A 55,767-nucleotide genomic window follows, 5' to 3' on the forward strand; every position below is an offset into this window, starting at 1 on the left:
CCCTGGCCGAACAGGCCGCGAGGGCCCCCAGTGCGCCCGCCGACGCCGTCGCGGTCAGCAGTCGCCTGCGTGAGACACCGCTCATGATTCGTCCCCCCGATGCTCCTGGCACCGGCCCGGGTCGTGGGGCCGGTGCCTCGTCCGTGCGACGCGCCGTTCACGGGGTGCGTCAAACGGTGGGATGCGCGAAATTCCGGAAAAGGTCGCGGCAATCGGGACGTGTTGCCGTTCTGTGACGAACCGCGCGATCCGGGAGGCGGGCGGTGCCCGGAGGGGCGCCGCCCGGCGCGGCGACGGCGGGGCGCCCGGGTGCGCCGCGCACCGCCGCGGCAGTCGTCGCCGCCGAGGTCGCCGACGCTCCCGCGGCCGGCACGCGCGTACGGTCAGGGGGCGGTCCCGGGGCTGAGGACCGTCAGACGGACCGACGACGCGTTGCCGGACACGGGTACCTCGCCCTGCGTCCACGTCACCGTGAGGGAGTCCAGCTCGTCGGGCGGCGTGACGACCAGTGAGGCGGGGGTCGCCGTGGCCGCGCCGCTGATCTCCGGATTGGAGAAGGTGAGGCCCGACCACGCGCTGTGGCCGGGCGCGAGCACGACCGTCGTCGGCGTGCCCGGGGACCGCCGGGGATCGGGCCCGAGCTGCTTGCCGGACGCGTCGACGAAGGCCGCGCCGGGGTAGCCGCGCACGGTGCAGGTGCGCCCGGACCTGTTGGTCAGGACGACGGGGAAGTTCTCCTGCCCCGCTCCGGGATCGTTGCGGCCGACGGAGGCGCGCAGCTCCGAGGTGTGGCAGCGCCCGCTGCCGCCGCCGCTCCCGGAGGTGGCCGTGGCCGGGGCGGATCCGCTCCCCGTCCCGGTTCCCGTCTTCTTCGACGGGGTGCTCGCGGCCGGGCTGGCGGCCGGGGTCGAGCCCGCCTTCGTGCCCGTGTCGCCGGAAGCCGGCCCGGCCGTGCCGGGAACGGTCTTCGGAGAGCCCTGCGGGGTGCCGTCGTTGCAGGCGGTCAGCAGGCTCAGCAGGGCGACGCCCACGAGCAGCGCGGCCCGCCGGGCGGTGGGTGAAGCGCGGTGCGCGGACACCGCGCCGGTCCGGTCCGTGTCCGCCACCGTGCGCGAGAAGGTCGACATGTCACCACTCCTTGCGAATCTCCGTACGAGCCCATCGCACGAGCGCGGGGCGTGCCGCCCCTCGTCACTACTCTTGGATGCGCCCGGGGACCGAAAAGTTCTCGGGATCCCCGCCGGATTCCGCCGGGTCCCGTCCGCTCAGGATCAGGCCTCGACGCGCAGGGAGCCGATGACACCGTCGGCCGTGCGGTCGTCGCCGCCCTCCTGGCGGATCTGGACGTACACCTGGGCCCGCCCGCCGCTCCCCGCCGCGGTCAGCGCGGCCTCGGTGAGACGGCCGTCCGTGCCCGCACAGCCGTCCCAGGTCCGTATCAGCCCGTGCCAGCGCGCGCCGGAATAGGCGCGGCTCCCGGCGTAGTGGCATCCCGGGTGCGTGATGGCGCGGACCTCGCCGGTCACGTCGCCGTGCTCGCTGAGTCCGACGAAGGCCCCGTCGACGTCGGCCCGGAGGTCCGGCCAGCTCGCCAGGCGGTCCGCGACGACGAGACCGGGTTCGGTGCCGTCCCGGAGCCCCAGCGACCGCGGGTTCCACCCCGAGTCGCGCAGCTGCCCGCCCCAGGCCACGGGCACCTCGACGCTGATCCGGCCCGTGCGGTCCGCGACCGGCAGGGTCCTCGCGCCGGGCCCGTCCGCCGACAGGACGGCGGTGACGCCGACGGCGCAGGCCGCGGCGACACCGGCGGACACGAGGAGCGGGGTGCGCCGGAGCCGCCGGTTCCGCCGGGGCGCGGGGACACCTTCGTCCCCGGCCTCCCCGGCCAGCCGTTCGAGTTCTGCGGCGAAGGCGTCCGCGCTCGGCCAGCGTCGCTCCCGGTCGGGTTCCATGGCGCGCAGCAGCGCCCGTCCGACGTCCGGGCCGACGCCCGTACGGAGCCGGTCGGGGCGTTCGACCTTCCCGGGCGGCCCCGGAACCGAACCGGTGACGAGGTGGTGGCCGAGGGCGCCCAGGCTGTACACGTCGGCCCGCTCGTCGATGCCGTGGCCGGGCCGGATCTGCTCGGGCGGGGTGTAACCGGCCGAGCCCGCCGCGATGGTGAGCCCGGAGGCCTGGGCCAGGATCTTGGCGAGCCCGAGGTCGGCCAGCAGCACCCGGTCGGATCCGCCCGGTGTGCTGCGCAGCAGCACGTTGGACGGCTTGATGTCGCGGTGCACGATCCCGGCCGCGTGCAGCGCGGCGGCGCCCCGTGCCGCCAGCGCCGTCAGGCGCAGCGCCTCCGCGACGGGCAGCGGTCCGGCCCCGACCCGGTCGGCGAGGGTGCCCCCGTCCGCGTACTCCATGACGAAGTAGGGTCTGCCGTCCGGGAGTTCGCCGATGTCGTAGACCTGGACGACCCGGCTGGAGTCGGCCTTGCGCAGCAGCCGGGCCTCGGAGAGGAAGCGTTCTCGGATGTCCAGGCGGTCGATCCAGTTCTCGGTGAGCACCTTGACCGCGACGGCCGCGTCGAGAACGTCGTCGTGGGCGAGCCAGACCACACCGAAACCACCGGCGCCCAGGCGCCGTTCGAGGCGGTAACGGCCGATCCGCTCCAGGGAGTGCATACGACTATCATGCCTGGCCTCTGGTCGGCATCGAGGGGAGCGCCAGGTGGGGGACGCGGCGGAGACCGAGGAACTCGCGCGGAAGGCGGCGGCCGGTGACCCGGAGGCGCTCGACGTCCTGCTCCGCCGGATCCGGCCCGAGGTCGTGCGGCGGTGCGGGCGATTCCTGCCCTGCCGTGAGGACGCCGAGGAGGCGGCCCAGGACGTACTGCTCCAAGTCGCCCGCGGAATAACGGCGTTCGAGGGCCGAAGCCGGTTCGGCACCTGGCTGTACACGGTGGTCGCCAACTGCGCCCGGCAGAAGTACCGCGAGCTGAAGCGCCGTGCCGCCGAGCGGCCGGAGGCCATCGACGCCGCGCGGTACGTCGATCCGCGCACCACGAGCGTCATCGCGGGTTCCAGGATCGACCTCCTGGAGGCGCTGGAGCGCCTGGAGCGGGAACACCCGCAGCTGGTCGAGCCGTTGGTCTACCGCGACATCTGCCAGCTGGAGTACGCGGAGGCCGCGGAGCGCGTCGGCGTTCCGCTCGGAACGCTCAAGTCCCGTCTGCACGAGGCGCGCAGAAGGGTCAGGCCCTGGCTGTCCGACACTTTCTGACCGGCTGACCGGCTGACCGGCTGACCGGCTGACCGGCTGACCGGCTGACCGGCTGGGTGGCGACGGGTGGACGGGTGGACGGGTTCGGCTCGTTCCCGCCGGGTCCGGGAACCCGGCGGGAACGAACGCGCGGTCCGTCGCCCGTCAGCGCCGGGTGTAGATGAAGCCGATCTTGTCGACCTCGTCCCCCGAGCGGCCGTGGAAGCCGGCGATCTGCCGGCCGCTCGGCGCGGCGCGGGTCACGCAGTCCGAGGTCGTCGTGCCCCCGGCCAGGGCGCGGCCGAGATTCGTGGTGAACTTCGCGTAGAAGATGCGGGTGTGACCGTCCTTCGCGCCCTCGCAGAGCTGTGCCGAGGTCACGTACTCACCGCTGCCGAGTGTCAGTGAGGCGGCCGTGCCGCCGGTACCTCCGTGGGCGAGCGTGGTGCCGTCACTCAGGGTCAGCCCCAGCCGGTCGACCCGGGAGCCGCTGCCGATGGACACGGCGGAGGCGCGGGCACCGGCCGGCACGCGCGCGATGTCGTTGAAGTAGTCGCCGTGCGGCCCGCCGAACTGGTCGCTGAGCTGGAAGGCGGTGTCGCGCGACCACGTGAACGACGCGGTGACCGGGTCGTGGTCGGAGAGCATCAGGCCGTCGGAGGTCAGGAAGCGGGTGTGCTCGTTGTGGTAGCCCGTGGCGTTCAGCGAGACGAGCTTGCTGCCGCGGTAGAGGATCTTGTCGACGACCTCGCAGGTGTCGGGCACCGTGGTGCCGCTCTGGTCGCAGACGAGGGCGTCGCTCCCCTTGGCCGGCGCGGTGCCGCCGCGGACGAGCTGGACCCACGCGTCCGTCAGCCCGTTGGCGGCGGCGAACTCCGCGATGGTGTCGCCGGAGCGGGTGTAACGGGTGTTCGTGTCGCCCATGACGACGACGGCGTTGCCCGCGGAGTGGGTGGCGATGAACGCGGTGAGCTGGTTCAGGTTGTCGGCGCGGGAGGCGAGGGCGCCGGCACTGGTGCCCGCGTTGGTGTGCACGTTGTAGAAGTCGACGTAGACGCCCTCGGCCAGGCGTTCGCGCATGAAGGTGAAGCCCTTGGGGGTCAGGCAGTCGCCGGAGTCGATCTGGCAGGAGTTCCAGCCGACCCGCTCGAAGTCGTCGGTGTCGTACGAGATCTTCGAGAGGGTGTTGAGGCCGCTGCCGATGCCCGCGCCGCCGCTGGTGGGAGTGCGGTGGGCGTGCGCGGTGTCGGCCGCGTACAGCGCCGCGTGGTAGTTGAAGTCCTCCTCGACGTGGACGACGTCGTAGGGGGCGATGAGTCCGCCGATCGCCGTGGTCGCGGACTGGCGGGGTGTCGGCGCGCTGGAGATGCCGTCGGGCAGTCCCGCGACGTTGTAGCTGAGCACGCTGAAGGTGCCGGAGTCGGCGGCCGTGGCGGGGGAGGCGGCCGCGGTGAGTCCGCCGAGTGCGGCGGCTGCCGCCGCGGCACCGGCGAGAAGTCTGCGGAGTGGGGACATCGGGGGTGTCTCCTGGGGGCGGGGGAGGGACGTCAGGAACAGACCGAGAAGGTGGCGTCGGCCTTGTCGGTGGAGGTGGAGATCGGATCGATGCGCAGCACGTGGTCCGCGTGCCTGAGGTGACGGTCCGGGTGGTTGTGGGAACGGAACGACGACCAGGACGGGTCGGCCAGGCCCGCGGTCCGGTGGAAGGTGGCGTCCTGCGCGAACGTCGTCGTCCCGTCGTTCACGGCGAGCGCCATCCGGTAGTCGCTGTGCCTCAGGTAGCGCGTCGGGTAGTTGACCGAGCGGAACGAGACGCCCGAGGCGTCGGCGAGTCCGGGTACCAGCGTCCACTGCGCGTCCGCGTACGGGTCGAAGGGGTACTCGTCGATCCGGCCGACGAAGTCGGCGTGCCGGACGTAACGGGCCGGATGGTTGTAGGACTTGAGCCGGTTCCAGGCGGGGGCGCCCCAGGTGGCGAGGAGACCGGTGTACTCCGTGGCGGTGATGGGCTGGATGCTCGCGTGCTTGGAGTTCAGCGGCTGGGTGTAGAGCCGCTGGTCGACCGCCGTCCAGGTGCCGCTCGCGAGACCGGCCGACTGCCAGGCGTAGAAGACCCCGTTCGGCGTGTAGGTGTCACCCCAGAGGAACCAGGTTCCCGTCGCCTGTGACCTGATGAGGATCGGGGCCTCGGTTCCGCCGTGCGCGACCGGAGTGCTGAACACGGTGAAGCTGCCCGGGGCCAGGGACGTCGACCGCGCGCCCACCAGGGTCTGGTCCTTCTTGAAATAGAGGTAGTTGACGCCGTCGACGCCCACCGCCAGATCGCCGTCGATCACGTCGTAGCCCGGGTCGAAGAAGACCTGCGCGGCCGACGCCGTCACGAAGTCGGACGTGTAATTGACCATGATGACGTTGTGACCGCTGGAGTTCACGGCGGAGTAGATGATCCCGTACTGTCCCCGCCCCGCGTCCCAGTACGCCTCCGGCGCCCAGCTGTGGGTGGCCAGGTCGTGCAGTTTCAGCCGGCGGTAGCCGCTGAAGGAGCGCAGGTCCGCCGAGTCCCAGACGTGGACGTACTGGCTCTGCAGGCTCCAGTCGGTGCCCTTGAGGTCGGTGGCGAGCACCACGAACGTACCGTCCTGCCGGCGCAGGACGAACGGGTCGCGCAGCCCGCCGGTCCCGCCGGACGGGGTCACGACGGGCTGGTTCTGGTTCAGCGGGGTCCACTGGAGCGAGTCGGTGCTGACGGCCAGATGGAGGCCGTAGTCCGCTCCGTCGCCGTTCGGGGACTCGGTGAAGTAGGCCATCACATAGGCGCTCCCGGCCGCGGCGCGGGCGGGCGGGGTGCCGAGGGCGAATGCGGCGGTGAGGCCGGCCATCGTCCCCAGCGCGGCACGGCGTGAGGGCTGAAGGGGCCTGTCGTTCATGCCGGTCTCCTCGCGTCTCGAGCGTCGGCGCCGGGACACGTCGGTCCGGCTCGCTGGTTCGGTATACCGAATGCTGTGCGACATGCTGTGCGAGGCATCACGGTAAGGGCTTACCGGTGATGTGAACAGGGCCTGTAGAGACGGAAGTTGAGCGTGTTCACGCCTTTTCTCGCGCGCGGGGCGGGGTGTTGTGGGCCGTCCGTCGTCACAGCCGCTGTCTAGGCTGGTCCGCGTGAAGGAACAGAGCAGCAGACCACTCGCCGTGTTCGACCTGGACGGCACGCTCGCGGACACCGCGCACCGGCAGCGGTTCCTGGAGCGCGCGCCGCGGGACTGGAGCGGATTCTTCGCGGCGGCCTCCGAGGACCCGCCGCTCGCGGAGGGCGTGGCGCTCGCGCTGAGCAGCGCGGAGGAGTGCGAGGTGGTCTATCTGACCGGCCGCCCCGAGCGGATCCGGCGGACGACCGTGGACTGGCTGGCCGAGCACGGCCTGCCCGAGGGGCGCGTCTGGATGCGGCGCAACGACGACCGCAGGCCCGCCCGCCGCACCAAGCTGGAGATCCTTCGCCGGCTGGCCCGCGACCGGGAGATCCGCGTCCTCGTCGACGACGACGAATTCGTGTGCGAGGAGGCGGAGCGGGCCGGCTTCACGGTCGTACGGGCACGGTGGGCGGCCGCGTCGGCGGCGCTGAAGGACGCGCAGGAGCGGGAGGGGCGGACCTGAGGGGGTTCTCGGCGGGCGTGGTGGACCCGCGGGGCGCGGGTCGGGTCAGTCGGCGTCCTCCAGCCGGAAACCGAGCTTCAGACCGACCTGGTAGTGCTCGATCCGTCCGTTCTCGATCTGACCCCTGACCTGCGTGACCTCGAACCAGTCGAGGTTGCGCAGGGTCTGCGAGGCCCGGGTGACCCCATTGCGAATGGCCTGGTCGACGCCTTCGTGGGAGGTCCCGACGATCTCGGTGACCCGGTAGGTGTGCTCGGACATGCGGCTGCTCCTCTCCGCCGTGGCGGGAGTGCCAGGCGTGATTCCACGGTGCCCCACCGGGTGGCGCTCCGCGAGACGGCGGGGTGACCAGGGTGATGCGGGACCGGCCCCGGAGGCGGGCCGGGGCCGGTCCGACGGTTCCCGTCCGCCCCGTGACGCCGTGCACGCCCTCGGGCGAGCCGGGCCGTGGGCCTCGGTGTGCTTGAGTTGCCCCCGCGACCTTCCTCGGCCCGGCCCTGGCGTCGCTGTCCACGCCTCACTCCGCGGAAGGGAACCGGACGTCGTGCACGTACTGATCCTGGGTGGTACGACCGAGGCCCGCCGTCTCGCCGAGAACCTGGCCGCGGGGACGCGTCCGGACCTCAGGGTGACGAACTCGCTGGCCGGGCGGGTGGGCGCGCCCCGGCTGCCGCCCGGCGAGGTGCGCGTGGGCGGCTTCGGCGGTGCCGAGGGGCTGGCGCGGTGGCTGCGCGAGCACCGGGTGGACGTGTTCGTCGACGCCACGCACCCCTTCGCCGGAACGGTCAGCTTCAACGCGGCGCGGGCGGCCGCCGTCACCGGTGTCCCCCTGCTCGCCCTGCGGCGCCCCGGCTGGGCCCCGGTCGAGGGCGACGTCTGGCACGAGACCGGCTCCCTGGAAGAGGCGGCCGGCCTCCTGCCCTCACTGGGCCGCAGGGTGTTCCTCACCACGGGCCGGCTGGGACTGGCGGCCTTCGCGGCCCTGGAGGACCTGTGGTTCCTCGTACGGTCCGTGGACCCGCCGGGGGCGCCGGCTCCGGCCCGCATGGAGGTACTGCTCGACCGCGGCCCCTTCACGCTCCAGGGAGAACGGGAACTGCTCCTGCGCCACGCCATCGACGTCGTGGTGACGAAGGACAGCGGCGGACGGGCCACCGCACCGAAACTGACCGCGGCCCGTGAGGCCGGGCTGCCGGTGGTCGTCGTGCGCAGACCCCCGGTCCCCGCCGGTGTCCCGGTCGTGACGGACCCCGGGGCGGCCGTCGACTGGATCACGGAGCGGCTCCGCCCGGGCACTTCCCCGGCACGGACCGAACCCTGAGGCGCGCTTCGACGCGGCCGGCGTCCGCTCGGTCCCGGGCCTCGGCGGGTGAGGACCCGCGCCGACGGACGAGGACGAAGACGGTCAGGCCGGTCAGTACCAGTGCTCCTCCGCCGACGGCGGCGACGGTCCAGGCCGTCGGACCGGAGCCGCCCGGCGCGCCGATGGCTTCGACCGTGACGGGAGCCGTGCTGTTTCCCGGGTCCCTTTCGGACCTTTCCCCGACCCGGGTGAGCGCCAAGGCGGGATCCAGGCGCGTCGCCCGGTCCTACGGAGACACGTTCGGTGCTCTCGGGGTTGTACGCCGAAGCCGGTCCGCCGGACGGGCGGGGTCAGGAAACCGGTTCGTGGACAGGCGCGGGAACCGCAGGCTGGTCCGGCCAGGTGAACGCGTACCGGGGTTCGCCGTCGCGGCTCAGCCGTACGAAGCGCAGGAGTTCACGGACGATGCCCGCGTTGCCCATCGCCCAGCCGGTGCGCGGTTCGAGGTCGCTCGGGGTGGCCCTGTGCTCGGAGTTGGACCAGCGGGCGCCGTCCCCGTCCCGGATCGCGCGGGCGGCGAGGTCCGCGACGAGGACGTGGGCGAAGTCGTACGGGTCCCGCTGCTCGGCGATGCGGTCGCAGGCCAGGGCGAGGACGCCCGCGGTGCCGCAGCAGCGGCCGTTGTTGTCCCAGAAACCGGGGCGCAGCCGCCGGGGCAGGCCGGAGCGGGTGACCGTGTGCCAGCAGCGGTCGGCGAGGGCGGCCCAGACGGGGTCGGCCGTGACGTCCCGCAGCAGCCGGAAGACCTGGGCGTCTCCGGCCGGGCCGTGGCACCAGCCGTAACTGACGGGGTCGACCACATCGGGGCGGTACTGGGGGGTGGAGTGCCGCACCAGGAAGCCCTCCGGCCCCGCCTCGTCACGCGCCACGACGTCCGCGGCACCGGCCAGCGCGAGTTCGACCAGGTCCGTGCGGCCGGTGGCCCCGCCGATCCGGGCGAGCCCCAGGACGATGCCGAGCGTGCCGTGCGAGACGTGGTGCAGACGGGAGCCGACACCCGTGCGATGGGCCCAGTGGACGCCCGCCGGGGTCCGCTCCGCCGTCCGCAGGTACGGCTCCACGGCGAGGACGGCCAGTTCGGCGTCGCCGGCCAGGAGCGCCCCGAGGCCGATCCCCGCGTTGCCGCCCATCAGCTCGTACAGCTCGCCCCAGCGGGTGCCGTCGAAGCGTGACCGTACGCGTTCCAGCGCACGGTCGGCGGCGATGCCGGCGGCCGTGTCGCCGAGTTCTCGCTGAAGGGCCCGCAGGACGAGCGCGATTCCGGTGCGGCCGAAGTAGAGGGAGTCGTCGTCGACGCCGTCGGCGGCGTCCGCGAGGCCGCGGGCGGCGCGCAGGGCGGCGTCGGCGTAGGAGTCGTCGCCGAAGTGCCGCCAGGCTTCGAGGAGTACGGGGACGTTCCCGGCCGTACCGCTGTAGAGGGTCGGGTCGAGGCCGTCGTCCGAGGGCCCGGCCGTCCAGGCGAGGCCCCCTCCGGAGGTCTCCCGCGCCGCCTCGATCAGCCACCGCAGCCCGTCGACCGCGAGCCCCTCGACTTCGTCGACCGTCATGCCCGGGGCTTGCGATGCCGTCATGGGCCCACTCTCGCATGATCTTCCGGGCCCGCCCAGAGGGCGGCCCGGCTCGCGCCGCGAGCACGAGCCCCGCCGGCCGACGAGGCCCGCGCGGGTCCCTCAGCTCTCCTTCTCGCTCGCGATCGCGTTGACCGCCGCCGCGGCGATGGCGCTGCCGCCGCGGCGGCCCCGTACGACCAAGTGGTCCAGGCGGGAGGGGTGTTCGGCCAGGGCCTCCTTCGACTCGGCGGCGCCGACGAAGCCCACGGGGACGCCGATGACCGCGGCGGGGCGCGGTGCGCCCTCCTCGATCATCTCCAGGAGCCGGAACAGCGCGGTGGGAGCGTTGCCGACGGCCACCACGGCGCCGTCCAGGTGGTCGCGCCACAGTTCCAGGGCCGCCGCGCTGCGCGTGGTGCCCAGTTCCGCCGCGAGTCCCGGGACCGAGGGGTCGGAGAGCGTGCAGATCACGTCGTTGTCCGCGGGCAGCCGCCCGCGCGTGATCCCGCTCGCGACCATGGAGACGTCGCAGAGGACCGGTGCGCCCGAGCGCAGGGCTTCACGGGCGCGGGCCACGACGAGGGGTGTGTAGGCGAGGTCGTCGACGAGGTCCACCATGCCGCAGGCGTGGATCATCCGGACCGCGACCTGGCTGACATCGGCGGGCAGGGCCGCGAGATCGGCTTCCGCGCGGATGGTGGCAAAGGACTCGCGGTAGATGGCCGCGCCGTCCTTCTCGTAGTCGAACACTGTCTTCTCGCTCATCCGTCGGCGTTCAGGGCGCGTGCGGCCGCCGGAGACCGACCGGAGGGCGCGGGTACGGGCGCGAGCATACCGATCGTCATGGGAGCGCCGTTCTGCCCGGGTTGCCAGGGGCGGAGCGGGCGTCCGGCTCATGGCCCCCGCGCCGGTGGCCGGCACGGAGGCGGCCGATGCGTACCGCAGCGGCCGCGACCGGGTACCGGAGAGCCGCCCGCCGGCGTCGGCACCGCTCGGAGGCTGTCGCCGTCCGCGACGGACGCCGCGGACGGCGACAGCCTGCCGGCCCGCTGGAACCTCCGGTGCCGTGCCGGGGACGCCGAGTGAGGCGAGGTGGTGCCCCCGGACCCGCGGGCCGGGGGATCCGGGATCACCGCGGTGCCGACGCGGGCGCTCCGGAGTCCTCTGTCCAGGAGGGGGGCGACCTCAGGAGAAGGGGCGGTCTCAGGGCGAGTTCTCCACCGCCTCGCTCAGCGACAGCGCGAACCGGCCCTCCGAGTCCGTCCACCAGTGGGTCAGGGCGAACCCCGCCGCGGCCAGTTCGCCGCGGACACCGTCCGCGCGGAACTTCGCCGAGATCTCGGTCCGCAGTTCCTCGCCCTCCGCGAAGTGGACCGCCAGGTCCAGTGCCGGGATCTTCACGGTCTGCGTGACGCGCGACCGCAGCCGCATCTCGATCCACTCGTTCTCGGGGTCCCAGAGCGCCACGTGCTCGAAGGCGTCGAGGTCGAAGTCGGCGCCGAGTTCACGGTCGACGACGCTCAGCACGTTCTTGTTGAAGGCGGCCGTGACCCCGGCCGCGTCGTCGTAGGCGGTGACGAGCACCGACGCGTCCTTGACCAGGTCGGTGCCGAGCAGCAGGGTGTCGCCGGGCGACAGCAGTGACCGTACGGACGCCAGGAACGCCGCGCGCTCGGCGGGGAGCAGATTGCCGATGGTGCCGCCGAGGAAGGCCACGAGCCGCGGCCCGGGGGTGTCCGGGAGCGTGAGGCCGGCGGTGAAGTCGGCGATCAGCGCGTGGACGTTCAGACCGGGCCGCTCGGCGATCAGCGCGTGACCGGCCTGAGTGAGCGCGCTCTCGCTGACGTCCACGGGGACGTAGGTGTGCAGCTCCGGCATCGCGTCCAGCAGATGGCGGGTCTTCTCCGACGATCCGGAACCGAGCTCGACGAGCGTGCGCGCTCCGCTCGCCGCGGCGATCCCGCCGGCTCGCGCGAGCAGGATCTCGCGCTCCGCCCGCGTCGGGTAGTACTCGGGGAGTTCGGTGATCTTCTCGAAGAGCGCGCTGCCGTGGGCGTCGTAGAACCACTTCGGCGGCAGGGTCTTGGGCAGGTGTCCGAGGCCGTGCAGGACGTCGGCGCGCAGCGCCGCGTCCGTGGCGTCCTCGGGGAGGGTGCGGGTCAACAGGAACGGACTCACGTACGGGGCTCCTTGTGCTGTGCGGACGCCTTGTCGTCGCTCATGTCCTTGAGCGGGGTGAGCAGTACGTCGGTGCGGTTCGCGGTGAGGAGGGTGCGGTCGGGGACCTCGCGCCAGAGCGGATCGTCGTCGTGCGGCTCGGAGGCCACGAGGACGCGGCGGCCGGGTTCGATCAGGTACCAGAGGGTGTCGCCCCAGGCGGTCGCGGTGATCGTCCGGCCGTCGGTGAGCAGCAGGTTGAGCCGGGACCCGGGGGCCGCCTCGGCGACCTCCACGACGGTGTCGGCCAGCGCCTGGCCCTCCGTGTCGCCGGCGTGCAACCGGTGCAGGACCAGCGCCCACACGAACGCCGAGTCGCACCGGGCCTCCAGCGACAGCAACTCGGCCGGAGGCAGGCCCGACACGAGCGGGGCGAGCGCCCCGGGCCAGCCGGTGACCGCGCCGTTGTGGCTGAACAGCCAGGGGCCCGCGGCGAACGGTGCCGCGGCGGCCTCCCCGTCCGCGCCCGCCACGGTCGCGTCCCGCACCGCGGCGAGCAGCGCCCGCGTCCCGACCACCCGGGCCAGGTCCGCGAACGACTGGTCGCCCCAGACGGGACCGGTGCGGCGGTAGCGGGCGGGGACCGGGTCCCCGTCGGCGTACCAGCCAACGCCGAAACCATCGGCGTTGACCGTGCCGTGGCGCTGGCGACGGGGTGCCCACGACTGCCGGTAGAGACTGTGCTCCGGCTGGACGAGGAGCGTCCCGAGTCTCTCCTCGTCCCCCAGGTACGCCAGATGACGGCACATCAGGCGTCCCCGTCGCGTGCCGTGCGGAACCCGGAGAAGATCTGCCGCCGGACCGGAAGGTCCCAGTTGCGGAACGTGCCCCGGCAGGCCACCTGGTCCACCGCGAACGAACCGCCGCGCAGGACCTTGTACTCCGGGCCGAAGAACACCTCCGAGTACTCCCGGTAGGGGAACGCCACGAACCCGGGGTAGGGCTCGAAGTCGCTCGACGTCCACTCCCACACGTCACCGATCAACTGCCGTACGCCGAGCGGCGAGGCGCCCGCCGGATAGCTGCCCGCCGGAGCCGGGCGCAGATGGCGCTGGCCCAGGTTGGCGTGGACGGGCGAGGGGTCCTCGTCACCCCACGGGTAGCGGGTGGAGCGGCCGGACACCGGGTCGTGGCGGGCCGCCTTCTCCCACTCGGCCTCGGTGGGCAGCCGTCGCCCCGCCCAGCGCGCGTACGCGTCGGCCTCGTACCAGCACACGTGCAGCACCGGCTCCTCGGACGGAACGACCTCCGTCACCCCGAACCGGCGGCGCAGCCACTGTCCGCCCTCGCGCCGCCAGAACAGCGGTGCCTCGATGCCGTGCGCGCGGACGTGCTCCCAGCCCGCGGGGGTCCACCAGCGCTCCTCGCCGTAGCCGCCGTCCTCGATGAAGGCCTGGTAGGCGGCGTTCGTGACCGGAGTGGTGTCGATGAAGAACGACGGAACCGTGCGCCGGTGCGCGGGGCGCTCGTTGTCGAGCGCCCACGGTTCGGCGGAGGTGCCCATCACGAACGGGCCCCCGGGCACCAGGACTTCGACGGGCCCGGTGAACGGCGCGGCGGGAGCCGGGTCGGGTGCCGTGAGGGCGGTGGGTCCGCGCCGGAGCTGATGGGTGATCAGCATGGTCTCGTCGTGCTGCTGTTCGTGCTGCGCGATCATGCCGAAGGCGAATCCCGACTCGGTCAGCCGGGCGCCCTCGAACGCGGCGCTCTCCAGGACGTCCAGCGCCCGGCCGCGCACCTCGGCCGCGTACGCACGGGCCTCGGCGGGCGGCAGCAGCGGCAGCGAGGGCCGTTCGGAGCGTGCGTGCTCGAACGCGTCGTAGAGCCCGTCTATCTCGGGCCGCATCGCCTCGCGCCCCGCGACCGCCCGCAGCAGCCACAATTCCTCCTGGTTGCCGATGTGCGCGAGGTCCCACACGAGCGGGGACATCAACGGCGAGTGCTGCGCGGTCAGTTCGGGGTCCTCCACGCAGGAGGTGAGCAGGGCGGTGCGGTCGCGGGCGGTGGTGAGCGCGTCCAGCGCGCGCTGCCGGAGCGTTTCCGGGTCCGTGAGACGGCCGGATGCGGTCGTGCCGGTCATGTGCTGATGTCCTTCCCGTGGGGCCGGCCGTGCGGGCGGGCGGTCGGGCGGTGCCCGGGCCGGCCGTCGTGGTGGGACGCGGCCGCGTCGAGCAGGTCGTCCGCGGGGCAGCGGCCCCGGGCCACGTAGCGGTCGGTGAACCCGGCCACCGCGTCGAGCACCTCGGCCGTGGCACCGAGCCGGGGCAGGGCCTCGTACGCCGCCGCGAAGCAGACGGCCGCGGCCTCGCGCAGCTCCGGATCGGCGAGGCCGTACCGCGCGGCGTCCCGCCACAGCGGGTTGCGCGGCGCCGGAGCCGGGCCCGCCCGCTCCGCGAGGGGCTTGACGGTCCGGTACGCGACCTCGGCCGCTTCCGGGTCGTCGAACAGCGCCGCCGTCACCGCGAGCGGCACGATCCAGCCGTCCTCACCCGGCTGCGCGTCGATCATGCGGAGCTCCAGATGACCGCGCGGCCGGACCGGCGGGAACAGCGTGGTCATGTGGTACGCGAGGTCCTCCCGGTCCGGTGGCGCGGCGGACCGCGTCCAGGCCCGGAAGCTGAGGTCCTCCGGTACCTCCCAGGGCGCCCCGGCCGCCCGGACGCACATCACCGGCGCGTCCAGCACGCGCCGGGCCCAGGCGGCACGGGGATCACCGCCCAGGGGCGGTGCGGCGGTGCGTCCGGGGTCCATCGACGCCCACAGCGACTGCCGGGTGGAACGCCAGCCGGTGTGCCGTCCGCGGGCCATCGGCGAGTGGGCGAACGCGGCCACCAGGACCGCGCCGAGCTGATGGGCCAGCCACCAGCGGCGCCCGTGCCCGAGTGGGCCCGGCTCCTCGTACCCGGCGTCCAGGCACACCTGGACCGAGGCCGACGTGCACATCATGGCGCGGCCCTCGGGCCCCGCGCGGTCGAGACACCGCTCCATGGCGTCGTACCTGGGCTCGTGGAGATAGCGGCTGGGAGGGTTCCAGGGGTCCTGGCCGAAACCGCTGAGGCCGAGATCCGCCTCGCGCAGTACGGCGCGTACGGCGTCGAGATCGGCCGAGACGGACCCCACGCACTCCATCAGGGAGGTGGCGGGCGCGGAGCTGAGCTCCAGCTGTCCACCGGGTTCGACGGTGAGCGCCGAACGCAGGGGCAGGGTCCGCAGTGCGGCATAGGCCGCTTCGAGACGTTCGGGTGCTACGGGGAGCCGCGGGCCACGCAGCTCGTGGACGAGCCATTCCACCTCGACACCGAGGAAACGGGGCGGACCGGTCTTGAAGCAGATGCCGCGGACCAGTGCTTCCACCTCGGCCTCGGTGACGTAGGAGCGATGTCGCTCCGTACAGTCACTCACCGAATCGGACATGTCGGGATCCTCCTGAGATTCCACCATGCCGCCGGCCCGGGGTCTGGTGGGCCGGACCGACAACGACCGTTCCACCCAAGACCTTCTCGCCGGTTCGCACAAGGGGGCAAACCATTTCTTAGGGGACCGGTAAGCGCTGTTCGCGGAGCCGGGAAACTCTGTTGCGCCGCACGACCAGCATCGCTCACGATGCGTTCATGGGCACGACGGGGGAGTACACGCAGGCCGCGCCCGTGGCGCGTACGGGGGTGGCGCCATGAGCGCGCGCCTGCGTGCGATCGCCCGGGAGACCGAGGAGATCGTGGCCGCCGGCGGCTACCGCGCTCCCTCCGGGAGCGCGGTAGCCATCGCCGAGGCGGTGGAGGCGGCACGGGCCGGGACACGGATGTACGGACCGGAACCGGTGGGGACACCGTCGGTGACGCCGGTCGTCACGTCCTTCGAGGTCACGGGCGAGAGCAGCCTGGAGGCGGCCCGTCGGCTGACCTCCGGGGGCGGGGACCCGGTCGCCGTGCTGAACTTCTCCTCGGCCCGCAATCCCGGCGGCGGCTATCTGAACGGCGCGCAGGCCCAGGAGGAGGCCCTGTGCCGGGCCTCCGCGCTGTACACCTGTCTGCTGCGGGCCCGGGGTTTCTACGAGCACCACCGCGCCCACCGTGACGCGTTCTACACGGACCGTGTCATCCATTCGCCCGGTGTGCCGGTCTTCCGGGACGACCGGGGCCGGCTCCTCGACGAGCCGTTCCGGGTCGGTTTCCTGACCGCGGCGGCCCCGAACGCCGGGGTCGTCCTGCGTACCGAACCGCGGCGGGCGGCCGGCCTGCCGGACGCGCTGGCGGTCCGGGCCGAACGCGTCCTGGAGACGGCCGCCGCCCACGGCTACCGCCGCCTGGTCCTCGGAGCCTGGGGCTGCGGGGTGTTCCGGAACGACCCCGCACAGGTGGCGCGGGCCTTCCGCGGAGTGCTGGCCGGGGGCCGCCTGGACGGGTACTTCGACCAGGTGGTGTTCGGCATCCTGGACCGCACACCGGGCCGCACCACCTACGAGGCCTTCGACCGGGTGTTCGCATCCGGACCCCGCCGAGCCTGAGGTCCCGACGCTCCCCGTCGGACCCCGCCAGGGGCCACGTCCCGCGACGCACGGAACGGACCCGAGCCTCACGCCTCCCGACGCGTCCCTCGCCCCGACGCCCGACACCCGTGGCCGGAGCGCCGGGGTCGTGTGTCGTGTCCGGCGGCCCGACCGCCTGGCGATCGCGGCCGGAGCGCCGGGTGATCGTGCGCGCCGATCCGGGCGACCGTGGCCCGCGGCCGAGGTGCCGTGCGTCGCGGGCCGTCCGGCACCCGTGCCCCGCATCCGCCGCTCGCGGCGCGCGTCGCGTCCGGCGTCCCGCGCGGCCCGTGGCCCCGGCGCCGGGGCGGGCCGTCACGGGGCGGCGGTGGCGCTCAGCGCCAGCCGTACCGCTCCCGCAGCCGGTGCACCACGGAGTTGAACCGCATCCGGTCCAGCGCGCAGGCCTCCCGCCGCATCCCCTCCTCGTGCAGCCGCAGCACGCGGTCCACGTTCACCCAGGAGTCCCGCCCGGTCCGGTCCCACGGTCCGCTGCCGATCGCCACCCACTCACGGTCGCCGTTGTGCGCCTTGCTGGAGAGCTGGACGGCGAGCAGGGTGCCCGCGACCTCCCGGGCCACGACCAGCACCGGGCGGTCCTTGCCCCGGCCGTCGTTCTCCTCGAAGGGCACCCACGTCCAGACGATCTCACCGGGGTCGGGGTCGCCGTCGTGCGCGGGGGAGTACTCGGTCCTCACGGGGCCGACCTCGCGGGGCTCGGCCTCGGTGGTCGCGGAGGGGCCGTAGCGGCCGGGGACGTGTTCTTCGGTCTCATCGGTAAACGCGTTCACGCGGGCCACGGTAGAGCCTGTGTTCGAGTCCGTGGCGGGCGGGTCCGGGCCGGAGGGCACCGCGCGCGGCCGGGGCCTGCCCCGATTCCCCGGCGGCACCGACCGCACGGCGCCACGCGCGTCGGCGGAACGGCGTCGGGCGTACGGGAGCCGTGGCCCGACTCCCTTACGCCCGAGCCCTGTTGATCGGAACTTCCGGTTCCCGCGCGCCTCAGCGCGCCGGCCTCACCCCTCCTTCTCCACGGGCACCTTCTCGCTGACCGGTGCCGCGAACCCGTTGAGTTCCGCCGTCGGGTTCTTGGCCTGGCTCCCCTCCGGGTTCATCGAGGCGAGCAACTGGCGTGCCAGCCCCAGGCCGGTGCCGCCCATGGTGAGCGCCTTGGCGAACAGGTCCGACATGCCGTCGGCGCCGTTGAGCAGCACCATGTGGTCCACGTTGCCGAACGCGCTCGCGCCCGCCTGGACGATCTCCGGCCAGTTCTCGGCGAGTTGCTGGGCGACGACCGCCTCCTGGTTCTCGGCCAGCGCGGCGGCCCGGGCCTGGATGGCCTCCGCCTCCGCGAGACCCTGGGCCCGGGTCGCCTCGGCAGTCGCGAGGCCCTTGGCCTTGGCGGCGGCGGCCTCGGCCTCACCGGTGGCCCGGGTCGCCTCCGCGGCCGCCGCGCCCCGCGCCTTGGTCGCCTCGGCCTCGGCGGTGGCCGCCGTCTTGACCCGGGTCGCCTCGGACGCGGCGGCGAGTTCGGTCTCCCTGGCCTTGGCCTGTGCCGCCGAGATCCGCGCGTCGCGCTCGGCCTCGGCCCGCGCCCGGATCTCGTACGCCTTGGCGTCCGCCGGCTTGCGGACATCCGCTTGGAGCTGCTGCTCGCGGCGGTGCGCCTCCAGTTCGGCGACCCGTGTCTCCTGGACGACGACGTCCTGCTGGGCGGCCGCCGCCGCGAGCGGGCCGGCCATCTGGGCCGTCGCCGCGGCCTTGTCCCGCTCGGCCTGGTAACCGGCCTGCTGGATCTCGCTGTCCCGGGTCGCCTCCGCCATCCGTGCCGCGGCCTTCTGCTCGGCCTCGGTGGCCAGCCGGTTCGCCTCGGCCTGCGCGATACGCGCGTCACGCTGCACGGCGGCGGCGTGCGGCATGGCCAGGTTCCGGATGTACCCGGTCGGGTCCTCGATCTCGTGGATCTGCAGCGAGTCGACGATCAGGCCGAGCTTCTCCATCTCCGTACCGCACGCGGCCCGGGTCTGGCCGGTCAGCTTCTCCCGGTCGCGGATCATGTCCTCGACGGTCAACCCGCCGACGATGGACCGCAGATGACCCGCGAACACGTTGTGGACCCGTTCCGCCATCATCTTCTGCTGGTCGAGGAAACGGCGCCCCGCGTTGGCGATCGACACGAAGTCGTCGCCCACCTTGAAGATGACCACGCCCCGCACCTTGAGCGGAATGCCCTGGGTGGTCACGCAGTCCACGTGCAGCTCGGTCTCGTTGAGGTCGAGCGAGATCTTCCGCACCGCCTGCACGCCCGGCAGCACCAGCGTGCCGCGGCCCGTCACGATGCGGAAACCCATGCCCTCTTCGAGGCCCTCGGTCCGATGCTTCGAACCGGAGATGATCAACGCTTCGTTGGGCTCCGCGACACGCCACATGAGCTTGAAGACCACAACGACGAAGACCAGTGCGAGAACGACGGCCCCCGCAACGACGCCGACAACCATCGGCATGCGCCCCCTTTGGATGGTGCCCTTTCGGCACCGAACGAACGGGAGTGTGCTCCTCGCCGACGGCGGGGTACAGGGCTCGGCGAATCCTTGTCGCGTTCTTGACGCGTACGGCTCTCACCTGGGACGAACGTAGCTCAACTGTCACGAGGGCAGAGCGAGTTGGATCGTCGGCTCCTCGAGTCGCCGGAGCCGGCCGGAGCGTGAGTCAGCCGTCGTACGCGGCCGAGACGTACACCGTGCGCGGCGGCAGGTACTCCACCACCATCACCACCGTGCCCCGCTCGATGCGGTCCTGCGGCGAGGCCGGATACGCCAGGAAGTGCTCGGCGCCGCCGCGCACCCGGACCATCACCTCGCCGACGAGCCCGGGTCCGACCGTGCCGGTGACCCGTCCCATCAAACCGACCATCGAGGCATCGTCCATGGTCACAGCGTAAGGCGCGAACCCGTCTACGCGGCCGGGGAGTCCGCGACGGTTTCCCGCGGAGGCCACAGTTCGTGCCAGCGCCGGTCCGCCTCCAACTGCGCGGCCAGCGACACCAGCAGGGGCTCGCTGTCGGCCGGGCCGAGCAACTGCGCGCCGACCGGGAGCCCTTCGCCGACGAAGCCCGCGGGGACGTTGACGCCCGGCCAGCCGAGGACGTTCCACGGCCAGGCGTACGGGCAGGCCGCGATCATGGCCCGGTCGGTGCGGACACCGCCCAGGCCGAGCATCGAGCCGATCCGCGGCGGGGGAGCGGCGGTCGTCGGGGTGAGCAGCACGTCGTAGGTGCCGAAGAGCGCGCCGACGCGCCGCTGAAGTCTCACCTCGGCCCGGCGGGCCACCCGCAGCGGCGCGCCTCCGAGCAGCCGGCCGAGGCGCGCCGCGTCGTGGGTGCGCCGGTCGAGGAGTTCGGGGAAGGGCGTGGCGTGGACGTGCTCGGCGATGCCCGCCGTGGCGCGCGGGACGAACGTGAGCCCGATCGGCCCGTAGCGCGGGTCGGCCTCCTCGACCGTGTGCCCGAGCGCGGCGAGCCGCTCCGCGAGCGCGAGGACCTTCGCCCGTACGGCGGGGTCGAGCCGCGCGGGCAGCGCGGTGAAGGGCGGTTTCAGCGACAGCGCGATGCGCAGCCGGCCCGGATCGCGGCCCACGGCGTCGCTGACGCGCAGTGCGGCGGGCCGGTGCAGATCGCCCTCGTGACTGCCGCTCGCCGCGTCCAGCAGCAGGGCCGCGTCCGCGACGGTGCGGGCGAGCGTGCCGTTGACCGTGATGCCCTGGAAGGACTCCGGGCGCGGCCAGGTCGAGATCCGGCCGCGCTGCGGCTTGATGCCGACCAGATGCGTCCAGGCGGCCGGGATGCGGACCGAGCCGGCCCCGTCCGAGCCCAGCGCCGCGGGCACCAGGCCCGCGGCCACGGCGGCCGCGGAGCCCCCGGACGAGCCGCCCGGGGTGTGCCCGTGGTGCCAGGGGTTGCGGGTCGCGCCGAAGGCCGGGCCCTCGGTGAAGGGCCACTGGCCCAGCTCACAGGCGTTGGTCTTGCCGATCACGACGGCACCGGCCGCGCGCAGCCGGCGGACCGCCTCGCCGTCCTCGGCCACCGGGGGGAAGTCGCCCCGACGGCCGAACGCGGTCGGTTCGCCCGCCACGTCCATGTCGTCCTTGACCGCGACCGGCACCCCGAGCAGCGGCCGCCGCCCGCCCGCCGCCAGTTCCGCGTCCGCCACGTCCGCCTCCGCGAGGGCGGCCTCGGCGCACACCAGCCGGAAGGCGTTCACCGTGGGCCGGGCCGCCTCGATCCGGGCGAGTGCCCGCTCCACCAGCTCGCGCGAACTCACCTCGCCCGCGTCCAGCGCACGCGCGCTCTCCGCCAGCCCTGGAGCACGGTCGGGAACCATCCGGGTCACCTCCGAAGCGGTCGTCTACCGAACGGTAACCTCTGGACCCGCGTGACGGTACAGGGCATTCAACCTCCTTTACGGAAGCGGGAGTTCCGTAAATCGCGGACCCGATCGGGCGCCCCGGCGCGAGGCGGTGTCCGGGCCCTCTGCAAGGATGCGTCGCGTCATGGTGCAGATACCGAAACAGTCCGCCGGCCGCCCGGCGCCCGTACGACGTCCCGTACCGACCAGTGCCGACGTGGCGCGCTTGGCGGGTGTCTCCCGCGCGACCGTCTCGTACGTCCTGAACAACACCAGCGCCGTCCGGATCAGCGAGCCCACCCGGCGCCGGGTCCGCGAGGCCGCCGAGGAACTCGGGTACGTCCCGCACGCGGCCGCCCGCAGTCTGCGTGCCGGACACAGTCGCATGGTCCTGATGCCCGCCCCGGCCGTTCCCGTCGGCCCGCTCTACCACCGGTTCTTCGCCGAACTCCAGTCGGAGCTCGGCCGGCTGGACTACACCGTCGTGCAGTACGGCAGCGTCGGCCTGCGCGGCGACGAGGCCGCCCGTGCCTGGGCGGAACTGCGCCCGGTCGCCGTGCTGGTGCCCGGCAGCGGCCTCGGCCCCCAGGGTGTGGCGGTCCTCAAGCGGGCCGGGGCCCGCGCCGTGGTCACCCTGGGCCCCGAGCGGGTCGAGGGCGCCCACGCGCTGCTCATGGACCACGACCGGGTCGGCCACTGCGCGGGCGTCCACCTGCTGTCCCGGGGCCGCCGCCGCATCGGCGTGGTGATGCCCGAGGAGGGCGGCCTGGAGATCTTCTCCAGGCCCCGCCTCGACGGTGTCCGGCGGGCCCTGCGGGACACGGACGCGATGGTGGCCGAGCTGCCGCTCGCGTACGAGGAGGAGGCCGCCGCCCGGCTCGCGGGGCGCTGGCGTTCCCTCGGCCTCGACGCGGTCTTCGGGTACAACGACGAGTACGCGATGCTCCTCATGCGCGCCCTTCAGGACGAGGGCGTCGCCGTCCCGGACGAGACCGCCGTCGTCGGTGCCGACGACCTCATGCTCGGGAGGCTGCTCAGACCCCGGCTGAGCACCGTGCACCTCGACCTGCCCTCCGGCCGTGACCTGGCCGAACTGGTCGACCGGGCGGTCCGTGAGCCGGGTGCCGAGCCCGAGACGCACGAGGTGCTGGGCGCGCGCGTCGTGCACCGCGCGTCGAGCTGAGAGAGGCTGGTGCCGCGGCGGGCGACGGGCCCGTCCGCCCGGCCCGCGCGCGGCCGGGCCGGAGTTCGGCACCGGACGGCGGAGGCGTGTCATGCGGACCACGGTCGGCATCATCGGTGCGGGCCCGGCGGGGCTTCTGCTGGCCCGGCTGCTGCACCGGGCGGGGATCGACTGCGTCGTCCTGGAGAGCAGGTCGCGCGCGTACGCCGAAGGGCGTCAGCGGGCCGGCATGCTGGAGCAGGGCACGGTCGACACCCTGCGCGCGTGCGGAGCGGGCGAGCGGCTGGACGCCGAGGGCCTGGTCCACCACGGGATCGAGCTGCGTTTCGAGGGGGAGCGCCACCACGTCGACTTCCCCGGGCTCACCGGCGGCCGGACCGTCACGATCTACGCCCAGACGGAGATCGTGAAGGACCTCATCTCCCTCCAACTCGCCGACGGACCGACCCTGTTGTTCGAGGCCGAGGCGCTCGCCGTGGAGAAGCCGGAGAGTGGGTCACCCGTCGTGCGGTTCGTGTGCGGGGGGCGCGAGCGGACGCTGGCCTGTGACTGGGTGGTGGGCTGCGACGGCGGCCACGGCATCGCGCGTGCCGCGTTCCCGGCCGGGGCGGGCCGCACGTACGCGCACGACTACCCGTACTCCTGGCTCGGCATCCTCGCCGATGTGCCGCCCTCCTGCGAGGAGTTGATCTACGCCCGGGGTGCCGGCGGCTTCGCCCTGCACAGCATGCGCTCCCCGTCGGTGTCCCGGTTCTACCTCCAGGTCCCGAACGGAACGGACCCCGCCGACTGGCCCGACGAGCGCGTCTGGGACGAACTGGCCGCGCGCTTCGCGGTCGACGGGGACTGGCGGCTGGAGCGCGGACCCGTCACCGCCAAATCGGTCACTCCCATGCGCAGCCGGGTCCACGAGCCGATGCGCCACGGACGGCTGTTCCTGGCCGGGGACGCCGCCCACACCGTGCCGCCGACCGGAGCCAAGGGACTCAACCTCGCGGTGTCCGACGTACGGCTCCTGGCCCGTGGCTTCGCCGAGCTGCACCGCTCCGGATCGGCCGAACTCCTGGACAAATACTCGGAGTTGGCCTTGGAAAGAGTGTGGCAGGCGACGCGCTTCTCGTACGACATGACTAGGATGTTGCACGCTCAACCAGATGGGGACGCCTTCGAACACCGGATGCAGCTCGCGCGACTGCGCCGGATCACGGTGTCCCGTCCCGCCGCCGCCGAACTGGCCGCGAACTACACGGGACTTCCACTGCCCACAGCCGCGGGGCCCGCCGCGTCCCGATGGTGACCGGTGAACGATCGGAGAGCCGACATGCCGCTGCTCGACCCCACGACCTGGCAGTCCCGCCCGCTCCTGGGCGACGAGTACACCGTCACCGAGCCCGCCACCGGCGAGGGCCTCGGCACCCTCGGGCTCGCCGCCGCCGAGGACGTCGCGACGGCCGCGCGGACCGCCCGTGCCGCACAGACCGAGTGGGCCAGGACCCCGCACCTCGTCCGCGCCGCCGTACTGCGCCGGGCGGGCGACCTCTTCGCCGCCCACGCCGACGAACTGCGCGAGTGGATCGTGCGGGAGTCCGGCTCCGTCCCGGGCAAGGCGGACTTCGAACTGCACGTCGCCGCCCAGGAGTGCTACGAGGCGGCCGCCCTCGCCTCCCGCCCGACGGGCCAGGTCCTGCCCTCGGAGGCGCCGAGGCTGTCGTACACCCGCCGGGTCCCGGTCGGTGTCGTGGGCGTGATCGCGCCCTTCAACGCGCCGCTGATCCTCTCGATCCGCTCGGTCGCCCCGGCGCTCGCGCTCGGCAACGGCGTCGTGCTGAAGCCGGATCCGCGCACGGCCGTGTGCGGCGGCCTCGCGCTCGGAGCCGTGTTCGCCGAGGCGGGCCTGCCGGACGGGCTGCTCCAGATCGTGCCCGGAGGCCCCGAGGCGGGCCGGGCGCTGGTCACCGACCCCCTGGTCCCGGTCGTCTCCTTCACCGGCTCGACCGCCGCGGGACGTGCGGTCGGTGAGGCGGCGGGCCGTCATCTCAAGCGCGCGCACCTGGAGTTGGGCGGCAACTCCGCCCTGGTCGTCCTCGAGGACGCCGATCTCGACGCGGTGATCTCCACGGCGGCCTGGGGCTCGTTCTTCCACCAGGGCCAGATCTGCATGACGACCGGACGCCACCTGGTCCACGCCTCGCTGTACGAGGAGTACGTCGAGCGGCTCGCCGCCAAGGCCGACTCGCTGGCCGTCGGCGACCCGCACCGCGAACAGGTGCACCTCGGGCCGGTCATCGACGAGGCCCAGCTCGCGAAGATCCGGGGGCTGGTGGAGTCCAGTACCGCGGGCGGCGCGAAACTGGCGGCGGGCGGCACGCACGAGAGGCTCTTCTACCGGCCCACCGTCCTCGCCGGGGTCGACGACACGACCCCGGCGTACGCGGAGGAGGTCTTCGGCCCGGTCGCACCGGTCCGCTCCTTCGCCACCCTCGAGGAGGCCGCGGCCCTGGCCGCGGCGGGACCGTACGGCCTCTCCCTGGGCATCGTCACCCGGGACGCCGCCCGCGGCCTCGAACTCGCCGAGCGCGTCCCGACCGGAATCGCCCACATCAACGACCAGACCGTCAACGACGAGGCCGTCGCGCCCTTCGGCGGTACGGCCGCCTCCGGCACCGGCGCCCGCTTCGGCGGCGAGGCCAACCTGGACGCCTTCACCGACCTGCGGTGGACGACGGTGCGCGGGGACGTGGCGGGGTACCCGTTCTAGGGCGCCGGGACCCGGAGACCGGGCCCGGGCGTGCCGCACCGGCCCGGGCCCGCCCGACGTCCTTGGCCTACTCGGTCTTCCCGGCCTGCTGGGCCGCGACCGACTTGCGCACCTCGTCCATGTCCAGCTTCCGGGCCTGCCCGATGACGTCGTCCAGGGCGGCCGCGGGCAGCGCCCCGGGCTGGGCGAAGATCGCGACCTGGTCGCGCACGATCATCAGGGTCGGGATCGACTGGATGTCGAAGGCCGCCGCCAGCTCCGGCTGCGCCTCCGTGTCGACCTTGGCGAAGACCAGGTCGGGGTTGGCCGCGGCGGCCTTCTCGTAGACCGGGGCGAACTGACGGCACGGCCCGCACCACTCCGCCCAGAAGTCGATCAGGACGAACTCGTTGTCCGTGACCGTCCGGTCGAAGTTCTCCTTGGTGAGCTCAACGGTGCTGCTCATTCCATTTCCCTCTTCCTCGCGTCCGGGTCATGCCGGTCAGCACAACGCCACCCACCGGGGGCCTATTCCGGGTGCGTACCCGTGTGGCCACCGTGCACACCAGCAACCAGACTGACCCCATGACGGAAACGGAATCCATCGCCTACGACGTCGTGGTGCTCGGTGCCGGACCCGTGGGGGAGAACGTCGCCGACCGCGCCCGCGCCGCCGGCCTCTCCACCGCGGTCGTGGAGAGCGAACTGGTCGGCGGCGAGTGCTCGTACTGGGCGTGCATGCCCAGCAAGGCCCTCCTCCGCCCGGCCATCGCCCGCGCCGACGCCCGCCGCGTACCCGGCCTGTCCGCCGCCGTACAAGGCCCCCTCGACGCCTCCGCGGTCCTCGCCCACCGCGACTGGTTCACCTCGGACTGGAAGGACGACGGCCAGCTCGCCTGGCTGGACGGCATCGGAGCCGACTTCCACCGCGGTCACGGCCGGCTCGCCGGACCCCGCACCGTGACGGTCGACGGGCCCGACGGCGAACGCAAGGTGCTGACCGCCCGGCACGCGGTCGCCGTCTGCACCGGCACCCGCGCCCTGCTCCCCGGCCTCCCCGGCATCGACCAGGTCAAGCCGTGGACGAGCCGCGAGGCCACCAGCGCGCACGCCGTGCCCGGACGGCTGATCGTGGTGGGCGGCGGTGTCGTGGCCGCCGAGATGGCCACGGCCTGGCAGGCCCTCGGCTCGCGGGTCACCCTCCTGGTCCGCGGCAAGGGGCTGCTGCCCCGCATGGAGCCCTTCGCCGGGGAACTGGTCGCCGAGGCGCTGGCCGAGGCGGGCGCGGACGTGCGCACCGGCACGTCGGTGACCGCCGTCTCGCGCGAGGGCTCCACGGTGGTCGCCCTCACGGACACCGGTGACCGCGTCGAGGCCGACGAGATCCTGTTCGCGACCGGCCGCGCGCCCCGCACCGACGACCTCGGCCTCGAGACGGTCGGCCTGGAGCCGGGCGGGTGGATCGAGGTCGACGACAGCCTCCGCGTCGTCGGCAGCGACTGGCTGTACGCGGTCGGTGACGTCAACCACCGCGCGCTGCTCACCCACCAGGGCAAGTACCAGGCCCGGATCGCGGGTGCCGCCATCGCCGCCCGTGCCACGGGCGTGCCGGTCCTCGAGACGGACCCCTGGGGCGCGCACTCGGCCACGGCCGATCACGCGTCCGTCCCGCAGTGCGTCTTCACCGACCCGGAGGCGGCGGCCGTGGGCCTGTCCCTCGCGGAGGCGGAGCAGGCCGGCCACCGCGTCCGGGCCGTCGACGTCGACATGGCCTCGGTGGCCGGCGCCGGTCTGTACGCGGACGGCTACCGCGGGAAGGCCCGCATGGTCGTCGACCTCGACCGTGAGATCGTCCTCGGGCTCACCCTGGTCGGCCCCGGTGTCGGAGAGCTCATCCACTCCGCGACCGTCGCCGTCGTGGGCCAGGTGCCGGTCGACCGCCTGTGGCACGCCGTCCCGTCCTATCCGACGGTCAGCGAGGTCTGGCTGAGGCTGCTGGAGGCGTACCGGGACGCGTGAACACGAGTGTGGCGGCGGGCCCGCCGTGCGGCCGGTGTCCGGCCACGCGGCGGGCCCGCCCCGCGGTCCGCGTCAGGCCAGGGTCACCAGTTCCCGGTACTCCTCGCTCCACAGGTCCTCGTCCGCGTCCGGAAGGAGCAGGACCCGGTCCGGGCGCAGCGCGTCGATGGCGCCCTCGTCGTGGGTGACCATGACGATCGCGCCCGGATACGTGGCCACCGCGGCCAGGACCTCGGCCCGGGAGGCCGGGTCCAGGTTGTTGGTGGGCTCGTCCAGGAGGAGCACGTTCGCGCCCGAGTGGACGAGCCCCGCCAGGGCGAGCCGGGTCTTCTCGCCCCCGGAGAGGACCCCGACCCGTTTGTCGGCGTCGTCGCCCGTGAACAGGAACGAGCCGAGCACCCTCCGCACCTCGCCGTCGCCGAGGTGCGGCGCCGCGGCCGCGAGGTGGCCGCGGACCGTACCGGCCGGGTCCAGGGTGTCGTGCTCCTGCGCGAAGTAGCCGAGGCGCAGCCCGTGCCCCCGCACCACCCGCCCGCCGTCCGGGACGTCATGGCCGGCGAGCAGCCGCAGCAACGTGGTCTTGCCCGAGCCGTTCGGGCCGAGGATCACCAGACGGCTGCCCCGGTCGACGGCGAGGTCGACGCCCGCGAGGACGCGCAGCGTGCCGTACGACTTGGCCAGCGCGACCGCGCCGAGCGGCATCCGTCCGCACGGGGCCGGTTCGGGCAGCCGGATCCGGGCCGCCTTCTCCGTCCGCCGGACCGGTTCCAGTCCGGCGAGCAGGCGGTCGGCGCGGCGGTCCATGTTCCTGGCGGCCACGGCGGTCGCCACGTGCGAGCGCATCTTGTCGGCCTGCGCGTGCAGGGCCGCCGCCTTGCGCTCGGCGTTCGCGCGCTCCCGGGCCCGTCGTCGCTCGTCGGCCTCGCGCTGGGCGAGGTAGGCCGCCCAGCCGGTGTTGTGGACGTCGAGCGTGGCGCGGTGCGGGTCCAGGTGGAAGACGCGGTTGACCACGTCGGCCAGCAGGGAGGTGTCGTGACTGATGAGGACGATCCCTGCCCGACGGCTCGCCAGGAAACCGCGCAGCCAGGCGACCGAGTCGGCGTCCAGATGGTTCGTCGGCTCGTCGAGGAGCAGGGTGTCGTCGTCCGAGAAGAGGATGCGCGCCAGTTCGACGCGCCGCCGCTGTCCGCCGGACAGGGTGCCGATCGGCTGGTCCATCACCCGGGCCGGCAGACCGAGACCCGCGGCGACCCGGGCCGCCTCGGCCTCGGCCGCGTACCCGCCGCGCGCCTGGAACTCGGCCTCGGCGCGCGCGTAGGCGTTCATCGCGCGTTCGGATCCGTCGGCCATCGCGGTCTCGGCCGCCCGCAGGGCCCGTACGGCACGGTCGAGACCCCGGGCGGACAGGATCCGGGCGGTGACCGTGATCGTGGGGTCCGCCGCGCGCGGGTCCTGGGCGAGGTGACCGACCGCTCCGGTGCGGGAGACGGAACCGGCGGCGGGAGACCGTTGCCCCGCGAGGGTGCTCAGCAGGGTGGTCTTGCCGGCGCCGTTGCGGCCGACCAGGCCGATGCGGTCGCCGGGGGAGACGGTGAAGGAGATGTCGGACAGCAGCAGACGGGCGCCGACGCGCACGTCGACACCGCGAACGGTGATCATGGGGAAACGCTCCAGAAGTCAATCGGCTCGAGGACACACGTGTGGCGTGGAAGCGGGTCCTCGAGCTAAGAGACGCGGGGCGTAGACATGCCCGCAGGTTATCCGGACGGGAGGCGGAGCGCCTGTGATTTATCGGCCGGGCCGTCCCGGCGGCCTTTCCGCCGGGGCGGCCCGGCGCAGCACCCGGCAGGGGTGGAGCGGAGCATCACCGGCAAGGGGCGGCCCGGAGGAGCAGGGGCCGGGACCGACCGGCGAACGTCTGCCGGGCGATCCTGGTCGCCCGCCCGGCGGACGAAGCCGACGGCCGGGCGTGGCCGGGGCCGGAGGTGACGCGGAGTCCGCGGCCGGGCGTGGCCCGAGGGTGCCGTGCTGCCCGGGGCGGAGCGGGACCGGGCGGGGCCCGGGCATCAGTCCGGCAGGGTGAAGCCGAGCACCTCGGCGGCCCGCTCCGGCGTCGGCTGGGACCAGAGTTCCGCCGCCGCCTGGTTCGAGGACAGCGAGCGCGGCTCCGCGCGGTCGAGGTAGAGCATGCCGTCCAAGTGGTCCGTCTCGTGCTGGACGATGCGCGCGGGCCACCCGCCGAACACCTCGTCGACAGCGCGTCCGTGCTCGTCCAGCGCCGTCAGCCGCACCTCCGCGTGCCGGGCCACCACGGCCTGCCAGCCCGGAACGCTGAGGCAGCCCTCGAAGAACGCCGCCCGCTGCGGGCCGATCCCGTCGTACGAGGGATTGACCAGCACCCGGAACGGCTGCGGCACCCGTCCGCGTACGAGCCGCACCTCGTCCGAAACCGGCGCGGGATCCTCGATGACGGCGATCCGCAGCGGCACACCGACCTGGGGCGCGGCCAGACCGACGCCCGGCGCGGCGTGCATCGTTGCGCGCAGGGCGGCGACGAACCGGGCCAGCAGCGCCGGGTCCAGCTGCCCGTCGAACGGTTCCGTGCCCCGGCGCAGCACGGGGTCACCGGCCGCGACGATCGGCAACGGCCCCTCGTGACCGAGGAGTTCTTCGACCAGGTCGCCCAAGGGGATGTGCCGGGTGCTGCGGTCACGTTCGGATGCCATCCCGCCAGGATGCCAAGCCGGATCAGGGTGATCGAGGCGGCACGAGGGGAGCGCACCGACTTTCCCCGCGTGGCGCAGGCCACCTCGATCCCACCGGTACGGCCCCGGGGCCACCGGGGCCGTACCGGTCAAGCCTCCTCGAACTCGCCCCCGAGCGCGGCCGCGATCCGCAGGTGGGAGGCGGCCTCCTCGGGGCGGCCGAGGCGCTGGAGGGTGCGGCCCAGCATCAGGCGGGCGTAGTGCTCGACCGGGTCGAGTTCCACGAGGGTGCGCAACTCGCTCTCGGCGCGGCTCAGTTGGGCGGAGTGGTAGTAGGAGCGCGCCAGCAGCAGCCGGGGTCCGGTCTGCTCCGGCACCTCCTCGACCAGTCCGCCCAGGACGCGCGCGGCCGCCGCGTAGTCCTTGGCCTCGAAGAACATCCGCCCCCGCTCCCAGCGCTCCGCGGCCGTCCCGTGGTCGTAGTACGTCATGTCCACCACTGACCTCCTTCGGCGGCCACAACCACGAGGATCGGTTGAATATTCCACAAGTTTTCGAGGGTGCGGGAACGTCGCTCCGTGCCGGAACACGCCCTAGGCGAGCCGGAACACGCCCTAGGCGAGTTCCGCGTCGGCCCGCTCCGTCACCAGGGCCAGCACGCGTGCGACGACGGCCAGGTCCTCGGCCGGGATCCCGGCGTACACCCGGGCCGCGATCTCCTCGCCCGCGGTGCGGATCGACGTGAACAGCTCCCGGCCGGCGTCCGTCAGGGACACCCGCTCGGGTGCCGGCTCCTCCAGGAGCCCCCGGGCCGTGAGTTCCCCGACGGTCCGCAGGGCCGCCGACTCGTCGATCTTCAGGCCGTCGGTGAGCCGGTCGACGACCAGGGCCCGCTCGACGGTCCCGCCGTCGCCGGACGCGGCCCGCAGGGCCACCGACTGCTCGAAGGTGGTGCCGCTGCGGGCCAGCACCCGCTCCAGGGCGGCGCGGCTCGCGTAGTGGGCGAGGCCGATGGCCCGGCCGTCGAAAGGGGCGACAGGGGTGGTCATGGCTGCTCCTCGGGTGAAACCTCTGCGGAAGGTGGTGAAGTCCCGCCGGAGCGCGGTCCGGCTCCGGCGTGCGGATCGAGCGGTACGTCGAGCGGCACCTCGAGCAGGACGGCCAGCTCGTGGCCGAACGCCCGTGCGCGTTCGCCGCCGAGCCCGCCCAGTGGTTCGAGGAGCCGCTCCAGCAGGTCCTGGACCACGGAGACGGCGCGGAGGGTGATCTCGCGCCCGTCGTCGGTGAGGGTCAGCCGCACCGCGCGGGGGTCGGCCGGATCCCGGGTGCGGTCGAGAAGTCCCGCCGCCTCCAGGGAGCGGGCCAGTTTCGAGACGTAGAGCGGTTCGAGTCCGGTGTGGTCGGCGAGCCGGCGCTGACTGGGGTGCTCTCCGGCCCGGTGCATGCCGTACAGCGACGCCACCAGCGAGTACTGCGCGTGCGTCAGGCCCAGCGGGCCCACGGCCCGGTCCACCGCTACGCGCCACTTCGTCGACAGGCGCCAGACGAGGAATCCCGGCGTGGCGTTCTCGGAAACCGACTTCGCTGAACTCATGCGAGAAACAGTACATGGCTACTATGTCCATGGCTACTGTTTTCGTGGGTCGTGATCCGTGGACCGGGGGCCCGGCCACCGTGCCGGTTCCGGGCCGAGTGTCCCCGAATGGGCGGATCGATGGCCTGACGAGAAGCCTCCGGCGGGACTAGGTTGTGCGTCATGAGCAATCTTGATCGGGAGGCGGTTCCCGCCCCCTGCGGTGGCCGCGGGTTCGTGGTGGCCGAGCCGGTGCGCGAACTCCTCAGCCCCCGCCGGGTCAAGCTCGGCGAGTCCAGCGAGGTCCGCCGTCTGCTGCCCAATCTGGGCCGGCGCATGGTCGGCGCGTGGTGCTTCGTCGATCACTACGGTCCCGACGACATCGCCGACGAGCCCGGCATGCAGGTCCCGCCGCACCCGCACATGGGTCTGCAGACCGTCAGCTGGCTGCACGAGGGCGAGGTCCTGCACCGCGACTCCACGGGCAGTCTCCAGACGATCCGCCCCCGCGAACTCGGCCTCATGACCTCGGGCCGCGCCATCAGCCACTCGGAGGAGAGCCCCCGCGCCCACTCCCGTCTGCTGCACGGCGCCCAGCTCTGGGTCGCGCTGCCGGACAGTCACCGGCACACCGACCCGCACTTCGAACACCACGCCGAACTGCCCGTCGTCACCGCCCCCGGCCTGCGGGCCACGCTCCTGCTGGGCGCGCTCGACGGCACGGCCTCGCCCGGTACGACGTACACGCCGATCGTCGGCGCCGACCTGGCCCTCGCGAGCGGCGCGGACGTACGACTGCCGCTGGAGCCCGACTTCGAGTACGCCGTCCTCTCCATGTCCGGCGAGGCCGAGGTCGACGGCGTACCGGTGCTCCCCGGTTCCATGCTCTACCTCGGCTGCGGCCGCACCGAGCTCCCGCTGCGCGCCGGGAGCGACGCGGGCCTCATGCTGCTGGGCGGTGAGCCGTTCGAGGAGGAGCTGATCATGTGGTGGAACTTCATCGGCCGCACCCAGCAGGAGATCGAACAGGCCCGGGAGGACTGGGCCAAGGGCGCGCGCTTCGGTGAGGTGAAGGGGTACGACGGTGTGCCGCTCCTGGCCCCGGAACTGCCCCCGCTGCCGCTGAAGCCGCGCGGAAGGGTGCGCTGACCGGAGCGAGCGGTGAGGTGACGGAGCCCGGCCGGAGACGGCGTCCGCCCCGGTCCGCGGCGAGCCGAGGCGGACGCCGCGGACGGAGCGTGCGCCCGCTCGCGTGCCGCACGGCGGACACGGCGCCACCCGGAGGAGCGGCGGGGAGATCGTGTACCCATGATCGTGGTGACACGGGAAGGGGGCGCGGACGGCTCGTCGGCCGGGTCGCGCGAGCGCACCTCGGACCGCGGTCCGAGGGACTCTGCCGGATGTGTCCAGAGCCCCGCGCCGTCCTCGTCAGCCCTCGCTCACCAGCACCACCTCCAGGGTGCGCGGACCGTGCACCCCCTCCACCCGGTCCAGTTCGATGTCGCTGGTGGCGGACGGGCCCGAGATCCAGGTCAAGGGCCGTGCCGGGTCCAGGCGTTCGAGCGCCTGGGGGACGGAGGCCACCACCTGGCCGGGGACCCGGACGACACAGATGTGGTGGTCCGGGATCAGGGTGATCCGGCGGCGGCCCTGGTCCGGGCCGCCGTCGAGGACGATCGTGCCGGTCTCGGCGATCGCGACGGCGCAGCCGGTCACCACGCTCTCCACCTCGTCGAGTTCACGGGGCGTGCTCACGGCACGGTCGTGGACCCGGACGGGATCCGCGGCCGACAACCACGCGGGCGGGAGCCCCGGAGGCACGAGCACGTGCCGGGACCCGCGCCGGGCGAGCAACCGCGCGACGAGACCGGGCAGTTCCTCCTCCGTCGCGCGGTGCACGACCGCCCGGTAGTCCGCCAGGTTCTCCGCGAGGAGGTCCACCGTCCGCGCGACACTCCGCGCACCGTGCTCGCGCAGATAGCTCCGGCCGACGGCCCGCTCGTACGAGGGGTCCCCGTCCGGCGGCCCGGGTTCCGGGGGAGCGCCGTCCTCCCCCGGAACGTCCGCGAGGGCCCGGCGCACCCGGCCGAGGACCAGGTCCCTGCTGCTCATTCCGTCACGTCCTTTCCGCCCCGCGTGCGTTGCCACCACGCGCGGAACGATTCCGCCGGGACCGCGGGCAGTTCACGGGTCCCGCTCCACGCCCGGCCGGGCCCCGGCAGGGTCCGCGGGTGGAAGCGGCGGGTCCCGGACGCCAGCCGCTGCCCGGCGCGCAGGGCACCGGGACGGTCGAACGCCCAGCGCGCCGCGCGCATCGCCGCCCGCTCGGCGGCGTGCCCCTTGGCCGGCCTCAGCACGACCGTGTCGCCGTTCCGGGTCGCCCGTCCCCCCTGCGCGATCCTCTCCCGCAGGTGCACGAGGACCTCGGGGATGTCGATCGCGACCGGACAGACGTCGTAGCAGGCACCGCACAGCGACGACGCATACGGCAGGGAGGCGTCGATCTCGCTCGCGGTGCCGCGCAGTTGGGGGCTGAGGATGGCGCCGATCGGGCCCGGGTAGACGGAGCCGTAGGCGTGGCCGCCCGCCCGCTCGTACACCGGGCAGACGTTGAGGCACGCCGAGCAGCGGATGCAGCGCAGGGCCTGGCGCCCCACCTCGTCGGCGAGCGTGTCGGTGCGGCCGTTGTCCAGCAGGACCAGATGGAAGGTCCGGGGGCCGTCCCCGTCCGTGGTGCCCGTCCACATCGAGGTGTACGGGTTCATGCGCTCGGCCGTCGAGGAGCGGGGCAGGGTCTGTAGGAACACCTCCAGGTCCCGCCAGGCCGGAACGACCTTCTCGATGCCGACGACCGAGATCAGGGTCTCGGGGAGCGTCAGGCACATCCGGCCGTTGCCCTCGGACTCGACGACCACGAGCGTGCCGGTCTCGGCGACCATGAAGTTGGCTCCGGAGACACCGACTTTGGCGCGCAGGAACTTCTCGCGCAGGTGCAGGCGTGCCGCTTCGGCCAGTTCGGCGGGCGTGTCGGTCAGTCCCTCGGGCGCCGCCCGGCCCCAGGCGCCCATCTCGCGGACGAAGACGTCACGGATCTCGCCGCGGTTGCGGTGGATCGCCGGGACGAGGATGTGGGAGGGCCGGTCCTTGCCCAACTGCACGATGAGTTCGGCGAGATCGGTCTCGTACGCGCGGATGCCCGCGGCCTCCAGCGCCTCGTTGAGCCCGATCTCCTGCGTGGCCATCGACTTGACCTTGACGACCTCGCTCTCGCCGGTCGCCCTGACCAGGTCCGTGACGATGCGGTTGGCCTCCTCGGCGTCGGCGGCCCAGTGCACGACACCACCGGCCGCGGTCACCGACTCCTCCAACTGCACGAGGTACCGGTCGAGGTGACGGAGCGTGTGGTCCTTGATCCGCTTGCCCGCCTCGCGCAGCTCCGCCCAGTCGGAGACCTCGGCGACCGCCTTGGCGCGCTTGGCGCGGATCGTGTGGGTGGCGTGACGCAGATTGCCGCGCAGGGTCGCGTTGTTCACGGCCTCGTGCGCCGCCTTCGGGAAGGCCGGCATACCGATGAACGTTCCACTCATGCCTTCGGCTCCTCCGTCCCGTTCGCTCGCGAGCCCGCTCCGGCGATCGCTCCCGTGCCCGCCGGACCCGCTTCCGTGCCCGCCCGCGGACGCGCTTCCGTGCTCGCCAGGATCTCCGCGATGTGCACGGGCCGCATCCCCGTCCTGAGACGGCCCATCGTGCCGCCGATGTGCATCAGGCACGAGTTGTCCGCGGCGCACAGCACCTCGGCGCCCGTCGACTCGGCGTTGCGCACCTTGTCGGCCCCCATCGCCGCGGAGACGTCGGAGTTCTTGAGGGCGAAGGTGCCGCCGAAACCGCAGCACTCCTCGGCGCCGGGCAGCTCCCGCAGCTCAAGTCCCCCGACGGCCCGGAGCAGTCGGCGCGGCCGGTCACCGAGCCCCAGACCGCGCAGCCCGTGACAGGTGGGGTGATAGGTCACGGTGTGCGGGTAGTACGCGCCGACGTCCGTCACACCGAGGACGTCGACCAGGAACTCGGTGAGCTCGTACGTCTTCGGCACGACCGGCGCCAGCGTCCTCGCCAGGGTGTCGCCGCGTCCTTCCGCACGGGCCCGTTCACCCATCCGTGGATACAGCTCCCGCACCATCGCCCCGCACGATCCGGACGGCGTCACGATCGCCTCGTACTCCCCGAACACCTCGGCGAAACGCCGGGCGAGCGGCTCGGCCTCATGGCGGTACCCGGTGTTGTAGTGCGCCTGGCCGCAACAGGTCTGTCCCATGGGGAAGTCGACCTCGACACCCAGTCTGGTCAGCAGGTCCACCACGGCACGGCCGGTGTCCGGATACAGCGTGTCGTTGACACAGGTCAGGAACAGGGCGACGCGCATCGCGGCTCCTCGGGACGGTTCATGGACGGGTGCAGGGTACGTGGCGGGCGCGCCCCCGGAAGGCGGCGCGCGCCCGCCGTCCGGACGGCGGGTCCCGCCGCGCGCGTCACGGTGTGCGGCCCCTCGCGGCACGAGCCCCGTGGTGTCCACCGCACGCCTCCCCCGGCGGGTGCCGCGCGGTGCGGCCTTCGCGGAGCGGTCCTCACGGTGTGCCGAGCCTCGCCTCGGCCGCCCGCCACGCCGCCGTGTCGCCCCGCGGCTCGTAGCGGCGGAGCGGCTGGGTGCGCGCCACCAGATCGCGCATCTCGGCACGGTCGCCGACCAGCCCGTGCGCCCGTGCCTGGACGAGGACGTTGCCGAGCGCGGCGGCCTCCGCGGGGCCCGCCACGACCGGCAGCCCGCAGGCGTCGGCGGTGAGCCGGCACAGCAGTTCGTTGCGGGTGCCGCCGCCGACGATGTGCACGACGTCGACCGGACGGCCGGTGAGGGACCGGGCCCGCTCGATCGCGCGGCGGTGCGCGAGCGCGAGGGAGTCGAGGACGCAGCGGGTGATCTCGGCACGGGATTCCGGGACCGGCTGCCCCGAGGCCCGGCAGGCGTCGGCGATCCGCGACGGCATCCGGCCCGGCGCGAGGAACGCCGCGTCGCCCGCGTCCACGACGGACCGCAGCGGCGCCACCTCGGCCGCGGCCGCGAGGAGTTCACCCAGGTCGGGGTCGCCCCACTCCCGTACGCACTCCTGGAGCAGCCACAGGCCCATGATGTTGCGCAGATAGCGGACCGTGCCGTCCAGGCCCAGTTCGTTGGTGAAGTTGGCGGCCCGGCTCGCCTCGGTGAGGACGGGCGCGTCCAGCTCCAGGCCCGCGAGCGACCAGGTGCCGGTGCAGATGTAGGCGAACTTCTCCCCGGTCGCGGGAACGGCGGCCACCGCCGAGGCCGTGTCGTGCGAGCCGACCGTCGTCACCGGCACCGGGCCGGCCGTTCCGGTCTCGTCCAGCACGTGCGGCAGCAGGGTCCCGGCCGGGTCGCCGGGACGGCGCAGCGGCGGGAACAGCCGCAGGTCGACGCCGAGCCGCTCCGCGAGGCCGTACGACCAGTCGCGGGTCCCCGGATCGATCAACTGCGTGGTGGAGGCGTTGGTGAGCTCGGTGCCCATCTCGCCCGTGAGCCAGTACGCCAGCAGATCGGGGATCAGCAACAAGTGTCTGGCGGAGGCGAGTTGGGCCGAGGCGCGGGCGGCCGTCAGCTGGTACAGGGTGTTGAAGGGCGCGTACTGCAATCCCGTGGCCGCGTACAGCTCGGCGGCGGGCACGCTCGCCCACACCTTCTCCGCGATCCCCTCGGTGCGGGCGTCGCGGTAGTGCACCGGGTTGCCGAGCAGAGCTCCGTCCGCGTCCAGCAGGCCGTAGTCCACCGCCCAGCTGTCGATGCCCACGGAGTCGACCCGGCCGGCCGCGCGCAGCCCGTCGAGGACGCCCGCGTACAGCGCGAGGACGTCCCAGCGCAGTCCTTCGGGCGTGCGGACGGGCCGGTTGGGGAAGCGGTGGGCCTCTGCCAGTTCGAGGGTGTTCTCGCCCACCCGGCCGACCATGACGCGTCCGCCGGACGCGCCGAGGTCGACCGCGGCGAACGACTTCGGCGCCGTCATCGCAGGAAGGCGGCGGCGACGCCGGCGTCGACGGGGACGTGCAGGCCCGTGGTGTGCGTCAGGTCCCCGCCCGTCAGGGCGAACACGGCCGCCGCGACGTGCTCCGGGAGCACCTCCCGCTTGAGGATGGTCCGCTGGGCGTAGAACTCGCCGAGCTTCTCCTCCTCGATGCCGTACGTCGCCGCCCGCTGCGCTCCCCAGCCGCCCGCGAAGATGCCCGACCCGCGCACGACCCCGTCCGGGTTGACACCGTTGACCCGGATGCCGTGCTCGCCCAGCTCGGCTGCCAGAAGCCGTACTTGGTGAGCCTGGTCGGCCTTGGTGGCGGAGTAGGCGATGTTGTTCGGGCCGGCGAAGACGGCGTTCTTGGAGGCGATGTAGACGATGTCGCCGCCCAGCTTCTGCGCGGTCATGACCCGGGCCGCCTCGCGCGAGACGAGGAAGGAGCCGCGGGCCATGATGTCGTGCTGGAGGTCCCAGTCCCTCGCGGTGGTCTCCAGCAGCGGCTTGGAGATGGAGATGCCCGCGTTGTTGACCACCAGGTCGACGCCGCCGAAGGCCAGTACCGCTGCCTTGAACGCCTCGGTGATCTGTTCCTCGGAGGTGACGTCCACGCCGACGGCGACGGCCTTGTCGGGGCCTCCGAGTCCGGCGGCGACCCGCTCGGCCCCCTCGGTGTTCAGGTCGGCGACCACGACGCACGCGCCCTCGGCCACCAGCCGTTCCGCGATCGCCCGGCCGATCCCGCTGCCCGCGCCCGTGACCAGGGCGACCCGGGTGGCGAGCGGCTCGGGCTTCGGCATCCGCCGGAGCTTGGCCTCCTCCAGGGTCCAGTACTCGATGCGGAACTTCTCCGACTCCTCGATCGGCGCGTACGTCGAGACGGCCTCGGCCCCGCGCATCACGTTGATCGCGTTGACGTAGAACTCGCCCGCCACCCGCGCCGTCTGCTTGTCCTTGCCGAAGGAGAACATGCCGACGCCGGGGACCAGCACGATCGCGGGGTCGGCGCCGCGCATCGCGGGGGAGTCGGGCTCGGCGTGCCGCCGGTAGTAGGCGGTGTACTCCTCGCGGTAGGCGGCGTGCAGCTCCTTCAGCCGGGCGATCGCGTCCTCCAGCGGCGCGGCCGGCGGCAGGTCCAGCACCAGCGGGCGGACCTTGGTGCGCAGGAAGTGGTCGGGGCAGGAGGTGCCCAGTGCGGCCAGGCGCGGGTGCTCGGCGCGGGCGAGGAAGTCGAGCACCACGTCGGAGTCGGTGAAGTGGCCGACCTGCGGACGGTCCTGGGAGGCGATGCCGCGCACGTGGGGCGCGAGTGCGGCGGCACGCTCGCGGCGCTCGGCCTCGGGCAAGGCGTCGTAGCCCTCCAGGACGGGACCGAACGGCTCGGCCTTGCCCTTCTCCTCCAGGAACGCCTCGGCGGTGCGGATGATGTGCAGTGAGTTGCGCTCGCACTCCTCGGCGGTGGCGCCCCAGGCGGTGATGCCGTGGCCGCCCAGGACACAGCCGATCGCCCGCGGGTCGGCCTCCTTGACCGCCGCGATGTCCAGGCCGAGCTGGAATCCGGGCCGGCGCCACGGGACCCACACCACCTGGTCGCCGAAGCACTCCGCGGTCAGCTTCTCCCCGTCGGCCGCGCAGGCGAGCGCGATCCCCGAGTCGGGGTGCAGGTGGTCGACATGGGCGGCGTCGACGAGTCCGTGCATCGCGGTGTCGATGGAGGGCGCGGCGCCGCCCTTGCCGTGCAGGCAGTAGTCGAACGCGGCGACCATCTCGTCCTCGCGCTCGACGCCCGGGTACACGTCCACCAGCGCGCGCAGCCGGTCCAGGCGCAGCACCGCGAGCCCGTCCTCGGTGAGGGTGCCGAGGTCCCCGCCGGACCCCTTCACCCACATCAGCTCGACGTCACCCCCGGTCGCGGGGTCGCTGCCGGTGCCCTTCGCGGAGGCGTTGCCGCCGGCGTAGTTGGTGTTGCGCGGATCGGCGCCGAGCCGGCGCGACCGGGCCAGCAGAGCGGCGGCTTCGGGATGGGGTGCCATGGTCCAGATCCTTCGGAGGGGAGGGGAGGGGAGGGGAGGGGAGGGGAGCAGGGTGGGTGCCCCGTCAGGGGCGCGGAGAACTGTGCGATGCCGTGTCCGCGGGAACGAGGGGAGGGGGAGCGCGGCCCGGGGGCGCGGGGAGCTGCGCGACCGGCCACGACGCCACCCGCGCTCCGCGGACCCACCGCACGCGGCAGATGCGACCCGGCAGGACGACCGCCCGAGGCGACACGCAGGACCGCCGGCCCGGCGCGACAAGGCGGCCCATCCCGGCCGACCCGCACGCCCCCTAGGCCCCCCACCCCGCCTGCGTCCCCCCGACCCGCTCCGCGGCGATCCGCTCCGCGTAGCCGGACCGGTGGTACGCCGCCACCGGGTCGGGGTCGAGTCCCAGCTCCCCGCGGACCTCGGCGAGCAGCGGACGTACGTCCGTGTTGTAGGCGTCCATCAGCACCGCGTTCGCGGCCAGCACGTCCCCGCCCCGCTGGGCCTCGGCGAGCGCGGTGCGGTCGACGAGGAGGGCCTTGGCGGTGGCCTCCTGGACGTTCATCACGGACCGGATGATCGCCGGGATCTTCGCCTCGATGTTGTGGCACTGGTCGAGCATGAAGGCGACGTCCGGGGTGAGGCCGCCGCCGCGGATCACCTCGTACATGATCCGGAACAGCTGGAAGGGGTCGGCCGCGCCCACCATCAGGTCGTCGTCGGCGTAGAAGCGGGAGTTGAAGTCGAAGGCGCCGAGCTTGTCCTCGCGCAGCAGGGTGGCGACGATGAACTCGATGTTGGTGCCGGGCGCGTGGTGGCCGGTGTCGACCACGACCCGCGCCTTGGGGCCGAGCTTGAGGCAGTGCGCGTACGCGGTGCCCCAGTCCGGGACGTCGGTCGCGTAGAAGGCGGGTTCGAAGAACTTGTACTCCAGCAGCATCCGCTGGTCGTCGCCGAGCCGTTCGTAGACCTGCGCCAGGGCCTCCGCCAGCCGGTCCTGGCGCTCGCGCAGGTCGTCCTGGCCGGGATAGTTCGTCCCGTCGGCGAACCACAGCTTCAGGTCCCGCGAACCCGTCGCGTCCATGATGTCGACGCATTCGAGCAGATGGCCGACGGCCTTGCGGCGCACCGCCGCGTCCGGGTGGCAGACGGAGCCGAGCCGGTAGTCGTCGTCCTGGAAGGTGTTGGAGTTGATCGCGCCCAGCCTCAGGCCGCGCTCCTCGGCGTGCTCGGCGAGCGCCGCGTAGTCGTCGGTCCTGTCCCAGGGGATGTGCAGCGCGACGGTCGGGGCCACGCCGGTGAACTCGTGCACCTTGGCCGCGTCGTCCAGCTTCTCCCGCGGGTTCCTGGGCACGCCCGGTTGAGCGAACACCTTGAACCGGGTTCCCGAGTTCCCGTACGCCCACGACGGCGTCTCGACGGCCTGGGTCTTGAGCGCGGCCTTCACCGCGGCGAACTCGGTCACTTCGGGACTCCTACGACTTCGAATGGGACGGCTTGTACGAGGGCTTCCTGAACCGTTCGAGGGCGGTGTCCGAGGACGCCCCGCGGGACGTCCGCCCGTGCTGCTCGCCGAGCGTGCCGAACACACTCTCTGAAACGATTCAGAGGCTGAAGCTATGAGCACCCCGAAGGGCTGTCAACCCCTCCGGCCGGGGCCTTTCGCCGTGTCCCTGTTGTGACAGAAGGCCGCCGAAGAATTTCGACGCGAACCCATTGACGTGACCTGGGCGGCGTGTCTAACGTCCCGGCAACCCAATTGAAACCTTTCACGACGTTGTGGGGCCGTCCCGCCGGCGTCGTCGAGGAGCCCCTCATGACCCACCCGTCCGACGCGGGTCCGGCCCCGGTGCTGGCGCTGAAGGACATCTCGAAGTCCTTCGGCGCCGTACGCGCCCTGCGGGACGTGTCCCTGGAACTGTTCCCCGGCGAGGTGCACGCGCTCGCCGGAGAGAACGGCGCGGGCAAGTCGACCCTCATCAAGACGCTCGCCGGCGTGCACCGACCGGACGCCGGCCAGGTACTGCTGGACGGCGCGCCCACCGTCTTCCACGGCCCCGCCGACGCCCGTGACGCGGGCATCGCGGTGATCTACCAGGAGCCGACGCTCTTCCCCGACCTCTCCATCGCCGAGAACATCTTCATGGGCCGTCAGCCCCGGCGGGCCCTCGGCCGCATCGACCACAAGGCCACCCGTGCGGCGACGGCGGCCCTCATGAAGCGCCTCGGGGTCGAGCTCGACCCCGAGCGCCCGGCGCGCGGACTGTCCATCGCCGACCAGCAGATCGTGGAGATCGCCAAGGCGCTCTCCTTCGACGCCCGCGTCCTGATCATGGACGAGCCGACCGCCGCCCTCACCGGAAGCGAGGTGGCCCGCCTCTTCGGAGTGGTCCGAACCCTGCGCGAACAGGGCTCCGCGGTGCTGTTCATCTCGCACCGGCTGGAGGAGATCTTCCAGATCTGCGGGCGCGTCACGACCCTGCGCGACGGGGCTCTGATCTCCAGCGAGCCGCTGGAGGGCATGACGGAGGACGACCTGGTGCGCCGGATGGTCGGCCGCGACCTCGACGAGCTCTACCCCAAGCAGGACGTCGAGGCGGGCGAGGTCGCCCTGAGCGTGCGCCGGCTGACCCGCGAGGGCGTCTTCACCGACGTCTCCTTCGAGGTCCGGCGCGGCGAGATCGTCGGACTCGCCGGTCTCGTCGGCGCCGGCCGCACGGAGGTCGCCCGGTCGGTGTTCGGCGTGGACCGCTGGGACGCCGGAGAGGTGGAGGTCGAGGGACGCAGGCTGACCAACGGCGCCCCCTCCACGGCCATGGCCGCGGGACTCGCCCTCGTCCCCGAGGACCGGCGCGCCCAGGGCCTGGTGATGGACATGTCCATCGAGCGCAACATCGGCCTGACCGGCCTGCGCGCCACCGTCAGGGCGGGGCTGATGGACCGCGGGGCCGAACGCAGCCGCTCCCTCGACTGGGCGGTCAGGCTCCAGGTGAAGTACGCCCGGATCGCCGACACCGTCTCCACGCTCTCCGGCGGCAACCAGCAGAAGGTGGTCCTCGCCAAGTGGCTGGCCACCGGCCCCAAGGTGCTGATCGTCGACGAGCCCACCCGCGGCATCGACGTCGGCACCAAGGCCGAGGTGCACCGGCTGCTGTCCCAGCTCGCGGCCGACGGCGTGGCCGTCCTGATGATCTCCTCCGACCTGCCCGAGATCCTCGGCATGGCCGACCGCGTGCTCGTCATGCACGAGGGCCGGCTCACCGCCGAGATCCCACGCTCCGAAGCCACCGAGGAATCCGTGATGGCCGCTGCCACCGGGAGGGCCGCCGCATGACGGTCACCGCGCCCACCCCCGCCCCCGCCGCCGAGGTGCCCAGGTCGAGCGGCACCCGGCTGGTGGACCGTGTCTTCAAGATGCGCGAACTCGCCATCCTGGCCGTCTTCCTGGTGATGATCGCCGTCACCCAGACGGGCAACAGCGAGTTCCTGTCCGAGCAGGGCATCAAGGACCTGCTGCTCAACGCGACCATCCTCGTGCTGGTCGCCACCGGCCAGTCCCTCGTCGTCATCACCCGCAACGTCGACCTGTCGGTCGGCTCGACCCTCGGCATCAGCGCCTTCGCGGCCGGCACCTGCCTCCAGGGCGGCGGCGACCCCGTCCTCGCGGTGCTCCTCGCGGTGCTGCTCGGCGTCGGCTGCGGACTGGTCAACGGGCTGCTCGTCAGCCTCGGCCAGGTCCCCGCCCTCGTCGTCACCCTCGGCACGCTCTACATCATCCGCGGCATCGACTCCATCTGGGTCGGCTCCCGCCAGATCACGGCGGCCGATCTCCCCGGCGGCTTCGTCGACTTCGGCTCCGGCGGCATCTCCGCGGTCCCCTACCTCGCGCTGATCGCCCTGGCCGTCCTCGTGGTCGCCGCGTACTACCTCAAGCACTTCGGCAGCGGCCGCGAACTCTACGCGCTCGGCTCGAACCCGGAGGCCGCGCGCCTGGCCGGCATCCCGGTCCGAAGGCGCATCCTGACCGCCTACGTCGTCTGCGGCGCCCTCGCCGGACTCGCCGGCGCCCTGTACCTCGCCCGGTTCGGCAACGTCGACTCCGGCACCGGCAACGGCTACGAACTCACCGTCGTCAGCGCGGTCGTGGTCGGCGGCGTCGTCTTCACCGGCGGCTCCGGCAGCGTCTACGGAGCCGCGCTCGGCGCCCTGCTGCTCACCTCCGTCAACAGCGTCCTGCCCGCCCTCGGCGTCAGCTCCGTCTGGGTGCTCGCCATCAACGGCGTCCTGCTCATCCTCGCCATCGCGGTCGACCGGGTCGTCGCGCTGCGCGTGGCCTCCGCACTGAAGAAGAGGAACGCCCGCCATGGCTGACTCCGCCCTCTCGCGCGCCGTCCGCTGGGACACGGTCGTCGGAGCCCTCCTCGTCGTCCTGCTGCTCTTCTCCTTCTCCTTCGTGGACGGCTTCGGCAACGCGCTCAACCTGTCGTTCCTGATCGGCAACACCCTGCCGATCGCGCTGATCGCCCTGCCCATGACCCTGCTCGTGGTGGCCGGCGAGATCGACCTGTCCGTCGCCTCCACGGCCGGGCTCTCCGGATCGGTCATGGGAGCCCTGTGGAACCAGGGCATGGCGATCGAGACGATCATCCCGCTGTGCCTCGTGCTCGGCGTGGTGTGCGGGCTCGTCAACGGCCTGCTGGTGACCCGGCTCGGACTGCCGTCGCTGGCCGTCACCATCGGCACGCTCGCCGCCTACCGGGGCATCGCGCAGATCGTGCTCGGCTCCGACGCGGTCACCGACTTCCCGGTCCAGTACCAGGACTTCGCGGCCGGACGCATCGGGGACACCTTCGTGCCCCGGGCGTTCCCGCTCTTCCTGGTGCTGCTCGCCGTCGCCGTGGTCGTGCTGCACGCCACCCCCTTCGGGCGCTCCGCGTTCGCCATCGGCGCCAACGAGGAGGCCGCCCGGTTCGCCGGCATCCGGGTCAAGCGGCAGAAGCTGCTCCTGTTCGTCGCGACCGGATTCATGGCCTCCCTGACGGGCGTGTTCTGGGCCCTGCACTACGCCAGCGCCCGCTACGACAACGCCACCGGGCTCGAACTGTCCGTCGTGGCCGCCGTCCTGCTCGGCGGCATCGACTTCGACGGCGGCAAGGGCACGCTCGGCGGCGCGATCGCGGGAGTCTTCCTGCTCGGCGCGCTGCAGAACGTGATGAGTCTCCTCAACGTCTCCGCGCAGTCGCAGATCGTCGTCACCGGCGTCCTGCTGGTCGTCTCCGTGCTCGGCCCCCGGGTCGGGCGCCAGATCTCCGTGGCGAGGGCGGGACGCAGGGCCGCCGCCCCGACGCCGGTCCCGTGACCCCGGTCCGCTCCGCTCAGCCTCGTACGCGTCACCTCGGTCCGCTCACCCTCGTAAAGGAACCCTCACCCATGCGCAAGTCATCGATCCGCCGCACCTGCGCGGCACTCGCCGCCGTCACCTCCCTCGCCCTGGCCGTCACCGCCTGCGGCGGCACCACCAAGGACGACGTGAAGGACTCGGGCGGCTCGGGCGCCGCCGCCGGCGCCAAGGCCGACCCGAACGCGGCCACCAAGAAGGGCCTCACCGTCGGCTTCCTCCCCAAGGCGGTCAACAACCCGTACTTCACCTCCGCGGACAAGGGCGGCGAGAAGGCGCTGACCGAACTGGGCTCGAAGTACAAGGAGGTCGGAACCAACAGCGCCACCGACACCAGCGGCCAGGTGAGTTACGTCAACACGCTCACCCAGCAGCAGGTCGACGCAATGGCCGTGTCCGCGCAGGACCCGGGCGCCCTGTGCACCGCGCTCAAGCAGGCGATGAAGAACGGCATCAAGGTCGTCACCTACGACTCCGACACCAACACCGGCTGCCGCAACGCCTTCGTCTCGCAGGCGAGCGCCGAGGACCTGGGCCGCACCGAGGTGCAGCTGCTCGCCGAGCAGATCGGCTACAAGGGCGAGATCGCGATCCTGTCCGCCGCGCAGACCGCGACGAACCAGAACACCTGGATCGACTACATGAAGGACGAGCTGAAGGACCCCAAGTACAAGGACGTCAAGCTGGTCAAGGTCGCCTACGGCAACGACGAGGCCCAGCAGTCCTTCCAGCAGACGCAGGGTCTGCTCCAGGAGCACCCGGACCTGAAGGGGATCATCTCCCCGACCACGGTCGGCATCAAGGCGGCGGCCCAGTACCTGTCCGGCTCCAAGTACAAGGGCAAGGTCAAGCTGACCGGCCTCGGCACCCCCAACGACATGCGCAAGTACGTCAAGAACGGCACCGTCGAGGCCTTCGAGCTGTGGGACCCGGCCAAGCTCGGCGAGCTGGCCGCCCGCACGGCCGTGGCGCTCTCCTCGGGGCAGATCACGGGCAAGGAGGGCGAGACCTTCAAGGCCGGTGACATGGGCTCGTTCACCATCGGCAAGGACGGTGTGATCAGCCTCGGCAAGCCCACCGTCTTCGACGCGAAGAACATCGACCGGTTCGACTTCTGACGTCCCGCCGGGCCGGTGCTCCACCGTTCGCGCCGGCCCGGCCCCAGGCCCCGGAGGGTCATCGATGCAACGGGTGTGCTTCCTGCTGAAGGTCCGTGCGGACCGCCTCGACGAGTACCGCGAGCGGCACGCCGCCGTGTGGCCCGAGATGCGCGAGGCGCTCTCGGCCACCGGATGGCACAACTACTCGCTCTTCCTGCGCGAGGACGGCCTGCTGGTCGGCTACCTGGAGACCGAGGACTTCGCGGCCGCGCGGGCCGCGATGGAGGCCACCGACGTCAACGCCCGCTGGCAGGCGGAGATGGCGCCGTTCTTCACCGCGCTCGACGGCGCCCGCCCCGACGAGGCCATGAAGCCCCTCACCGAGGTCTTCCACCTCGCCTGACCCGCCCGGCCCGGCCTGTTCCGGAGGGAGCGCCTCACCGGGCCCGCCCCGCACGACCCGCCCGCCCACAGTCCGAGCACGACCCGCCCGTCCACAGTCCGATCGAGGAGTCCGTACATGAGACGACGCACCGTACTGACGACGGCCCTGCTGGGCGCCGTGGCAGGGCCCGCCCTCACGGCGGGGAGGGCCCGGGCGGCCGCCCCCGGCCCCTCCGTCACCCGGACCGGCACCACCCTGCTCGACCCCCGGGCCCTCTACTTCGTCTCCTACGACGGGCTGGTCAACAACAACTCGTTCCAGAAGAACGGCCTGTTGACCTACCGCGGCCACCAGTACGCGGCCTGGTACACCGCCGACCGCAGCGCGGTCGTCGCCCGCCGCGCACTGGGTGCCGGCAGCTGGTCCACGATCACGCTCGGCCACAAGCTCAAGAGCGACGACTCCCACGACGTGATCTCCATGGGCGTCTCCCGGACCGACGGCCGCCTGCACCTGAACATGGACTCGCACAGCGACGGCTTCTTCTACGTCAAGTCGGTGGCCGGGCTGCTCGACAACCCGGCTTCGACGGCCTGGACCTCCGCCGTCCTCGGGGCCGTCCAGACCTCCCTGGACGGTCTCGCGCTCACCACGCAGTTCACCTATCCGCAGTTCGTCACGACGCCCGAGGGCCGCCTCCAGCTCAGCTACCGCGCCGGTGTCTCGGGGAACGGGCGCAACGCGCTGGCGGAGTACGACGGTTCGTCCTGGACCGCGCTCGGCGAGTGGTCCGCCTCCACCGGGACCTACACCAGCGCGCACGGGTCGAGCACCGCCCGCAACATGTACCTGCACGGGATCGACTACGACGTGAACGGCCGGCTGCACTCCTTCTTCACCTGGCGCGAGCAGAACGCCGCCGTGATGTGCAGCGCCGGAGGCATCACCAACCACGACACCGGCTACGTCTGCTCCACCGACCGGGGCCGCACCTGGCGCAACGACGCGGGCACCCTCGTCGCCACCACCGGGACCGCGGACACGGTCGCCGTCACCGACGCCGGACTCGTCGTCGACGCGCTCGGCCCCGACCACTCCCTGATGAACCAGGAGAGCCAGGCCACCGACTCCGCGGGCCTGCCGCACGCGATCATCAGCTACGTGCCCGGGCGCTTCGGGCAGTGCACCACCGACTACGTGAAGGACCGCACCGCGAACGGCCGGGCCTTCCACCTCCGCAAGGTCTCCTCCGGCGGCTGGACCAAGACCGAGATCCCGGTCCCGCTCGGCTCCAGCCAGCGCACCAGGCTGGTCCTGGACCGGTACGACAACGCCTACGCGATCCTTCCGTTCGGACGGATCGCGGGCGCCTCGAAGGCCTCCGGGCACACCGACTGGACGCTCCTGTTCGACGGCGGCGGACTGAACGCCTTCGGCGAGGTCGTGATCGACGAGACGCGTGTCCCACAGGACGGAACGCTGTCCGTGATGTACCAGGAGAAGGCCGGCGGGACCACGACGTCGGCCCTGCGCGTCATCGATCTCAGGCTGCCCTCATGACCACTGTTCCGGGCCCGCCCGCGGGTAATCTGAGGGCCGGCCTGCCGCTTCTCGTTCTCCTGGAGGTTCCCGCCTGATGGCCCAGTCGGTGGGTATCAAGGACGTCGCCCGTGCCGCCGGGGTCTCCGTCGGCACGGTCTCGAACGTGATCAACCGCCCGGACTCGGTGGCCTCCGAGACCCGGGCGCGCGTCCAGTCCGCCATAGACCGGCTCGGCTACGTACGCAGCGAGTCGGCACGCCAGCTGCGGGCCGGGCGCAGCCGGATCATGGGCCTGCTCGTCCTCGACATGGGCAACCCGTTCTTCGTGGACGTCGCGCGCGGCGCCGAGCGCGCCGCCCGGGGGGCCGGACTCGGGGTGATGGTCTGCAACAGCGCGCAGTCCCCGAGCGAGGAGGCCGACTACCTGTCGCTCTTCGCCGAGCAGCGGGTGCGCGGGGTGCTGCTGACGCCGTCGGACGCGAGCGGGCGCAACATCGAGGCGTTCCGCCGCAACGGCATCCCCTTCGTGCTGGTCGACCGGGTCGCCGAGGGCACCACCGAGTGCTCGGTCTCGGTCGACGACGTGGCGGGCGGCGCACTGGCCGTCCGCCACCTCGTGGACGCCGGGCACCGCTCGATCGCGTACGTCAGCGGCCCGCCCGGACTCAGCCAGGTGAGGGACCGCCGTACGGGTGCGCTGAACGCCCTGCGCGAGGCGGGCCTCGGCCCGGAGAACCTGCGCGAGCTGCCCACCGAGCGCCTCGACGTGGCCGCGGGCCGCGACGCGGGCGCCCGGCTCCTCGGCCTCGCCGAACGGCCCACCGCCGTCTTCTGCGCCAACGACCTGCTCGCGCTCGGCGTCCTACAGGCCATGTACGCGGCCGGTGTCGGCGTGCCCGACGACCTCGCGATCGTCGGCTACGACGACATCGAGTTCGCCGCCGCGGCGGCCGTCCCGCTCACCTCCGTGCGCCAGCCGGCCGTGACCATGGGCGCCCTCGCGGCGGAGCTGCTGCTGGAGGAGATCGACGCGGAGACCGCGCCCGTGCCGCACGAGCACCGCCGGGTCGTGCTCCAGCCGGAGCTGGTCGTGCGCCACTCCAGCCTGGCGGCGCGCTGACCAGCGGTTCAGTTCCCCGCCACCGGACTGCTGAGTCACTGTTCAGTTCATTTTCCCGGTCCCCGGGCCGCGGAGACGGTCCGGCATGTGCTCAACTGGGACGCAGCCTGGAGTCCGTACGTCTCGGGAGACCTGTTGACCGTCAGCTATCGCCAGCCCGGTGTCGTCCTCACCGACCACCGTTTCACCGTGCCTCTCGACCACGAACGACCGACCGGCGAGAGCATCGAACTGTTCGCCCGCGAGGTCGTCGCGAGCGACAAGGCGCACCAGAACCTGCCGTGGATGGTCTACCTCCAGGGTGGCCCCGGCTTCGGGGCGAATCGTTTCGTCGGCCGTCAGGCTTGGCTCGACCGGGCGCTGAAGGACTTCCGCGTCCTCCTCCTCGACCAGCGCGGCACCGGAGCGTCCACCCCCGCCAACCGGCAGACGCTCCCGCTGCGCGGCGGCCCCCGCGAGCAGGCCGACCACCTCGCGCTCTTCCGCGCCGACTCCATCGTCCGGGACTGCGAGGCCATCCGGCCGGGACTCACCGGCGGAGCGCCCTGGACGGTGCTGGGCCAGAGCTTCGGCGGATTCTGCACCGTGCACTATCTCTCCAGCGCCCCCGAGGGGCTGAGCGCGGCCGTCGTCACCGGCGGCCTGCCCTCCCTCGACGCCCACGCGGACGACGTGTACCGCGCCGCCTACCCGCGCATCGAGCGCAAGGTCGCCGCGCACTACGCCCGCTACCCGCAGGACGTCGAGCGCGCCCGCCGGATCGCGGAGTACCTGCTCCAGCACGAGCCCGTGCTGAACGGCGGCTACCGGCTGACCGTCGAGGCCTTCCAGTCGCTCGGCATCCTCCTCGGCGGCAGCGACGGCAGCCACCGCCTGCACTACCTGCTGGAGGACGCCTTCGTCCGCACCCCGCAGGGCCACGCCCTCTCCGACGCCTTCCAGGAGGAGGTCCAGGGACTGCTGTCGTACGCGGGCCACCCGCTGTACGCACTGGTCCACGAGGCCATCTACGCCCAGGGCGGCCGCCCCACGGCCTGGTCCGCCGAGCGCGTGCGCGCCGAGTTCCCCCAGTTCGACGCGGCCAAGACCCTCGCGGACGACGGGCCGCTGCTGTTCACCGGCGAGTCCGTGCACCCCTGGACCTTCGAGACCGACCCGGCGCTGCGCCCGCTGCGCGACACCGCCGAGGAGCTGGCCGCCCGCACCGACTGGGCGCCGCTGTACGACCCGGCCCGCCTCGCGGCGAACGAGGTGCCGGTCGCCGCAGCGGTCTACCACGACGACATGTACGTGGACGCCGGGCACTCGCTGCGCACCGCCCGGGCCGTCCGGGGGCTGCGCACGTGGGTGACCGACGAGTTCGAGCACGACGGGGTACGGGCCGGCGGTCCGCGCGTACTGGACCGGCTGCTGGCGCTCACGCGCGACGAGGTCTGAGACGTCCGCGCCCCCTTCACGGCATCCGTACCCCCTGGGATTCTGACGGTCTGTCAGAATCTCAGGGGGTACGGATGATCGACACCACCCGCACGGACGTCCCGGAGGGCGAGGAGCGGCTCCGCCTCGAAGTCGAGGACGGGATCGGCGTACTGACCCTGTGCCGGCCGGCGAAGCTCAACGCGTGGAGCTGGGAGTCCACCCGCCAACTCGGCCTGTTCGCCGACCGGATCCGCTTCGACCCCTCGGTCCGGGCGGTGCTGCTGCGGGCCGAGGGGCGTGCCTTCTGCGCCGGGATCGACGTGAGCGCCCCGGGCGGCGCGATCACCGGCCGCTCGGGTGCCGAGCGTGCCCGCGCCTACTACGAGGGCATCCGCTGGGCCCACGAGCGCTTCGCGGCCTTCGCGCGGCTGCCGCAGCCCGTCGTCGCGGCCGTCCAGGGCCACTGCCTCGGCTTCGGGTTCGAGCTGGCGCTGATGGCGGACCTCAGGATCGCCTCCCGCGACGCCGTGTTCGCCCTGCCCGAGGTCCAGCTGGGACTCGCCGTCGATGCCGGCGGGGACCTGCGGATCGCCCGCGAGGCGGGGGCGGGGTGGGCGAAGTTCCTCGCGCTGACCGGGAGGCGGCTGGACGCCACGACGGCCGAACGCCTGAACCTCGTCCAACTCGTGGTGGAGAAGCCCGAGCTGGACGAGACGGCTCGAACCGTCGCCGCGGAGATCGCGGCGAACGCGCCGCTCGCCGTGCAGGGCGTCAAGCACGACATCGACGCCTACGCCGAAGCCCCCGTGACCGCGGCGCTCGACCGGACCGCCCTGTCGGCCGCGCTCACCCTCGCCTCCGACGACGCGGCGGAGGGGTACGCGGCCAGGGGCGCCCGCCGCGCGCCCCGCTTCGAGGGGAAGTGACCCACGTGTTTTGATCGGTCACTGTTGCGTAGGACGAGACAGGGGGGACCGATGCACGACAGCGAACTTCTCGCGGACGAGTTCGAGGAGCACCGGGGCCGGCTGCGGGCGGTGGCCTACCGGATGCTGGGATCGCTCAGCGAGGCGGACGACGCGGTCCAGGAGACGTGGCTGAAGCTCGGCCGCACCGACGTGGGCGAGATCAAGAACCTGGGCGGCTGGCTGACCACCGTGACCGGCCGGGTGTGCCTGGACATGCTGCGCTCCCGCGCCGCGCGCCGCGAGGGCCCCCTGGAGCTCTCCGACACCTTCGTCCCCGACCCCGTGGTCAGCTCCCTGGACCGGATCGACCCCGAACAGGAGGTGCTGCTGGCCGACTCCGTCGGGCTCGCCCTCCTCGTCGTCCTGGAGACCCTGGAACCCGCCGAGCGGCTCGCCTTCGTGCTGCACGACATGTTCGCGGTGCCCTTCGACGACATCGCGCCCGTCGTGGGCCGCAACGCGGCCGCCACCCGCCAGCTCGCCAGCCGGGCCCGCCGCCGGGTCAAGGAGGCCGCCCCCGAGCCCGAGCGGGACGCCGTCCGGCAGCGGGAGGTCCTCGACGCGTTCCTCGCGGCGTCACGCGCGGGGGACTTCGAGGCGCTCGTCGCCGTCCTCGATCCCGATGTCGTGCTGCGCGCCGACGCGGGCGCGCTGGTCGGTGGCGTCACCGGGTCCAAGCTGCTGCGCGGTGCCGAGGCGGTGGCCCGGTCGGCGCTCGCCTTCCGCCGGTTCGCGGCGAGTTCGCGGCTCGTCCGGGTCAACGGGGAGGCGGGCGTCGTCGCGGTCGTGGACGGCCGGCCGCAGTCGGTCATGGCTGTCACCGTCGCCGACGGCAGGATCGTCGCGATGCACATCCTGGCCGACCCCGAACGGCTCGCCCGGCTGGGTCTCGCGGGGGAGGAGCCGGGAGAGTGAGCGTCGGCGGATGACGGTCAGCCGGTGAAGGGACCACGCCCCAGCTGGTCCCGCACCGGCGTGACCGGCGGAGCGACCAGATCCCTGCGCTGCCAGTTGGCGCCGTCCACCACCAGGGTGTGACCGGTGATGAAACGGGCGTAGGGGGACGCCAGGAAGGTGGCGGCCCAGCCGAGTTCACGGGGCGCGCCGACGCGCAGGGCGGGCTGCCGCCGGCCGAGCGCGTCGCGCCCCCCGTCCTCCTCGCCGCCCGGGCCGCTCCTTCCGTCCTCCCCGGTTCGCCCGTCCCCGCCGTCCGCCGCGGCCCGTGCCAGATTGCCGCGGATGTCGTCCGTCATGTCCGCGTGCGGCATCAGCCCCGGCACCAGACCGTTGACCTGGATGCCGTACGGCCCCCACTCGACGGCCAGGGTCCGCACGAGGCTCTCCACGCCCGCCTTGGCCGCCGCGCTGTGCGCGAAACCGGGGCCGCCGGTCCAGGCGTAGGACGCGCCGACGTCGATGACCGACCCCGGTGTGCCCGCCGCCAGATGCCGTCTTCCGAACTCACGGGTCATCAGGAACGTTCCCGTGAGGGTGATGTCGACGACCGCCTGCCAGGCGTTGGGGGACATGTCCTCGGTGGGGACGGGGAAGTTGGCGGCCGCGTTGTTGACCAGCACGTCGGGCAGCGCGCATCCGTCGAACACCTCACAGATGCGCTTCGGGTCCCGGATGTCGCAGACGGCGGATGTGACGCGGGTGCCCAGCTTCGCCAACTCGGCCCGTGCGGGCGCGAGATGCCGCTCGCGACGGCTGACGATCAGGAGGTCGGCGCCCAGCCGGGCGAACTCCGCCGCGATCGCCCTCCCGAGTCCGGTGCCGCCACCGGTGACCAGCACCAGCGAGCCGTCGTACGTCCCGGCCGGCAGCGCGCTCGAGCCCAGCGGGGGAGGGGCGGGAAGACCGGGGAACACCGTGGAGTCCATGGCGGACTCGATACCCGGAGTCGCCGCCGGACATCCGGGCAGGGCGCGCCGGGAACCCTCGCGAGCGCTCTCGGACATCACGTGGGCGCGGTTCGGGGACCGCCGCGGCTGAGTAGGCTGGAACCCATGCACGAGAACGGCAGCACATCCTCCGAGCCCCGAACCGAAACCCGGACGGAACCGCGAACGGAACCGCGGACCGATCCGCGGACCGGGCTACGGGCCGACTGCGGCCGGTGTTTCGGACTGTGCTGCGTCGCCCTGCCCTTCGCCCGCTCGGCCGACTTCGCGATCGACAAGGGCGCGGGTGAACCCTGCCCGAACCTGCGGAGCGACTCCCGGTGCGGCATCCACGACAGGCTGCGGGATACGGGCTTCACGGGCTGCACGGTCTACGACTGCTTCGGCGCCGGGCAGCAGGTCTCCCAGGTGATCTTCGGCGGAGTGGACTGGCGCTCGGGGACCCAGGAGCGCGCCCGGAGCATGTTCGACGTGTTCCCCGTCGTGCGCCACCTCCACGAACTGCTCTGGTACCTGAACGAGACGCTGACGCTCCCCGCCGCGCGTCCGGTGCACGCCGACGTCCGGCGCCTGATCTCCACGACCGAGCGCCTCACCCGGGGCACCCCGGAGGACCTGGCCGCGCTGGACGTCGGCGCGCACCGGCAGAAGGCCGGCGAGCTGCTGCTGCGGGCCAGTGAGCTCGTCCGGGCGGGGACCGGCGGAGGCAGGAGGAAGGACCGGCGCGGCGCGGATCTGATGGGAGCCCGCCTCAAGGGCGCCGACCTGCGGGGCGCGAGCCTGCGCGGAACCCTGCTCATCGCCGCCGATCTCACCGGGGCCGATCTGCGCGGCGCCGATCTGCTCGGCGCCGACCTCCGGGACACCGACCTCACCGACGCCGACCTGACCGGGGCCCTCTTCCTCACCCAGCCGCAGCTGAACGCGGCCCGCGGCAGCGCAGGCACCCGGCTCCCGGACTCGGTCGTCCGGCCCGGCCACTGGACCTCCCGGGGCTGAACGGGGTTCTCGGGCCCGAAGCCGGTCCCCGGCGCGGGCGAAGGCCGTACGGTCCTTCGCGCCGACCGGGTCGGCCGGGCCCGGGCCCGGGGCGACCCGGCCGTCACCGGCCCTCAGCCGACGGCGCGGGCCGAGCCGGCCTCGCGCCCCGGCACCACCGGCGGGCGCCGTTCGAGGTGCAGGCGCAGGCCCTCCGGCATCAGGGTCAGCCGCTCGGCCACCCGCAGCCGGTAGCCGGGGTCGGGCCGCAGGTCGTAGCGGCGCAGCAGCAGTCCGAGGACCAGGGTCGCCTCGTGCAGCGCGAACTGGCGGCCGATGCAGGCGCGCGCCCCGGTGCCGAACGGCTTGAAGGTGTGCGCGGGCCGGGCCCGTACCGCCTTCGCGTCGAAGCGGTCCGGGTCGAAGTCCTCCGCGTCGGCGCCCCACACCTGCGGGTCGCGGTGCAGCAGCGCGGTCAGTACCAGCGCCCACGCCCCCCGGCGCATCGGGTGGACTCCGCCGAGCACGGTGTCCTGCCGGGCCTCGCGGGCGAACGCCGGAGCCGTCGGCCACAGGCGCAGCGACTCGTCGAGGACCCGGCGGACGTGGCGCAGCTTGGCCACCTGCTCGTAGTCGGGCCGGTCCGTGCCGCCCCAGACCCGTTCGACCTCGGCGCGGGCACGGGCGGCGGCCTCCGGGTGCCGGGAGAGGTAGTGCAGGGCGAAGGACAGGGCGCCGGAGGTCGTCTCGTGGCCGGCGATCAGGAAGGTGATGACCTGGCGGCGGATGTTCTCGGGGGTCAGCCGCTCCCCGGTCCCGGGGTGCGCCGTCTCCAGCATGCGGTCGAGCAGGTCGCCCTCGCCGCCGCCGCTCCGGCGGGAGGCCACCACGGCGTCGACCGTGCGGTTGAGGTACGCCATGTCCGCCGCGTTGCGCCGGGACGCTCCGCGCAGCAGGAGCGGGGCCAGCGGGACCGGGACGACGTTGAGGCGCTGCGCGTAGGTCAGCGTGCCCACCATCGCGTTCACGAAGGGGTGCGGCCGGGAGCGCTCGAAGGAGGCGAAGTCATGGCCGAAGCCGGTCCTGGCGATCGTCTCCAGCGTCAGTTTCGTCATGTCGCCGGGCACGTCCACCGCGCGGCCCGCGGTCTGCTCCCGGTCCCAGTGGTCCGTCAGCCGCCCGGCCACGTCCAGCATCATCGGGTGGTAGCCCGCCATGGCCTCGCGGCTGAAGCCGGGGGCCAGGACGTCGTGCGCCAGCTGCCAGTTGGGCTCGTGGTTGTAGGCGGTGAACAGTCCGTCCCCGGCGACCGGACGGAGGTTGGCGACTCCCAGGCCCACGTGCTTGGCGAACCGCGACTCGTCGGCCAGTTCGGCGGCGAGGTCCGCTCCCCAGACGAAGACGATCTCGTTGCGGAAGGCCCGGCGCCGGAAGATCGGTCCGAGCTCCCTCCCGAACCTCATGGAGTCCTGGAGCGGGGAACGGACGCTCGCGCCGAGCACATCGCCGACCAGCGGGACGCGGCGCGGCGGGTGCGGAATGCGGTGCAGCTCCGGCCAGCCCAGCTCCGCGCTGCGGAACCCCTTGGCCCGAGCCGCCTCCTTCGTCTCCGCCATGACGCCAACTCCCTTGTGGATCGGGCAGGTCGAGTCTGTTGTACGTGAGTTCAATAGTGGAGTTCAGTCTGGTCCCGTT

50 protein-coding genes (1 of these 50 cut by a window edge) are annotated in these 55,767 nt (G+C 73.1%); 20 read left to right on the forward strand and 30 right to left on the reverse strand.

Translation table 11 applies throughout. From position 1 onward, the window contains the following. The 3 genes from CW362_RS02725 to CW362_RS02735 form a co-directional block, all read right to left on the reverse strand. A protein-coding gene (locus tag CW362_RS02725) for a polysaccharide deacetylase family protein (protein ID WP_206300843.1) crosses the window boundary here: on the reverse strand, positions 1-85 show its 5' end (the start). It extends 1,172 nt beyond the left edge of the window; only the first 85 of its 1,257 coding nucleotides appear in the window; its start codon is at positions 83-85; its stop codon lies beyond the left edge, outside the window. A gap of 298 nt (positions 86-383) precedes the next feature. Further along, positions 384-1,127 (reverse strand): DUF4232 domain-containing protein, encoded by a 744-nt coding sequence (locus CW362_RS02730; RefSeq protein WP_103547691.1) that lies wholly within the window; start codon positions 1,125-1,127, stop codon positions 384-386. A gap of 144 nt (positions 1,128-1,271) precedes the next feature. Further along, positions 1,272-2,666 (reverse strand): serine/threonine-protein kinase, encoded by a 1,395-nt coding sequence (locus CW362_RS02735; RefSeq protein ID WP_103547692.1) that lies wholly within the window; start codon positions 2,664-2,666, stop codon positions 1,272-1,274. Positions 2,667-2,712: 46 nt separating this feature from the next. Here CW362_RS02735 and CW362_RS02740 point away from each other — a divergent pair, with 46 nt between their 5' ends. Further along, positions 2,713-3,264, forward strand: coding sequence for an RNA polymerase sigma factor (locus CW362_RS02740; RefSeq protein ID WP_103547693.1), 552 nt, complete (start codon positions 2,713-2,715; stop codon positions 3,262-3,264). Between the two features lie 144 nt (positions 3,265-3,408). On the opposite strand, the gene CW362_RS02745 is transcribed toward CW362_RS02740, so the two are convergent. Together CW362_RS02745 and CW362_RS02750 are read right to left on the reverse strand one after the other, a co-directional pair. Continuing rightward, positions 3,409-4,758, reverse strand: coding sequence for a jacalin-like lectin (locus CW362_RS02745; protein WP_103547694.1), 1,350 nt, complete (start codon positions 4,756-4,758; stop codon positions 3,409-3,411). Between the two features lie 32 nt (positions 4,759-4,790). Beyond that, positions 4,791-6,170 carry a glycoside hydrolase family 43 protein gene (locus CW362_RS02750; RefSeq protein ID WP_103547695.1) on the reverse strand — a complete coding sequence of 460 codons (1,380 nt, stop codon included), beginning with the start codon at positions 6,168-6,170 and terminating at the stop codon, positions 4,791-4,793. Positions 6,171-6,402: 232 nt separating this feature from the next. Here CW362_RS02750 and CW362_RS02755 point away from each other — a divergent pair, with 232 nt between their 5' ends. Further along, positions 6,403-6,894, forward strand: coding sequence for a phosphatase domain-containing protein (locus CW362_RS02755; protein WP_103547696.1), 492 nt, complete (start codon positions 6,403-6,405; stop codon positions 6,892-6,894). Between the two features lie 45 nt (positions 6,895-6,939). On the opposite strand, the gene CW362_RS02760 is transcribed toward CW362_RS02755, so the two are convergent. Next, positions 6,940-7,155, reverse strand: a complete 216-nt coding sequence (locus CW362_RS02760; RefSeq protein WP_103547697.1) for a dodecin — start codon at positions 7,153-7,155, stop codon at positions 6,940-6,942. 283 nt (positions 7,156-7,438) lie between these two features. Between CW362_RS02760 and CW362_RS02765 the strand changes: the two genes are divergently transcribed. After that, a complete protein-coding gene (locus tag CW362_RS02765) occupies positions 7,439-8,215 on the forward strand; it encodes a cobalt-precorrin-6A reductase (RefSeq protein ID WP_103547698.1) in 777 nt (258 codons plus the stop codon). A 332-nt stretch (positions 8,216-8,547) separates the two neighbouring features. Here the strand turns inward: CW362_RS02765 and CW362_RS02775 are convergent, their stop codons facing one another. From CW362_RS02775 to egtA, 6 genes are all read right to left on the reverse strand, one after another. Further along, positions 8,548-9,828, reverse strand: coding sequence for a lanthionine synthetase LanC family protein (locus tag CW362_RS02775; protein ID WP_103547700.1), 1,281 nt, complete (start codon positions 9,826-9,828; stop codon positions 8,548-8,550). A 99-nt stretch (positions 9,829-9,927) separates the two neighbouring features. After that, on the reverse strand, positions 9,928-10,557 hold the full coding sequence (locus CW362_RS02780; RefSeq protein WP_206300848.1) for a precorrin-8X methylmutase: 630 nt from the start codon (positions 10,555-10,557) through the stop codon (positions 9,928-9,930). A gap of 453 nt (positions 10,558-11,010) precedes the next feature. Next, positions 11,011-11,985 (reverse strand): L-histidine N(alpha)-methyltransferase, encoded by a 975-nt coding sequence (gene egtD, locus CW362_RS02785; RefSeq protein ID WP_103547702.1) that lies wholly within the window; start codon positions 11,983-11,985, stop codon positions 11,011-11,013. Beyond that, positions 11,982-12,773 (reverse strand): ergothioneine biosynthesis protein EgtC, encoded by a 792-nt coding sequence (egtC, locus tag CW362_RS02790; protein ID WP_103547703.1) that lies wholly within the window; start codon positions 12,771-12,773, stop codon positions 11,982-11,984. Before egtC ends, egtD begins: the two co-directional genes overlap by 4 nt. Then, on the reverse strand, positions 12,773-14,104 hold the full coding sequence (gene egtB, locus CW362_RS02795; RefSeq protein ID WP_103547704.1) for an ergothioneine biosynthesis protein EgtB: 1,332 nt from the start codon (positions 14,102-14,104) through the stop codon (positions 12,773-12,775). Before egtB ends, egtC begins: the two co-directional genes overlap by 1 nt. Beyond that, positions 14,101-15,438, reverse strand: coding sequence for an ergothioneine biosynthesis glutamate--cysteine ligase EgtA (gene egtA, locus CW362_RS02800; RefSeq protein ID WP_103547705.1), 1,338 nt, complete (start codon positions 15,436-15,438; stop codon positions 14,101-14,103). Before egtA ends, egtB begins: the two co-directional genes overlap by 4 nt. Positions 15,439-15,694: 256 nt before the next feature. Between egtA and CW362_RS02805 the strand changes: the two genes are divergently transcribed. Beyond that, on the forward strand, positions 15,695-16,528 hold the full coding sequence (locus CW362_RS02805; RefSeq protein WP_162683946.1) for a TIGR02452 family protein: 834 nt from the start codon (positions 15,695-15,697) through the stop codon (positions 16,526-16,528). A gap of 356 nt (positions 16,529-16,884) precedes the next feature. Here CW362_RS02805 and CW362_RS02810 read toward each other — a convergent pair whose 3' ends face one another. The 4 genes from CW362_RS02810 to CW362_RS02825 all read right to left on the reverse strand — a co-directional run bounded on the left by CW362_RS02810 (position 16,885) and on the right by CW362_RS02825 (position 20,928). Continuing rightward, positions 16,885-17,340 carry a type II toxin-antitoxin system PemK/MazF family toxin gene (locus CW362_RS02810; RefSeq protein WP_103547778.1) on the reverse strand — a complete coding sequence of 152 codons (456 nt, stop codon included), beginning with the start codon at positions 17,338-17,340 and terminating at the stop codon, positions 16,885-16,887. A gap of 225 nt (positions 17,341-17,565) precedes the next feature. Beyond that, positions 17,566-19,053, reverse strand: coding sequence for an SPFH domain-containing protein (locus CW362_RS02815; protein ID WP_103547707.1), 1,488 nt, complete (start codon positions 19,051-19,053; stop codon positions 17,566-17,568). Positions 19,054-19,258: 205 nt separating this feature from the next. Further along, the gene (locus CW362_RS02820) at positions 19,259-19,483 is read right to left on the reverse strand and encodes a hypothetical protein (protein ID WP_103547708.1); all 225 of its coding nucleotides are present in this window, start codon (positions 19,481-19,483) and stop codon (positions 19,259-19,261) included. Positions 19,484-19,503: 20 nt separating this feature from the next. Further along, positions 19,504-20,928, reverse strand: a complete 1,425-nt coding sequence (locus tag CW362_RS02825; RefSeq protein ID WP_103547709.1) for an amidase — start codon at positions 20,926-20,928, stop codon at positions 19,504-19,506. 169 nt (positions 20,929-21,097) lie between these two features. Here CW362_RS02825 and CW362_RS02830 point away from each other — a divergent pair, with 169 nt between their 5' ends. From CW362_RS02830 to CW362_RS02840, 3 genes are all read left to right on the forward strand, one after another. Then, positions 21,098-22,135, forward strand: a complete 1,038-nt coding sequence (locus CW362_RS02830; RefSeq protein WP_103547710.1) for a LacI family DNA-binding transcriptional regulator — start codon at positions 21,098-21,100, stop codon at positions 22,133-22,135. A 91-nt stretch (positions 22,136-22,226) separates the two neighbouring features. Further along, positions 22,227-23,432 carry a 4-hydroxybenzoate 3-monooxygenase gene (locus CW362_RS02835; protein ID WP_103547711.1) on the forward strand — a complete coding sequence of 402 codons (1,206 nt, stop codon included), beginning with the start codon at positions 22,227-22,229 and terminating at the stop codon, positions 23,430-23,432. A 24-nt stretch (positions 23,433-23,456) separates the two neighbouring features. After that, positions 23,457-24,893, forward strand: a complete 1,437-nt coding sequence (locus CW362_RS02840; protein WP_103547712.1) for an aldehyde dehydrogenase family protein — start codon at positions 23,457-23,459, stop codon at positions 24,891-24,893. A gap of 67 nt (positions 24,894-24,960) precedes the next feature. On the opposite strand, the gene trxA is transcribed toward CW362_RS02840, so the two are convergent. After that, positions 24,961-25,338 (reverse strand): thioredoxin, encoded by a 378-nt coding sequence (gene trxA / locus CW362_RS02845; protein ID WP_103547713.1) that lies wholly within the window; start codon positions 25,336-25,338, stop codon positions 24,961-24,963. Between the two features lie 119 nt (positions 25,339-25,457). Here trxA and CW362_RS02850 point away from each other — a divergent pair, with 119 nt between their 5' ends. Continuing rightward, positions 25,458-26,891 carry a dihydrolipoyl dehydrogenase family protein gene (locus CW362_RS02850; protein WP_103547779.1) on the forward strand — a complete coding sequence of 478 codons (1,434 nt, stop codon included), beginning with the start codon at positions 25,458-25,460 and terminating at the stop codon, positions 26,889-26,891. 72 nt (positions 26,892-26,963) lie between these two features. On the opposite strand, the gene CW362_RS02855 is transcribed toward CW362_RS02850, so the two are convergent. The 5 genes from CW362_RS02855 to CW362_RS02875 form a co-directional block, all read right to left on the reverse strand. Further along, complete coding sequence (locus CW362_RS02855) at positions 26,964-28,550, reverse strand: ABC-F family ATP-binding cassette domain-containing protein (protein ID WP_206300845.1); 1,587 nt, start codon at positions 28,548-28,550, stop codon at positions 26,964-26,966. 407 nt (positions 28,551-28,957) lie between these two features. Beyond that, positions 28,958-29,617, reverse strand: a complete 660-nt coding sequence (locus tag CW362_RS02860) for a peptide deformylase (protein WP_103547715.1) — start codon at positions 29,615-29,617, stop codon at positions 28,958-28,960. A gap of 128 nt (positions 29,618-29,745) precedes the next feature. After that, positions 29,746-30,093, reverse strand: a complete 348-nt coding sequence (locus tag CW362_RS02865) for a tetratricopeptide repeat protein (protein ID WP_103547716.1) — start codon at positions 30,091-30,093, stop codon at positions 29,746-29,748. 117 nt (positions 30,094-30,210) lie between these two features. Next, complete coding sequence (locus CW362_RS02870; protein ID WP_103547717.1) at positions 30,211-30,645, reverse strand: MarR family winged helix-turn-helix transcriptional regulator; 435 nt, start codon at positions 30,643-30,645, stop codon at positions 30,211-30,213. Continuing rightward, positions 30,642-31,190 (reverse strand): MarR family winged helix-turn-helix transcriptional regulator, encoded by a 549-nt coding sequence (locus CW362_RS02875; RefSeq protein WP_103547718.1) that lies wholly within the window; start codon positions 31,188-31,190, stop codon positions 30,642-30,644. The genes CW362_RS02870 and CW362_RS02875 overlap by 4 nt, the downstream gene beginning before the upstream one ends. A 162-nt stretch (positions 31,191-31,352) precedes the next feature. Between CW362_RS02875 and CW362_RS02880 the strand changes: the two genes are divergently transcribed. Further along, a complete protein-coding gene (locus CW362_RS02880; RefSeq protein WP_103547719.1) occupies positions 31,353-32,318 on the forward strand; it encodes a pirin family protein in 966 nt (321 codons plus the stop codon). 279 nt (positions 32,319-32,597) lie between these two features. On the opposite strand, the gene CW362_RS02885 is transcribed toward CW362_RS02880, so the two are convergent. The 6 genes from CW362_RS02885 to rhaI all read right to left on the reverse strand — a co-directional run bounded on the left by CW362_RS02885 (position 32,598) and on the right by rhaI (position 40,723). Next, positions 32,598-33,281 carry a LutC/YkgG family protein gene (locus CW362_RS02885; protein ID WP_103547720.1) on the reverse strand — a complete coding sequence of 228 codons (684 nt, stop codon included), beginning with the start codon at positions 33,279-33,281 and terminating at the stop codon, positions 32,598-32,600. After that, a complete protein-coding gene (locus CW362_RS02890; RefSeq protein ID WP_103547721.1) occupies positions 33,278-34,756 on the reverse strand; it encodes a LutB/LldF family L-lactate oxidation iron-sulfur protein in 1,479 nt (492 codons plus the stop codon). Before CW362_RS02890 ends, CW362_RS02885 begins: the two co-directional genes overlap by 4 nt. Beyond that, positions 34,753-35,589, reverse strand: coding sequence for a (Fe-S)-binding protein (locus tag CW362_RS02895; RefSeq protein ID WP_103547722.1), 837 nt, complete (start codon positions 35,587-35,589; stop codon positions 34,753-34,755). Before CW362_RS02895 ends, CW362_RS02890 begins: the two co-directional genes overlap by 4 nt. Before the next feature lie 202 nt (positions 35,590-35,791). After that, positions 35,792-37,237 (reverse strand): rhamnulokinase, encoded by a 1,446-nt coding sequence (locus tag CW362_RS02900; protein WP_103547723.1) that lies wholly within the window; start codon positions 37,235-37,237, stop codon positions 35,792-35,794. Beyond that, a complete protein-coding gene (locus CW362_RS02905) occupies positions 37,234-39,273 on the reverse strand; it encodes a bifunctional aldolase/short-chain dehydrogenase (protein WP_103547724.1) in 2,040 nt (679 codons plus the stop codon). The genes CW362_RS02900 and CW362_RS02905 overlap by 4 nt, the downstream gene beginning before the upstream one ends. A 289-nt stretch (positions 39,274-39,562) precedes the next feature. Beyond that, positions 39,563-40,723 carry an L-rhamnose isomerase gene (rhaI, locus tag CW362_RS02910; protein WP_103547725.1) on the reverse strand — a complete coding sequence of 387 codons (1,161 nt, stop codon included), beginning with the start codon at positions 40,721-40,723 and terminating at the stop codon, positions 39,563-39,565. Between the two features lie 351 nt (positions 40,724-41,074). Between rhaI and CW362_RS02915 the strand changes: the two genes are divergently transcribed. The 10 genes from CW362_RS02915 (at position 41,075) to CW362_RS02960 (ending at position 52,105) form a co-directional block, all read left to right on the forward strand. Next, on the forward strand, positions 41,075-42,592 hold the full coding sequence (locus CW362_RS02915) for a sugar ABC transporter ATP-binding protein (protein WP_103547726.1): 1,518 nt from the start codon (positions 41,075-41,077) through the stop codon (positions 42,590-42,592). After that, positions 42,589-43,629: an ABC transporter permease gene (locus CW362_RS02920; RefSeq protein WP_103547727.1), complete on the forward strand. Its 1,041-nt coding sequence runs from the start codon at positions 42,589-42,591 to the stop codon at positions 43,627-43,629. Before CW362_RS02915 ends, CW362_RS02920 begins: the two co-directional genes overlap by 4 nt. Beyond that, entirely contained in the window at positions 43,622-44,617 is a 996-nt protein-coding gene (locus tag CW362_RS02925; protein WP_103547728.1) for an ABC transporter permease, read from the forward strand. The genes CW362_RS02920 and CW362_RS02925 overlap by 8 nt, the downstream gene beginning before the upstream one ends. Positions 44,618-44,688: 71 nt before the next feature. After that, a complete protein-coding gene (gene rhaS / locus CW362_RS02930) occupies positions 44,689-45,774 on the forward strand; it encodes a rhamnose ABC transporter substrate-binding protein (RefSeq protein ID WP_103547729.1) in 1,086 nt (361 codons plus the stop codon). Positions 45,775-45,838: 64 nt separating this feature from the next. Beyond that, a complete protein-coding gene (locus CW362_RS02935) occupies positions 45,839-46,159 on the forward strand; it encodes an L-rhamnose mutarotase (RefSeq protein ID WP_103547730.1) in 321 nt (106 codons plus the stop codon). A gap of 117 nt (positions 46,160-46,276) precedes the next feature. Next, positions 46,277-47,701 (forward strand): BNR repeat-containing protein, encoded by a 1,425-nt coding sequence (locus CW362_RS02940; RefSeq protein ID WP_103547731.1) that lies wholly within the window; start codon positions 46,277-46,279, stop codon positions 47,699-47,701. Positions 47,702-47,777: 76 nt separating this feature from the next. Continuing rightward, positions 47,778-48,803, forward strand: coding sequence for a LacI family DNA-binding transcriptional regulator (locus CW362_RS02945; RefSeq protein WP_103547732.1), 1,026 nt, complete (start codon positions 47,778-47,780; stop codon positions 48,801-48,803). 135 nt (positions 48,804-48,938) lie between these two features. Further along, positions 48,939-50,240 (forward strand): alpha/beta fold hydrolase, encoded by a 1,302-nt coding sequence (locus CW362_RS02950; protein ID WP_103547780.1) that lies wholly within the window; start codon positions 48,939-48,941, stop codon positions 50,238-50,240. Positions 50,241-50,314: 74 nt separating this feature from the next. Next, the gene (locus tag CW362_RS02955; RefSeq protein WP_103547733.1) at positions 50,315-51,148 is read left to right on the forward strand and encodes an enoyl-CoA hydratase/isomerase family protein; all 834 of its coding nucleotides are present in this window, start codon (positions 50,315-50,317) and stop codon (positions 51,146-51,148) included. Positions 51,149-51,199: 51 nt separating this feature from the next. Continuing rightward, the gene (locus CW362_RS02960) at positions 51,200-52,105 is read left to right on the forward strand and encodes a sigma-70 family RNA polymerase sigma factor (RefSeq protein WP_103547734.1); all 906 of its coding nucleotides are present in this window, start codon (positions 51,200-51,202) and stop codon (positions 52,103-52,105) included. Positions 52,106-52,122: 17 nt separating this feature from the next. Here the strand turns inward: CW362_RS02960 and CW362_RS02965 are convergent, their stop codons facing one another. Continuing rightward, positions 52,123-53,073 carry an SDR family oxidoreductase gene (locus tag CW362_RS02965; protein WP_103547735.1) on the reverse strand — a complete coding sequence of 317 codons (951 nt, stop codon included), beginning with the start codon at positions 53,071-53,073 and terminating at the stop codon, positions 52,123-52,125. A 126-nt stretch (positions 53,074-53,199) separates the two neighbouring features. Here CW362_RS02965 and CW362_RS02970 point away from each other — a divergent pair, with 126 nt between their 5' ends. Continuing rightward, positions 53,200-54,093, forward strand: coding sequence for a pentapeptide repeat-containing protein (locus tag CW362_RS02970; protein ID WP_103547736.1), 894 nt, complete (start codon positions 53,200-53,202; stop codon positions 54,091-54,093). Positions 54,094-54,206: 113 nt separating this feature from the next. Here CW362_RS02970 and CW362_RS02975 read toward each other — a convergent pair whose 3' ends face one another. Further along, positions 54,207-55,688 (reverse strand): cytochrome P450, encoded by a 1,482-nt coding sequence (locus CW362_RS02975; RefSeq protein WP_103547737.1) that lies wholly within the window; start codon positions 55,686-55,688, stop codon positions 54,207-54,209. Positions 55,689-55,767 lie beyond the last annotated feature (79 nt).

The sequence above is a fragment of the Streptomyces populi genome (assembly GCF_002911015.1).
Lineage (GTDB): Bacteria > Actinomycetota > Actinomycetes > Streptomycetales > Streptomycetaceae > Streptomyces > Streptomyces populi.

Excerpts from the sequence above, each read along its gene's own strand:
- CW362_RS02745 (WP_103547694.1), bottom strand. The coding sequence starts at position 4,758 with ATGTCCCCACTCCGCAGACTTCTCGCCGGTGCCGCGGCGGCAGCCGCC.
- CW362_RS02955 (WP_103547733.1), top strand. The coding sequence starts at position 50,315 with ATGATCGACACCACCCGCACGGACGTCCCGGAGGGCGAGGAGCGGCTC.
- CW362_RS02890 (WP_103547721.1), bottom strand. The coding sequence starts at position 34,756 with ATGAGTGGAACGTTCATCGGTATGCCGGCCTTCCCGAAGGCGGCGCAC.
- trxA (WP_103547713.1), bottom strand. The coding sequence starts at position 25,338 with ATGAGCAGCACCGTTGAGCTCACCAAGGAGAACTTCGACCGGACGGTC.
- rhaS (WP_103547729.1), top strand. The coding sequence starts at position 44,689 with ATGCGCAAGTCATCGATCCGCCGCACCTGCGCGGCACTCGCCGCCGTC.
- CW362_RS02750 (WP_103547695.1), bottom strand. The coding sequence starts at position 6,170 with ATGAACGACAGGCCCCTTCAGCCCTCACGCCGTGCCGCGCTGGGGACG.
- CW362_RS02915 (WP_103547726.1), top strand. The coding sequence starts at position 41,075 with ATGACCCACCCGTCCGACGCGGGTCCGGCCCCGGTGCTGGCGCTGAAG.
- CW362_RS02905 (WP_103547724.1), bottom strand. The coding sequence starts at position 39,273 with ATGGCACCCCATCCCGAAGCCGCCGCTCTGCTGGCCCGGTCGCGCCGG.
- egtA (WP_103547705.1), bottom strand. The coding sequence starts at position 15,438 with ATGTCCGATTCGGTGAGTGACTGTACGGAGCGACATCGCTCCTACGTC.
- CW362_RS02805 (WP_162683946.1), top strand. The coding sequence starts at position 15,695 with ATGAGCGCGCGCCTGCGTGCGATCGCCCGGGAGACCGAGGAGATCGTG.
- CW362_RS02975 (WP_103547737.1), bottom strand. The coding sequence starts at position 55,688 with ATGGCGGAGACGAAGGAGGCGGCTCGGGCCAAGGGGTTCCGCAGCGCG.
- CW362_RS02775 (WP_103547700.1), bottom strand. The coding sequence starts at position 9,828 with ATGACGGCATCGCAAGCCCCGGGCATGACGGTCGACGAAGTCGAGGGG.
- egtB (WP_103547704.1), bottom strand. The coding sequence starts at position 14,104 with ATGACCGGCACGACCGCATCCGGCCGTCTCACGGACCCGGAAACGCTC.
- CW362_RS02970 (WP_103547736.1), top strand. The coding sequence starts at position 53,200 with ATGCACGAGAACGGCAGCACATCCTCCGAGCCCCGAACCGAAACCCGG.
- CW362_RS02945 (WP_103547732.1), top strand. The coding sequence starts at position 47,778 with ATGGCCCAGTCGGTGGGTATCAAGGACGTCGCCCGTGCCGCCGGGGTC.
- CW362_RS02840 (WP_103547712.1), top strand. The coding sequence starts at position 23,457 with ATGCCGCTGCTCGACCCCACGACCTGGCAGTCCCGCCCGCTCCTGGGC.
- CW362_RS02920 (WP_103547727.1), top strand. The coding sequence starts at position 42,589 with ATGACGGTCACCGCGCCCACCCCCGCCCCCGCCGCCGAGGTGCCCAGG.
- CW362_RS02960 (WP_103547734.1), top strand. The coding sequence starts at position 51,200 with ATGCACGACAGCGAACTTCTCGCGGACGAGTTCGAGGAGCACCGGGGC.
- CW362_RS02900 (WP_103547723.1), bottom strand. The coding sequence starts at position 37,237 with ATGACGGCGCCGAAGTCGTTCGCCGCGGTCGACCTCGGCGCGTCCGGC.
- CW362_RS02875 (WP_103547718.1), bottom strand. The coding sequence starts at position 31,190 with ATGAGTTCAGCGAAGTCGGTTTCCGAGAACGCCACGCCGGGATTCCTC.
- CW362_RS02830 (WP_103547710.1), top strand. The coding sequence starts at position 21,098 with ATGGTGCAGATACCGAAACAGTCCGCCGGCCGCCCGGCGCCCGTACGA.
- CW362_RS02925 (WP_103547728.1), top strand. The coding sequence starts at position 43,622 with ATGGCTGACTCCGCCCTCTCGCGCGCCGTCCGCTGGGACACGGTCGTC.
- CW362_RS02860 (WP_103547715.1), bottom strand. The coding sequence starts at position 29,617 with ATGGCATCCGAACGTGACCGCAGCACCCGGCACATCCCCTTGGGCGAC.
- CW362_RS02760 (WP_103547697.1), bottom strand. The coding sequence starts at position 7,155 with ATGTCCGAGCACACCTACCGGGTCACCGAGATCGTCGGGACCTCCCAC.
- CW362_RS02895 (WP_103547722.1), bottom strand. The coding sequence starts at position 35,589 with ATGCGCGTCGCCCTGTTCCTGACCTGTGTCAACGACACGCTGTATCCG.
- CW362_RS02735 (WP_103547692.1), bottom strand. The coding sequence starts at position 2,666 with ATGCACTCCCTGGAGCGGATCGGCCGTTACCGCCTCGAACGGCGCCTG.
- egtC (WP_103547703.1), bottom strand. The coding sequence starts at position 12,773 with ATGTGCCGTCATCTGGCGTACCTGGGGGACGAGGAGAGACTCGGGACG.
- CW362_RS02730 (WP_103547691.1), bottom strand. The coding sequence starts at position 1,127 with ATGTCGACCTTCTCGCGCACGGTGGCGGACACGGACCGGACCGGCGCG.
- CW362_RS02835 (WP_103547711.1), top strand. The coding sequence starts at position 22,227 with ATGCGGACCACGGTCGGCATCATCGGTGCGGGCCCGGCGGGGCTTCTG.
- CW362_RS02885 (WP_103547720.1), bottom strand. The coding sequence starts at position 33,281 with ATGAGCAGCAGGGACCTGGTCCTCGGCCGGGTGCGCCGGGCCCTCGCG.
- CW362_RS02880 (WP_103547719.1), top strand. The coding sequence starts at position 31,353 with ATGAGCAATCTTGATCGGGAGGCGGTTCCCGCCCCCTGCGGTGGCCGC.
- CW362_RS02870 (WP_103547717.1), bottom strand. The coding sequence starts at position 30,645 with ATGACCACCCCTGTCGCCCCTTTCGACGGCCGGGCCATCGGCCTCGCC.
- CW362_RS02815 (WP_103547707.1), bottom strand. The coding sequence starts at position 19,053 with ATGCCGATGGTTGTCGGCGTCGTTGCGGGGGCCGTCGTTCTCGCACTG.
- CW362_RS02850 (WP_103547779.1), top strand. The coding sequence starts at position 25,458 with ATGACGGAAACGGAATCCATCGCCTACGACGTCGTGGTGCTCGGTGCC.
- CW362_RS02935 (WP_103547730.1), top strand. The coding sequence starts at position 45,839 with ATGCAACGGGTGTGCTTCCTGCTGAAGGTCCGTGCGGACCGCCTCGAC.
- CW362_RS02965 (WP_103547735.1), bottom strand. The coding sequence starts at position 53,073 with ATGGACTCCACGGTGTTCCCCGGTCTTCCCGCCCCTCCCCCGCTGGGC.
- CW362_RS02940 (WP_103547731.1), top strand. The coding sequence starts at position 46,277 with ATGAGACGACGCACCGTACTGACGACGGCCCTGCTGGGCGCCGTGGCA.
- CW362_RS02825 (WP_103547709.1), bottom strand. The coding sequence starts at position 20,928 with ATGGTTCCCGACCGTGCTCCAGGGCTGGCGGAGAGCGCGCGTGCGCTG.
- CW362_RS02855 (WP_206300845.1), bottom strand. The coding sequence starts at position 28,550 with ATGATCACCGTTCGCGGTGTCGACGTGCGCGTCGGCGCCCGTCTGCTG.